This window comes from Oceanobacillus bengalensis, from assembly GCF_003628445.1.
Classification (GTDB): Bacteria; Bacillota; Bacilli; order Bacillales; family Amphibacillaceae; genus Oceanobacillus; species Oceanobacillus bengalensis.
In genome coordinates this window covers 1-57,671 of record NZ_RBZO01000011.1, presented here as the reverse complement: position 1 = coordinate 57,671, position 57,671 = coordinate 1, and the positions used below count along the sequence as shown (strand labels likewise).

49 protein-coding genes (1 of these 49 running past the window's edge) are annotated in these 57,671 nt (G+C 36.8%); 14 read left to right on the top strand and 35 right to left on the bottom strand.

Annotated features, from left to right (window positions below; all coding sequences use genetic code 11):
• Positions 1-1,660, bottom strand: partial view of a peptide ABC transporter substrate-binding protein gene (locus tag D8M05_RS08795; RefSeq protein ID WP_121130770.1) — the 5' portion only. 32 nt of this gene lie to the left of the window's left edge; 1,660 of the gene's 1,692 nt are visible here — the first part of the coding sequence; its start codon is at positions 1,658-1,660; its stop codon lies beyond the left edge, outside the window.
• A 244-nt stretch (positions 1,661-1,904) separates the two neighbouring features.
• Here D8M05_RS08795 and D8M05_RS08790 point away from each other — a divergent pair, with 244 nt between their 5' ends.
• Both D8M05_RS08790 and D8M05_RS08785 read left to right on the top strand, forming a co-directional pair.
• On the top strand, positions 1,905-2,693 hold the full coding sequence (locus D8M05_RS08790; protein WP_121130767.1) for a serine hydrolase: 789 nt from the start codon (positions 1,905-1,907) through the stop codon (positions 2,691-2,693).
• 24 nt (positions 2,694-2,717) lie between these two features.
• A complete protein-coding gene (locus tag D8M05_RS08785) occupies positions 2,718-4,010 on the top strand; it encodes a hypothetical protein (protein WP_121130764.1) in 1,293 nt (430 codons plus the stop codon).
• A 19-nt stretch (positions 4,011-4,029) separates the two neighbouring features.
• Here D8M05_RS08785 and D8M05_RS08780 read toward each other — a convergent pair whose 3' ends face one another.
• From D8M05_RS08780 to D8M05_RS08755, 6 genes are all read right to left on the bottom strand, one after another.
• Entirely contained in the window at positions 4,030-4,326 is a 297-nt protein-coding gene (locus D8M05_RS08780) for a hypothetical protein (RefSeq protein ID WP_121130761.1), read from the bottom strand.
• A gap of 124 nt (positions 4,327-4,450) precedes the next feature.
• A complete protein-coding gene (locus D8M05_RS08775; RefSeq protein ID WP_121130757.1) occupies positions 4,451-4,783 on the bottom strand; it encodes a hypothetical protein in 333 nt (110 codons plus the stop codon).
• Between the two features lie 107 nt (positions 4,784-4,890).
• Positions 4,891-8,067: a DEAD/DEAH box helicase gene (locus tag D8M05_RS08770; RefSeq protein WP_121130754.1), complete on the bottom strand. Its 3,177-nt coding sequence runs from the start codon at positions 8,065-8,067 to the stop codon at positions 4,891-4,893.
• 324 nt (positions 8,068-8,391) lie between these two features.
• The gene (locus D8M05_RS08765) at positions 8,392-9,117 is read right to left on the bottom strand and encodes a DUF3784 domain-containing protein (RefSeq protein ID WP_121130751.1); all 726 of its coding nucleotides are present in this window, start codon (positions 9,115-9,117) and stop codon (positions 8,392-8,394) included.
• 36 nt (positions 9,118-9,153) lie between these two features.
• Positions 9,154-10,341: an MFS transporter gene (locus tag D8M05_RS08760; protein WP_121130749.1), complete on the bottom strand. Its 1,188-nt coding sequence runs from the start codon at positions 10,339-10,341 to the stop codon at positions 9,154-9,156.
• A gap of 196 nt (positions 10,342-10,537) precedes the next feature.
• Positions 10,538-11,053: a DoxX family protein gene (locus tag D8M05_RS08755; protein WP_121130747.1), complete on the bottom strand. Its 516-nt coding sequence runs from the start codon at positions 11,051-11,053 to the stop codon at positions 10,538-10,540.
• Between the two features lie 307 nt (positions 11,054-11,360).
• On the opposite strand from D8M05_RS08755, the gene D8M05_RS08750 reads away from it, so the two are divergent.
• The 6 genes from D8M05_RS08750 to D8M05_RS08725 all read left to right on the top strand — a co-directional run bounded on the left by D8M05_RS08750 (position 11,361) and on the right by D8M05_RS08725 (position 17,279).
• A complete protein-coding gene (locus D8M05_RS08750; RefSeq protein WP_121130745.1) occupies positions 11,361-12,293 on the top strand; it encodes an ABC transporter ATP-binding protein in 933 nt (310 codons plus the stop codon).
• A 37-nt stretch (positions 12,294-12,330) separates the two neighbouring features.
• On the top strand, positions 12,331-13,524 hold the full coding sequence (locus D8M05_RS08745) for an ABC transporter permease (protein ID WP_342772250.1): 1,194 nt from the start codon (positions 12,331-12,333) through the stop codon (positions 13,522-13,524).
• Positions 13,525-13,684: 160 nt separating this feature from the next.
• Positions 13,685-14,053 (top strand): hypothetical protein, encoded by a 369-nt coding sequence (locus D8M05_RS08740; protein ID WP_121130741.1) that lies wholly within the window; start codon positions 13,685-13,687, stop codon positions 14,051-14,053.
• Positions 14,054-14,179: 126 nt separating this feature from the next.
• Positions 14,180-15,088 (top strand): DMT family transporter, encoded by a 909-nt coding sequence (locus D8M05_RS08735; RefSeq protein ID WP_245985271.1) that lies wholly within the window; start codon positions 14,180-14,182, stop codon positions 15,086-15,088.
• 306 nt (positions 15,089-15,394) lie between these two features.
• Entirely contained in the window at positions 15,395-15,928 is a 534-nt protein-coding gene (locus D8M05_RS08730) for a flavodoxin family protein (RefSeq protein ID WP_121130737.1), read from the top strand.
• 241 nt (positions 15,929-16,169) lie between these two features.
• The gene (locus D8M05_RS08725) at positions 16,170-17,279 is read left to right on the top strand and encodes an N-acetylmuramoyl-L-alanine amidase family protein (protein ID WP_121130735.1); all 1,110 of its coding nucleotides are present in this window, start codon (positions 16,170-16,172) and stop codon (positions 17,277-17,279) included.
• 41 nt (positions 17,280-17,320) lie between these two features.
• Here the strand turns inward: D8M05_RS08725 and D8M05_RS20160 are convergent, their stop codons facing one another.
• From D8M05_RS20160 to D8M05_RS08695, 7 genes are all read right to left on the bottom strand, one after another.
• Positions 17,321-17,494: a hypothetical protein gene (locus D8M05_RS20160; protein ID WP_183072739.1), complete on the bottom strand. Its 174-nt coding sequence runs from the start codon at positions 17,492-17,494 to the stop codon at positions 17,321-17,323.
• A gap of 100 nt (positions 17,495-17,594) precedes the next feature.
• Positions 17,595-18,389 (bottom strand): ABC transporter ATP-binding protein, encoded by a 795-nt coding sequence (locus D8M05_RS08720; RefSeq protein ID WP_121130733.1) that lies wholly within the window; start codon positions 18,387-18,389, stop codon positions 17,595-17,597.
• A complete protein-coding gene (locus tag D8M05_RS08715) occupies positions 18,382-19,368 on the bottom strand; it encodes an ABC transporter permease (protein ID WP_121130731.1) in 987 nt (328 codons plus the stop codon). The genes D8M05_RS08720 and D8M05_RS08715 overlap by 8 nt, the downstream gene beginning before the upstream one ends.
• A gap of 85 nt (positions 19,369-19,453) precedes the next feature.
• Positions 19,454-20,455, bottom strand: coding sequence for an ABC transporter substrate-binding protein (locus tag D8M05_RS08710; protein WP_121130729.1), 1,002 nt, complete (start codon positions 20,453-20,455; stop codon positions 19,454-19,456).
• Between the two features lie 210 nt (positions 20,456-20,665).
• Positions 20,666-21,310, bottom strand: a complete 645-nt coding sequence (locus D8M05_RS08705) for a DUF421 domain-containing protein (RefSeq protein ID WP_121130727.1) — start codon at positions 21,308-21,310, stop codon at positions 20,666-20,668.
• A gap of 130 nt (positions 21,311-21,440) precedes the next feature.
• Positions 21,441-21,959: a hypothetical protein gene (locus D8M05_RS08700; protein ID WP_121130725.1), complete on the bottom strand. Its 519-nt coding sequence runs from the start codon at positions 21,957-21,959 to the stop codon at positions 21,441-21,443.
• 9 nt (positions 21,960-21,968) lie between these two features.
• The gene (locus D8M05_RS08695) at positions 21,969-23,135 is read right to left on the bottom strand and encodes a ParM/StbA family protein (protein WP_121130723.1); all 1,167 of its coding nucleotides are present in this window, start codon (positions 23,133-23,135) and stop codon (positions 21,969-21,971) included.
• Positions 23,136-23,562: 427 nt separating this feature from the next.
• On the opposite strand from D8M05_RS08695, the gene D8M05_RS08690 reads away from it, so the two are divergent.
• Positions 23,563-24,822, top strand: coding sequence for a GGDEF domain-containing protein (locus tag D8M05_RS08690; RefSeq protein ID WP_121130721.1), 1,260 nt, complete (start codon positions 23,563-23,565; stop codon positions 24,820-24,822).
• Positions 24,823-24,906: 84 nt separating this feature from the next.
• On the opposite strand, the gene rlmN is transcribed toward D8M05_RS08690, so the two are convergent.
• The 3 genes from rlmN to D8M05_RS08675 all read right to left on the bottom strand — a co-directional run bounded on the left by rlmN (position 24,907) and on the right by D8M05_RS08675 (position 27,865).
• On the bottom strand, positions 24,907-25,974 hold the full coding sequence (gene rlmN / locus D8M05_RS08685) for a dual-specificity RNA methyltransferase RlmN (protein WP_121130720.1): 1,068 nt from the start codon (positions 25,972-25,974) through the stop codon (positions 24,907-24,909).
• Positions 25,975-26,751: 777 nt separating this feature from the next.
• A complete protein-coding gene (locus tag D8M05_RS08680) occupies positions 26,752-27,459 on the bottom strand; it encodes a class II glutamine amidotransferase domain-containing protein (RefSeq protein ID WP_121130718.1) in 708 nt (235 codons plus the stop codon).
• A gap of 58 nt (positions 27,460-27,517) precedes the next feature.
• A complete protein-coding gene (locus D8M05_RS08675; RefSeq protein WP_121130716.1) occupies positions 27,518-27,865 on the bottom strand; it encodes a helix-turn-helix domain-containing protein in 348 nt (115 codons plus the stop codon).
• A 567-nt stretch (positions 27,866-28,432) separates the two neighbouring features.
• Here D8M05_RS08675 and D8M05_RS08670 point away from each other — a divergent pair.
• Complete coding sequence (locus D8M05_RS08670; protein ID WP_121130714.1) at positions 28,433-29,437, top strand: LLM class flavin-dependent oxidoreductase; 1,005 nt, start codon at positions 28,433-28,435, stop codon at positions 29,435-29,437.
• A gap of 164 nt (positions 29,438-29,601) precedes the next feature.
• On the opposite strand, the gene D8M05_RS08665 is transcribed toward D8M05_RS08670, so the two are convergent.
• The 7 genes from D8M05_RS08665 to D8M05_RS08635 form a co-directional block, all read right to left on the bottom strand.
• Positions 29,602-29,976, bottom strand: a complete 375-nt coding sequence (locus tag D8M05_RS08665) for a Na+/H+ antiporter subunit G (RefSeq protein WP_121130712.1) — start codon at positions 29,974-29,976, stop codon at positions 29,602-29,604.
• Positions 29,954-30,238, bottom strand: coding sequence for a Na(+)/H(+) antiporter subunit F1 (locus tag D8M05_RS08660; protein WP_121130710.1), 285 nt, complete (start codon positions 30,236-30,238; stop codon positions 29,954-29,956). The genes D8M05_RS08665 and D8M05_RS08660 overlap by 23 nt, the downstream gene beginning before the upstream one ends.
• Entirely contained in the window at positions 30,238-30,720 is a 483-nt protein-coding gene (locus D8M05_RS08655) for a Na+/H+ antiporter subunit E (protein WP_121130708.1), read from the bottom strand. Before D8M05_RS08655 ends, D8M05_RS08660 begins: the two co-directional genes overlap by 1 nt.
• Positions 30,721-30,789: 69 nt before the next feature.
• Positions 30,790-32,268 (bottom strand): Na+/H+ antiporter subunit D, encoded by a 1,479-nt coding sequence (locus D8M05_RS08650; RefSeq protein WP_121130706.1) that lies wholly within the window; start codon positions 32,266-32,268, stop codon positions 30,790-30,792.
• Positions 32,261-32,605 (bottom strand): Na(+)/H(+) antiporter subunit C, encoded by a 345-nt coding sequence (locus tag D8M05_RS08645; protein ID WP_121130704.1) that lies wholly within the window; start codon positions 32,603-32,605, stop codon positions 32,261-32,263. The genes D8M05_RS08650 and D8M05_RS08645 overlap by 8 nt, the downstream gene beginning before the upstream one ends.
• Positions 32,606-32,608: 3 nt before the next feature.
• Positions 32,609-33,031 carry a Na(+)/H(+) antiporter subunit B gene (locus D8M05_RS08640; protein WP_121130703.1) on the bottom strand — a complete coding sequence of 141 codons (423 nt, stop codon included), beginning with the start codon at positions 33,029-33,031 and terminating at the stop codon, positions 32,609-32,611.
• The gene (locus D8M05_RS08635) at positions 33,018-35,426 is read right to left on the bottom strand and encodes a Na+/H+ antiporter subunit A (protein ID WP_121130701.1); all 2,409 of its coding nucleotides are present in this window, start codon (positions 35,424-35,426) and stop codon (positions 33,018-33,020) included. Before D8M05_RS08635 ends, D8M05_RS08640 begins: the two co-directional genes overlap by 14 nt.
• A 567-nt stretch (positions 35,427-35,993) precedes the next feature.
• Between D8M05_RS08635 and D8M05_RS08630 the strand changes: the two genes are divergently transcribed.
• On the top strand, positions 35,994-36,665 hold the full coding sequence (locus tag D8M05_RS08630; RefSeq protein WP_121130699.1) for an adenine nucleotide alpha hydrolase family protein: 672 nt from the start codon (positions 35,994-35,996) through the stop codon (positions 36,663-36,665).
• Between the two features lie 702 nt (positions 36,666-37,367).
• On the opposite strand, the gene D8M05_RS08625 is transcribed toward D8M05_RS08630, so the two are convergent.
• The 4 genes from D8M05_RS08625 to desA all read right to left on the bottom strand — a co-directional run bounded on the left by D8M05_RS08625 (position 37,368) and on the right by desA (position 41,223).
• Positions 37,368-38,153 carry a carbon-nitrogen family hydrolase gene (locus D8M05_RS08625; protein WP_121130697.1) on the bottom strand — a complete coding sequence of 262 codons (786 nt, stop codon included), beginning with the start codon at positions 38,151-38,153 and terminating at the stop codon, positions 37,368-37,370.
• 51 nt (positions 38,154-38,204) lie between these two features.
• The gene (locus tag D8M05_RS08620; RefSeq protein WP_121130695.1) at positions 38,205-38,804 is read right to left on the bottom strand and encodes a response regulator transcription factor; all 600 of its coding nucleotides are present in this window, start codon (positions 38,802-38,804) and stop codon (positions 38,205-38,207) included.
• Positions 38,801-39,937: a sensor histidine kinase gene (locus D8M05_RS08615; protein WP_121130693.1), complete on the bottom strand. Its 1,137-nt coding sequence runs from the start codon at positions 39,935-39,937 to the stop codon at positions 38,801-38,803. The genes D8M05_RS08620 and D8M05_RS08615 overlap by 4 nt, the downstream gene beginning before the upstream one ends.
• A 242-nt stretch (positions 39,938-40,179) precedes the next feature.
• Positions 40,180-41,223, bottom strand: coding sequence for a Delta(5) desaturase DesA (gene desA / locus D8M05_RS08610; RefSeq protein WP_121130691.1), 1,044 nt, complete (start codon positions 41,221-41,223; stop codon positions 40,180-40,182).
• 166 nt (positions 41,224-41,389) lie between these two features.
• Here desA and D8M05_RS08605 point away from each other — a divergent pair, with 166 nt between their 5' ends.
• Entirely contained in the window at positions 41,390-42,019 is a 630-nt protein-coding gene (locus D8M05_RS08605) for an NUDIX hydrolase (protein WP_121130689.1), read from the top strand.
• A gap of 20 nt (positions 42,020-42,039) precedes the next feature.
• Here D8M05_RS08605 and D8M05_RS08600 read toward each other — a convergent pair whose 3' ends face one another.
• From D8M05_RS08600 to D8M05_RS08590, 3 genes are all read right to left on the bottom strand, one after another.
• Complete coding sequence (locus D8M05_RS08600) at positions 42,040-43,956, bottom strand: ATP-dependent DNA helicase (RefSeq protein ID WP_121130687.1); 1,917 nt, start codon at positions 43,954-43,956, stop codon at positions 42,040-42,042.
• Positions 43,957-44,246: 290 nt separating this feature from the next.
• The gene (scpC, locus tag D8M05_RS08595; RefSeq protein WP_121130685.1) at positions 44,247-45,764 is read right to left on the bottom strand and encodes a succinyl-CoA:acetate CoA-transferase ScpC; all 1,518 of its coding nucleotides are present in this window, start codon (positions 45,762-45,764) and stop codon (positions 44,247-44,249) included.
• Positions 45,765-46,458: 694 nt separating this feature from the next.
• On the bottom strand, positions 46,459-47,085 hold the full coding sequence (locus D8M05_RS08590) for a LytTR family DNA-binding domain-containing protein (RefSeq protein ID WP_121130683.1): 627 nt from the start codon (positions 47,083-47,085) through the stop codon (positions 46,459-46,461).
• 175 nt (positions 47,086-47,260) lie between these two features.
• On the opposite strand from D8M05_RS08590, the gene D8M05_RS08585 reads away from it, so the two are divergent.
• Positions 47,261-48,322 carry an NAD(P)/FAD-dependent oxidoreductase gene (locus tag D8M05_RS08585; RefSeq protein ID WP_121130681.1) on the top strand — a complete coding sequence of 354 codons (1,062 nt, stop codon included), beginning with the start codon at positions 47,261-47,263 and terminating at the stop codon, positions 48,320-48,322.
• A gap of 219 nt (positions 48,323-48,541) precedes the next feature.
• Here the strand turns inward: D8M05_RS08585 and D8M05_RS08580 are convergent, their stop codons facing one another.
• From D8M05_RS08580 to D8M05_RS08570, 3 genes are all read right to left on the bottom strand, one after another.
• Positions 48,542-50,725: a sensor domain-containing protein gene (locus D8M05_RS08580; RefSeq protein WP_245985268.1), complete on the bottom strand. Its 2,184-nt coding sequence runs from the start codon at positions 50,723-50,725 to the stop codon at positions 48,542-48,544.
• Positions 50,726-51,154: 429 nt separating this feature from the next.
• The gene (argH, locus tag D8M05_RS08575; RefSeq protein WP_121130679.1) at positions 51,155-52,567 is read right to left on the bottom strand and encodes an argininosuccinate lyase; all 1,413 of its coding nucleotides are present in this window, start codon (positions 52,565-52,567) and stop codon (positions 51,155-51,157) included.
• The gene (locus D8M05_RS08570; protein WP_121130677.1) at positions 52,564-53,817 is read right to left on the bottom strand and encodes an argininosuccinate synthase; all 1,254 of its coding nucleotides are present in this window, start codon (positions 53,815-53,817) and stop codon (positions 52,564-52,566) included. Before D8M05_RS08570 ends, argH begins: the two co-directional genes overlap by 4 nt.
• A 612-nt stretch (positions 53,818-54,429) precedes the next feature.
• Between D8M05_RS08570 and D8M05_RS08565 the strand changes: the two genes are divergently transcribed.
• Positions 54,430-56,646 (top strand): LPXTG cell wall anchor domain-containing protein, encoded by a 2,217-nt coding sequence (locus D8M05_RS08565; protein WP_121130675.1) that lies wholly within the window; start codon positions 54,430-54,432, stop codon positions 56,644-56,646.
• A 92-nt stretch (positions 56,647-56,738) separates the two neighbouring features.
• On the opposite strand, the gene D8M05_RS08560 is transcribed toward D8M05_RS08565, so the two are convergent.
• Positions 56,739-57,386, bottom strand: a complete 648-nt coding sequence (locus D8M05_RS08560) for an SDR family oxidoreductase (RefSeq protein ID WP_121130673.1) — start codon at positions 57,384-57,386, stop codon at positions 56,739-56,741.
• Positions 57,387-57,671 lie beyond the last annotated feature (285 nt).

Sequence of the window (57,671 nt, the reverse complement as noted above, 5' to 3'; positions counted from 1 at the left end):
ACTCATATGTTGCACCAAATGGGTTTACAAATACTCCTTCAACTCTAGGAGACACTAGTTGCGCTCTCGATGCTTGATAAATTGGGGCGATTGCTGCATCTTCAAATAGAACCTTTTCTGCTTCTAAGAAGTTTTCATATCGAGCTACATTATCTGTCGCAAGTTCAGCTGCAGTAGCAAATACTAATTCATCGTACTTAGCACTTGAATAGCCCATCATATTATTTCCGCTATCTGTTGTCCAAAGGTTCATGTAAGTAAATGGATCAAGGAAGTCTGGACCCCATCTAGATATTTGTACTTCGTAATCCATACTAGTGTCTAAATCAAGACGTTGTTCTTTTGGAACTTGTTTAATAGATAATTCTAATCCAGGTAAATTACTTGTAAGTTGGTTTGCAATATACTCAACCATTAATTTCGTAGTTTCATCATCATCCGTTAATAGCTCAAGCTCAACAGAGTCTGTACCAAGTTCAGCTAGACCATCTTCCCAGAATCCTTTCGCTGCCTCAAGGTCATATGTTACAAGATCACCACTAACCGCACGGAAGTCCTCTCCCGTTTCAGGCATTGGTGTGAAGTCTCCTGGAATAAGTCCGTTTGCAACAAGTGACCCATTATTAAGGATTTCATCAACTAAAGCTTGCTTGTCAAACGCTCTACTAATTGCAGATCGAATATTCGTATTTGCTAGCGCTTCATTTGCTTCTTGGTTAAATTTAATAAAATATACAAATGTATCTGCTGTAATGACATAATCTTCATTTGTAGAATATTGATCCACTAGATCTGATGTTAAATCAGCTCGATCAACCGTACCTTCTTCGTATAAACGAACTGCTGTTGTAGGATCCTTCACTACTTCAAATGTTAGTTTATCCATTTGAACAGTATCTGCATCCCAGTACGCTGCATTTTTCGCTAATTCCCAAGAGTTACTAGTGCTTGTCCATTCTTCTATTGTATATGGTCCATTTGCCAATAACGTATCTGAACTTGTAGCAAAGTCATCCCCTTGCTCCTCAACAAATTCTTGATTTAACGGGAAGAATGTGCCAAATGTTGTTAGTGTTTCAAAATACGGTGTTGGGTTTTCAAGCTCAACAACTAATGTATAATCATCTTCAGCTGTAACACCTAATTCTTCTACACCAACTTCTCCACTACTAACCGCTGTAGCATTCTTGATAACGCCATTCATCATATATGGGCCATATTCAGAACCAGTAGCAGGATCTACTGCACGCCTCCATGCGTAAACAAAGTCATGCGCTGTAACAGGGGTACCATTCTCCCAAACAGCATCTTCACGTAATGTATATGTCCATGTTAATCCATCATCACTTACATCATGCTCTAAAGCAATTCCCGGCACAGGCTGTGCATTTTCATCTAATCGATAAAGACCTTCCATTGTTGCCGCTAAATATACAAAGGAAGATTCGTCTGTTGCGAGTGATGGGTCCATTGATGGAATCGTCTCTGGATTTAGGAAATTAAGTACTTGTTCCCCTTCTGATTCCGCTGGTTGCTCCGATTCCGATTCTCCATCTTGCCCATTACCAGTAGCCTCTTCCTCCTCACCACTAGCACATGCAGCTAATACAGTAAGCCCAAGACCTAATAAAAATAACACTAACCAATTTTTCAGCTTCATAAAAAATACCCCCTTGTTGTTAATCAATTCTGAAAATTAAATATACAGAAGCTTATAAAAACTATAATCCGAATTATACTACTATTCTATTAAAAATGTAAAGATATTTTTTAGAAAACTTTTATTTATCAAATGAATCAATATACTCTTTGAATTTACTAGATTCATAGACTTCTTGACAATATTATGAAAATTCAGGTATGATAGTTATAATTATGAAGTAGATTAAAAGAAGGGACCACAAATGATGCAATTTAAACAACTAAATTTGTCTCTTCAAGAAATTACCTCTAAAGTACCTGGAATCTTCTCAATCAACATGAATACCCCAGATGGAAGGATAAACATAAACGGTGGGAAAATGCGTAAAGCCGCTAGTCTTGCAAAATTATTTATCCTTGTGGAAGCTTTTAGGCAATCACAAGATGGAAAGCTATCACTAGAAAAACAGATACATATCGAAAAGGAACATTTAGCCTATGGCGCAGGAGTTATTACATACTTAACAGGTTCCCGAGTATTTACATATAGGAATCTAATAGAATTAATGATTATCGTTTCTGACAATACGGCGGCAAATCTTATGATGGACGTTGTGGATAGGCATAATGTAAATAAACTTGCTAAACAAATAGGATGTACCAAAACGGTTATTAATCGTAAATTTATGGATGTTACTGCACAACAAGTAGGAAAAGAAAATTACACAAGCGCAAATGATGTAATTAAATTACTTCAACTCATTTCAAAAAGAAATAATATACTCACTGACCATAGTCGTACACAAATCATGAATATACTTTCAGATCAACAATTAAACCATAAGCTTCCTTCAAATATACAAGAAAATCATCACATTACCTTTTATCATAAAACTGGTGAATTGCCAGGTGTGGAGCATGATGCTGGTATCGTAGTAAACAAACAGAAATTAGTAGAAGTAGCAGTTTTATCAGAAGGATGGGTAGAAGCTGGAACTGCACAAAGCTATATATCAGAAATAAGTAAAGTATTAATACAGTACATGAAATAATTATATTAGGAGGAGTCGTATTCTATGAAAGTAAAAATCGCAACATTTGGTAGAGAAGAAGTTATTACTAAAATAAAGCAACTTACAGAAGCACAACAAGATATCGAAATTATTCCTTTTACATACAATAGAGAAAGTGAAACCGTAGAATTAATTGAAAAGGCTTTCATGTGTGATATTTATTTATTTACAGAAGCTATCTCCTATTTATATGTGAGAAAAAAAGTTCAAAAGAAGCGTCTACCAGCTGTCCAGATTGCATTCGATGAGCAAATGCTACTTACTTCTTTTTATCAACTACAACAATTAAAAAACCAGAAGTTAAATCGTTTATCGATTGATATGGTGGATAAAAAATATGTCGAATCTGTTCTTCAGGACATAAATTCCGAGGACCAAGCTGTCTTCACATATGATTACGGTATTCAATCGGAAATTGATATAGATAAGATCGTTTCCTTTCATCACAATCTATGGAAGGAAGGTAAGATAGATTATGTCCTAACCTCCGTAAAAACCGTCGAGGAATATTTGAAGGAGTTAAATGTTCCAACTAGCATGATGCATATCCCTTCTATAAATATAGAGCGCGCGATTGATCAAGGGAAAAAGAGTATTAAATTAAATCTTAGTAAGAGCGCCCAAGTAGTGACAGGGTATATCCAAATAAAGAATCCCAAAACAATCATTGAACAATATGGAGAAGAGGGACTTCAAAAGAAAATGGAAAAACTCCATCATGTTTTAACTACATTCAGTAAAAAGACAGATGCTTCCGTCTTCCCTATTAGTGATCATCAATTTGTTATTTTCGGCACCATTGCTGTCATTAATCACCTAACAAATCATTACCGTGATTTTCCTCTTCTTAGAGAAATAAAATCCGAAGTAAAAAGCTCAGTTGATATAGGGTATGGTCTAGGTTTAACGGCGAAACAATCGGAAGTAAATGCAAAAATCGCACTCGATACATGTGCTAAAACAGAAGACAGCAAATGTTACATTGTCAATGAAAGACAAGAAACCATCGGACCAATTGGAATTAAGAAGGAGTTTGATGCTTCGAAGTTATACCATGCACTGATACACAATGCACGCTTGAACAATGAATTGTCATATAATTTCATTGAATTCATTCGTACACGGAATAATGAACCTTTTTCATCAAACGATATCGCGAATTATTACAACGTTACAAAACGAAGTGCAGAACGAACGGTTAATAAATTATTATCTGGAGAAGTAATTCGTGTTTCAGGAGAGGAAAGGCCCTATCAAAAAGGACGTCCAAGGAAACTATTTACGTTAAATCAATGATAAGGAAATAAAAGATAAGTCACTTTAAATAAAAGTGGCTTATCTTTTTTATAGGCAGTTTTCGTAATGTTTGTTGCTTTTTATTCTTCGCAGCAGTTGATAGAAACTGTGAGCTAACAATAATTTGGGGAATTTTCTTGAGAGAGCTTATCAAGTTCATTTGAAGAGAATTTTGCTCTATTTTAATCTTGAGAAGGCTTATCAAGTTCATTTCAAGAGAATTTTGCTCTATTTCAATCTTGAGAAGGCTTATCAAGTTCATTTCATGAGAATCTTGCTCTATTTCATTCTTGATAGCTCCGTTGAGTATTGGCATTCATAATTCTTTATTGATCTTGAGAGTACAAGCAAGATATTTTTTTAAGTTCGATGTTACGTCGCATTTTATATCAATAGTTAATTAACAACAATCTTTTAGAAAACAGCTTTTCATTAATAATTCATTGCACAATTTTCCCCTGATGATCTTCTATAATTTGTTTTGCAGCTTCATAATCCGCTTCAGTAACAAGCCCCTCCAAGAGAAAAGGTGCCAACCCATTACTTTGCTCTCGTGTCTGTTCATTATCCAATCGTATCGGTTGGAAATTCGCCACAAATGAAGAAGATTGTGTGTTTGGAACAGCGAAGCCAAAATCCATTTCATCATTATAACCAGCATCTTGCGGGTATTCTTCTGTACGGAGATTTGATATTTGTAATTTTCTTAGCGAGCTAAGCGTAGATTCTGCATCATTTTCCGACTTGAAAACTGCCTGTATTTTCCTTGACATTTACTAACCTCCTATTTTTTTCTATTGTTCTATTTTATCCATTCACCCATGCTCCATGCATTAATAACTACAAAATATAAAAGGAGACGCAAATTAGCGTCTCCTTCCTAGATACTTAATAATTCCCGAACATCATCTTCACTTAAAGAGGACAACATTGTCTCTCCAGGCTGAATAACTTGATCAATAAGTTCACGTTTTTTCTGTTGTAATGCATAAATCTTCTCTTCAATTGTACCTTCTGTAACTAAACGGATAACTTGAACAACGTTTTTCTGACCGAAGCGATGGGCTCTTCCTGTTGCCTGGTCTTCAACTGCTGGGTTCCACCATAAATCATATAAGATTACCGTATCTGCGCCAGTCAGATTTAACCCCGTCCCACCTGCTTTAAGGGAAATTAAGAAAATGTCCTTTTCACCATTATTAAAACGATCACTCATTTCCACACGATCCTTGGAAGCTGTTTGCCCAGAAAGATAAAAGTAACCATAGCCTTCCTCGTCTAAACGATGCATAATAATCTCATGCATACTTGTAAACTGCGAAAATACGAGTAATCTCTTCCCATTTTCAATTGCACTTTTTATGGTATCCATTAGTTGTTCTAGTTTCCCAGACTGTCCCTCATAGTTTTCAATAAACATGGATGGATGACAGCATATCTGCCTAAGCCTGGTTAGTCCCGCAAGAATCTTCATACGGTTTCGATTAAATCCACTATCATTCATTGACTCGGTAGCTTCTTGCTGAACCTGTCTCAGGTAGCCAACATATAATTCCTTTTGATCCTTCGTGAGTTCGGAAACATGAACCGATTCAATTTTGTCTGGAAGCTCTTTTAACACATCTTTCTTCAAACGTCTTAGTATAAATGGTCGAGTAATCATTGCTATTTTCTCATTTGATAACTGCTTAAACTCCCTTTGCCCAGGCATAAGTCCTGGTAAAATAACCTGGAAAATAGCCCATAATTCATCAATTGAATTTTCTATCGGTGTTCCACTTAATGCAAACCGTCTCATTGCTTTTACTTCTCTAATTGCACGTGAGGTCTTTGTTGCATAGTTTTTAATATATTGTGCTTCATCTAATATCAGTGTTTGAAAAGTCATCTCTCTATATAGGTCGATATCTTGACGTAAAGTTGCATACGAAGTGATCCAAACATCGGCATTTTTTTGTTCTGCCATTCTTTGATGTCGTTCACTAGGGACCCCAGTCACAATTGCTACAGCAAGTTCTGGCACAAATTTTTCAAATTCATTTTTCCAGTTATATACAACTGAAGATGGAGCTACAATTAAGTGGGGACCTGATTCCACAGGTTCCGACGCAATATATGCAATGCTTTGAAGTGTTTTTCCTAAACCCATATCATCTGCTAAAATCCCACCAAGATGGTAATAACTTAGTGATTTAAACCATTGATACCCAGTTAACTGGTAGTTTCTTAATGAAGCATTTAGATTCTCTGGTAATTCATATTCTTGTTCTTCAGGTGACTTTAATTGATGTAATAATGTTTTAAATGCTGGGTCATACTTTTTCTTTGTATCAATTAATTCATCAATTTGTGTTCCACGGTATACTGGCATCTGAATATTTCCATCTTGCAAATCATTTTTGTGAATATTCATGTCCTGGAAGAACTGTTTTATGGAAGAGAATTCTTCCCCTTCTAATGAAACAAGGGCACCACTTTGCAATCTGTAGTACCTTTTCTTTTCAACAACAGCTTCTAACATTTGATGAATTTCCGCATCATCCACACCATCGATATTAAAGCCAATTTCCAATAAATTAGATGACGTTTCCAACCTGACATTTGTACTTGGAAGTGGCTCGTTTTCAACAATGAAGCTTCTAATTTCTGATGTTAAAAATAGTTCAACTTGACTGTCCAGTAGTGGAATGACATGGTAGAGGAAATCGTATAAATCCTCTTCATCATCTGTTTCTATATATAGATCCTTTCCATTATAATGGAAGTTTGCCTGCTCAATTAATTGCATAATTTGTTGTTCTTTATAGGTATCCCGTATGATAATGACATCGCTTTGTTTACGTCCGCTAAATGGGTCGATGAGATGTGAACCATAGTGATACTCTAATTTCCCTATGATTAAATCTGCTTTTAGCTCCAGATACATTTTAGCCCGTAGCGGTACTTGAATAATTTCTGCTTGCACCTTTTCCGATGCTTTGACATTACCAATCTTCCTTAATGAAGGGATAATTTCAGAAACAAAAGCATCTGCTTGATTCTTTTTAATTGGTAATTTCAAGTCACTTATCCCGAACTTCACAATCTGTTCAAGGATTGGTACTTGCTCTTTTTTAGGGAAATAAAATGTACCATTAGTAAATAACATTTCATAAGTTTTAAAATACGTAGCACCATTAACATCTTCCATATTTAATAATAATTCATCACGTTCATTCTTTGTTAAAGAAAATTGAAATGGTAGTGTATCATTCTCAATGGATACATGTTTATATTCCTTATCCTTAAAGGAGACAGTTAAATCTCGTTCGACTAATTTTTCCAAAAGCTCCTTCGCGATAATCGGTGGCACAATAATGGAGCGTTTATCATTCATGTTTCCTCTATAGTGGTAAAAGGTATATCCATTATAAATCTCTTCATTTCGTCCGATAGAATGTAGCATTTCTAGAATTTCTAAATCTTGATTTTCAAAGTAATGATCGTCCGAACTGTAGGTGAATTTCTTGGTGAAAAAGTAGTCATTACCCTCTAATATATTTTCTATAAAGTCGTAAGCTTCCTTTACTACATAGCGATGCGACTCACCGGCCTTCAACTCTATTAACAGGTTTCTGTCATAGGACCATTTGCAGAAATATTCCATATGTATGGCCTTTTTCCCTGGCAATGTATCTGTCATGCTATTATGCATAACAGCAGTATTTAAGGCTTGCATGAAACGATCCGTAATTTCATAGTCATATCTAGAAGGTTCATTCTTCTGATTGGATTCGACATTTGAGATACTAATCAACGTCGCAGCAACATGTTTGCACGTTTGATATGTTGCAAATGCTGGGCAGTCACAATAGGGCTTCAACGAACCTTTTCCCAATTCATTCATATCAATTTCTACAAAATAATCCTCAGATCCGTGAACCGTAGCCGTCCATACTTGATAATTGATATCATATAATAAGTCACTAACATTATTTCTTTGGTAATAATCTAGACCTCGTTTATATATATTAGCTGGAAATAAATTGCGGAGATTATAATCACTAAGCTTTTTCACAATACTAGTAACCTACCTTCTACGTTCTCGTTACTATCTATTTTAAACGAGATTTGTATGTTTGTTAAACCATTTGTCATAATAATAGGATGGGAATTCAAGGATAAGTTTATACCTTCCACTATAGAAAAAGGAGGGCATACCTCAACATGCCACCCCTTTAATATAATTGGCCGTTCAAAAAGGAGGATAAAAAGGACCAAGAAGTTCGAGGGCTGCGCAGCTTTGAGGAACAGAACGTATGAAATTAATACGTGCGTACCGAAAAGCAGGCATTCGTACGAAATTCGATGTGTCATTTTTACTGAGCTTTTTGAACATCATTTAATTTACTTGTTCTTCTACTGAACGATACCATTCTAGTGTTTCATCCGAATCATCACTATTAATAACATAGTAACTTTCATTTGTTTCTATTAACAAATAAGGACCGTTTAAGTGATGAATATATAATTTACCTTTCCCCAATTCTTCTACATCGAAATTCCCAATAAGACGATTCCCAAACCCATATCCATTTGTTCGTAGCTTAATTTCTGGTAATTCATCTAACAATCTTACTTCACTAATTTCACTCCAAGCTATCTGTTCCCCATATGGACCACTAATTTCTATTTGCCCAGATTCAATGGATAGCGTATTATCAATAAAACCTCTGCTGATTATAAAACCCACAATACCAATCGTAATAAATGCGGATATGGTACTTGACTGATACGCACCTCTCCGCCTTTCTTTTATTTCGTATTTTTGTATATAAACCGTCCCAATTAAAAGGAAGAATAAAACAAAAGCAATACACACTTCAAATGCATAATTTACACCGAAAACTTCAAAGATCAACCCAATAGTTAACAAATGAGCTGAGTAGAGTACTAATTTTCCGTTGGCCTTTATATAACCAGTTTTCTCAAGCTCTTTTATTTCTTCTGCAGTACGATTTCTTAATTTGGAGATAAAAAAATATTTTTGTTTCTTTAAAATGAAATATGCTGTTAAATACGTAAATAAGACAGCAGCAATAAGAATGCTAATTCCAATCATATTCATATAAAATGATTTCTCCTTTTATTCAGGTGCTCAGAACTATTGTACCATTCTTTTCGCCCGAATAAAAAGATATAAATACATGAACACGGATACCATAACCGAACCCGCACTAGCAAAATAAATCATCTCATATCCAAGAAAGGCTATTTGGCCAAAAGCAATTGCCCCAATCCCTACCCCTAAATCAAACGAGGAGAAGAATGTTGCATTTGCCATCCCTTTCCGATTACTTAAAGCCTTCTCGACCGCCCATGCTTGTAAAGCCGGCTGAACACTACCGAAACCTAACCCATACATGGCAGCTGCAATGAGTAACACACCTGTATTCGGCAGCCACGCTAAGAGAATCATTGCAAAGAATATCAATAGTGCACCAGGCAAGAATATATACTGATGGCCTTTTTTATCATAAAGTCTTCCCGCAAAAGTTCTTGAGATCATTAGAAAAATAGCAAAAACAAGGAAATATAGCTGGATTCCAGTAATCCCCTTCTCTATCGTATGTAGTGGCAAGAATGTTGCAATCCCTCCGAACGTTACAGTAATAAAAAGTAACAATATGGATGGCTCGATTGCGCTTTTTTCAAAGATATCTAGTTTTAATGTTGTTGTTTTCTCCTCTAATTTCTCAACTTTTTTATAATGAATTTTTGACGCCAACAAAATAGCGAGAACGGCAATCACTGTACAAATCGTAAAAAGTTGCGAAAATGAAATAACCCCAGCTAATGTTAGTCCGAGTGATGGGCCAAATGCCAGAGCAATGTTTCCTGATAAACCAAAGTAGCCTAAACCTTCTCCGCGGCGGTTTGCCGGAATAATATCCGTCGCTATCGTGCCACCAGCTGTTGTTGCAAATCCCCAGCCAACACCTTGAACAATTCGCATAATAAATAAGAAAACAATACTTGCAACTAATGCATAGGTGCCTATTGAAAGAATAAAAATAGAAAGTCCCAACAGATATACAAATCCCCTACCCTTTGACTCCAATGCATGACCAGCAAATGGACGAATCAATAAAGCAGAAAATGTGAAGATGCCGACAACCGCTCCAACTAACTGATCTCCCCCTCCAAGTTCTTTTACAAATAACGGAATAGTGGGTAGTGTCATTTGAAAGCTAAGAAAAACAAAGAAGTTCGCCATACAAATAAGGAAAAAATCCCGTGTCCAGATTTTACCAGGTTCTACTTTCGTTTGTAACCTTGATGCAGTTTCCATCCTTCGTCTCCCTTTCCTTCGGTACTCGAAATTTCTTATATTTCCAATTATACAATATAATCAGAAATAATTACACATAACCCTTCGACACTCGGTGCCTGTCACTTGTCGGAAATTAGCGGATATTGTCGAATAGAAAAAGCCAAAGGGAACAGACATCGGCGGTCTGTTCCCTTTGGCAATTTTTCATTAGCGATTATGCTACTACTACATCTTTTTTCACTTTATCTTTAATCATTGGTGTACGGTCTTTCAAGAATGGAATGACCCATCTGTCTAAGCCATATCTTCCAGCATTAAAGCCCGCTACGATCAAGAATACAGTAATTAATACCATTTGTGCATTTGTGCTTACTGTTCCACTGAATAGGAACGCAAAGTTCATTGTAATACCCATTAATGCTGCAAAGTTTGTGAAGATACCTAGAATTAGTGCTAGACCTACTAATACCTCGCCCCACATAACCATGAAACTAAATAGACCTGCATTTGGTAGTGCAACTGCTTCTAAAAATGCTCCCCACCAACCCTGAACTGTGGGGTTCGCTCCACCTGCATTAGCGATAGCCCCTTGAATAAATCCACTTGCATCAAAGCCACCACTTGTAATTTTCCCTAATCCACCTGTAAACCATGTGTACCCAATATAAACCCTTAGTACCGTTAAAATTGCTGCTGCTATTTTATTATTACGAATGAAGTCCATAATCATTATGATTAGCTCCTTTATTTTTGAATTTTTGTTTGTTAACTATTTCACAATATATTGTGTTGCTTGGTACATTTGTAGAATAACATAATTTAGCGATATAGAAATAAGATTGCTCACCATTTCACAATTTAGTAACAAGTTTTTGAATGAATTGTGAACATATTGAACATATAATACGTGGAAATAGTAATAACATCCTTTTCTAAATTAAATTTGATTATCTTGAAACCAAATTCATTTCCTTTCGTACTACAATACAGAGGGCTAAAGACCGATTTTGATTTAAGATTGAAAGGGTGAGAATATAATGGAAGTCATGTTAACAGTAGAAGGTTTAGAAAAGGCTTTTAAGGACAAACAGGTTCTAAAGCGGATTTCCTTTGACGTTCGTAAAGGAGAAATCATGGCAATACTTGGGCCAAATGGTGCCGGTAAATCAACAACGATACGTAATATTATGGGAATTATGTATCCAGATGCAGGGTCCATTACGTTTCATCATCATAATGGCAAGGATATTCCTCGTAATAAAATCGGATATTTACCTGAAGAACGTGGTTTGTATAAAAATGTAAAAGTAATGGATATCCTATTGTATTTAGCAGAACTCAAGGATTATCCACTTGATAAGGCAAAAGAACGTGCATTAATGTATTTGAAGAAATTTGATCTAGAGGGGAAAGAAAAAGTATCTATCGAAGAATTATCAAAAGGAATGGGACAAAAAGTACAGTTTATTTCTTCTATCATACATGAACCAGAACTTCTCATTCTTGATGAGCCTTTTTCAGGGCTTGATCCTGTTAGTCAAGAATTGTTCAAAGAAGAGATTCGAAATTTAGCAAACAACGGAACAGCCATACTCTTATCGTCCCATCAAATGAATTTAGTAGAAGAAATGTGTGACCGTTTGTTTATGATTCAACGTGGACAAAAAGTAATTTATGGAACATTAGATGAGGTGAAAACAGAGTATGCTAATTTCAAGTGTACGATTCATGGAAAGAACCAGATAAACGACCTAGAGCGTATTCCACAAGTATTGAGAGTCGAGCACGAAGACGACCGTTCCATTCTATATCTAGATAAGGATGTAGAGCCAACTAGCTGGCTTAAAAACCTTCCAGAATCTATACAAATCCAGGAGTTGAAAATAAACCGAATATCACTACATGAAATATTTATAGATATTGCTACAGATAAAAACCTCATTCAGGAAGAAGGTGAAGTCCTTGCGTAATTCTATGAAAATTGCAAAATGGGAAGTCAAACGCAACATGAAAAATAAAACATTTATTGTTGGATTATTCCTTACACCAATTATTATTGTTGCATTTATGTTTATCGGTACCTTGTTTGGTGACGATACGGAAGAACCTGAACAAACGATGGTATTTGTAAATGATCAATTAGATATTTTCCCTATATTACAAGAAGCGATTAATCAATCTGGTTATAACTGGGAAATGCATGTAACTGATATAGAAGAGTCAGAAGTGAATGCGGAATTAGATGGAAGTGAAAATACAGCATATATCTTTATCGATGACAGGGCACTTGAAACAAGCACAGTACCTGTTTACATGAGTGAAGAAATTAATCAATTTTTCATCAATCAAGTACAAATCTTAGAGAGTCCCATAAAAACAATGCAAATGGCAGAACTCGGGATATCTGATGAGGAATTAGCAATCGTATCAAGTAGTATCGTATTTGAAGATGCTAGTATGGAGGAAACAGCTACAGAAGAGACTGCACCATCAGATGCAGAAAGTAGCACAGAGTCCCTTGAACGTATGATTCCTGGTGCATTTGCTGGATTTATTATGATTTCTATTGTCTTTACTGGTATGGCTATTTTCCAAAGTGCCTCACAGGAAAAGAAGGATAAAATCGCGGAGATCATCTTATCTTCGGTTACACCTGCAGAATTAATGCAAGGGAAGATTATTGGCTACTTTGTATTAGGTATTATTCAAACCATTGTATCCATAGTAATCGTCTTACCAGTTTTAGCTTGGAGAATAGATTTCCCAATTATGGAGTATTTATTCGTTCCTGAGCTTGCCTTATTAATTGGAATCGCCATTCTTGGATATTTACTATTTGCATCTATTTTTGTTGGAATTGGAGCAACCATGTCAGATATTTCAACTGCTGGGAATTTCCAAGGGTTAGTAATGATGCTTCCATTCCTGCCGTTTGTATTCATTGGACCCGTACTCAGTGACCCGAGTGGTTTATGGGCACAAATTGGTACGTATGTTCCATTTACATCTCCAGGCGTTCTTTTACTTCGCCTTACGGTACTTGAAGAATGGCCATGGGTCGAAATTGCAATTTCACTAGCTATTCTAATCGTAAGTATCTGGATCTTTATGAAACTTGCTGGGAAAATATTTAAAGTCGGTATTTTAATGTATGGTAAAAATGCAACACCAGGTGAAATTTGGAAATGGATTCGCGCATAGAGTTATAGTGGAGCAACGCTTGTTGCTTCACTTTTTCTTTTGTAAAAGATTGGTAGTTTTTTAAAATACAAGTTGCGACGTAATAGATATAAAATGCGCAGTAACATCGAACTTAAAAAAATATCTTGCTTGTACTCTCAAGATCAATAAAGAATTATGAATGCCAATACTCAACGGAGCTATCAAGAATGAAATAGAGCAAAATCCTCATGAAATGAACTTGATAAGCTCTCTCAAGATTAAAATTGAGCAAAATTCTCATGAAATGAACTTGATAAGCTCTCTCAAGATTAAAATTGAGCAAAATTCTCTTCAAATGAACTTGATAAGCCTTCTCAAGATTGAAATAGAGCAAAATTCTCTTCAAATGAACTTGATAAGCCTTCTCAAGATTGAAATAGAGCAAAATTCTCTTCAAATGAACTTGATAAGCCTTCTCAAGATTGAAATAGAGCAAAATTCTCTTGAAATGAACTTGATAAGCTCTCTCAAGAAAATTTCCCAAATTATTGTTGCGCATTCTATATAAACAACGCCAAACCATACCTAAAGGATTTTGAAATCCGATAATTAAAATTTTGATTGTTTTGTGAATTTTTATTCGTTATAATGATGTTCGAAATGAATTACATTATTTTTATAGGGGGGAAGAATAGTGCGCGAGGGAAATGCACCTAAATCAATTGCTCTACCTTTAGTTATATCGGTTATCGCAATCTCCTTTTCAGCTATCTTTGTAAAGTGGTCTGATTCCCCTGCTACCATATCAAGTATGTATCGTATGTGGTTTGCAGCGTTACTTATGATACCAATCGTATGGGCAAAGAAAGAGGAGTTTAAAAAAATCAGTCAAAGAGATTGGTATTTTTTACTTTCTTCAGGATTATTTCTTGCGTTGCACTTTGCGCTCTGGTTCGGATCACTTAAATTAACTACAGTTGCTAGCTCAACGATTATTCTAGCATTGCAGCCAGTTGTAGCAGTTACCTTAGGTTTTCTGGTATATAAAGAAAGAACGACAACCCAAGCCATAACGACAATGTTTATTGCTGTTATAGGAGCAATCATGATTGGCTGGGGTGACTTAGCATTAAGTGGACAGGCGATTTTAGGAGATATTCTCTCCTTTCTGAGTGTCATTGCTGTTGTTGGCTACTTACTTATTGGCCAAAATGTTGTAAAAAAACTGTCCCATTGGATATACAGCTTTACCGTCTTTCTCATTGCAGCAGTTGCACTCACACTTTATAATATCGTTACCGGCGTCGCACTCGTTGGCTACGAATCAAGTGAATGGGGAATTTTTCTTTTACTCGCAATCGTTCCAACTATCTCTCATGTAATTAACAATTGGTTATTAAACTATGTAAATACAACAACCATATCCATGAGTATTTTAGGCGAACCTGTTGGAGCTTCTGCGCTTGCTTTAATATTACTTGGTGAGCGACTAAGCCTTATGCAAATTGCTGGTGGGGCTATCGTTTTAGTGGGTGTATTCTTCTTTTTAATTCAGCAGCAACGAAAACATACACACAAGGAAGCAGCAATGGATCATATTTAACTTACATGTTTTACAATTTATTTCATATATATCTAATAAAATACTGTTTAAATTAGCTACAGTTTCTCCTATAACTCTTACAGAGAGGCTCTTATCATATTAATTGTTACTATTGATAAAATGATGTGACGTAACGGAGAAATAATACATCTTCTTACCGTTCTATATCTTTTAGGTTACTACTTTTATCTAAAAAAAAGCAACAATCCTTTAGAAAAGAGCCTTCAGAGATGGTAAAGAATACGTTCTCTGATGTTTTCATTTAATTTGTATGGTTACTTGAATTTAATACCAAGGGGGATAAGTATGAAAACCGTTGTCATTCATGGATCAACCCGAATTAACGGGAATACGGAATACTTAACATACCAAGCCGTTCCTAAAGATAAAGGTACACATATTTACTTACGAGATCACAACATACATCCAATTGTGGACCAGCGCCATGCAGAAGAAGGCTTCGATAAGATAAATGACGACCTAAAGGATTTGATTGATATCATCCTCGAACACGATATTATCCTTTTCTCAACACCCATTTATTGGTATAGCATGTCAGGACCGATGAAAATATTTATTGATCGTTGGTCACAAATCTTAAGAGACCCAGAATATCCCCATTTCCGCGAAGAACTAAGGAAGAAAAAAGTTTACCTCATCGCAGTTGGCGGTGACAAACCTTCCATCAAGGGAATTCCGCTTGTCCAACAATTCAATTATATTTGCCAGTTTTACGATATGTCCTTTGAAGGTTATGTAGTCGGGAGAGCGAGTAAACCAGGTCAAATCGTTCATGATAAGAGAGCATTAAAGCAAGCTTCATTATTATTCGATACCTAAAATGGAGGGTGATCTATATCACCCTCCATTTTTTTCATGAAGAAATATATCTCTTAATCAGAAAACGAAGGCAATACGAAGCCTTTATAGTGCATGCCTTTACCTATACCTATGCTAATGGGCTGGTTTTATAATTTCCTACTTACCAAAAAAATCCAGTAACTACTTGTTTCGACATCTAATCCATTATATGATGTATAGTAAACATTCCTAAATCTATATGATTGTAAAAGGAGAAAATATGAAACTACTAAAATCATCTATTTACTTTGTTTTACTACTCCTCATCTTATTTAACCCAGATAGCATCCATGCGGAAAGGGCACAAACCTATGAGGTTAACTCTCCTGTTCTAAATGTAAGAAGCGAGGCAGCATTAAACGCAGAAGTTATCGGATTCCTTACAAAGGGAAACAAGTTAGAAGGATTCCAAGAAAAGTATGGTTGGGTACAAACCTATTACAAAGGGAAAGAGGCCTGGGTAGCAGAGCATCATCTGATCCCACTTACGAACCATAGTCAAAAAGAGAGCAACCCTGTCGAGACAAGTTCTTCTGACACAGTTACAATAACCGAAAGCATTAATGTTCGCTCAGGTCCTGGAACAAATTATTCCATCATAGGGTCTGCATATCCTGGGGAATCGTACGAGGTAATGAATGCGGACAAAGATTGGTATCAAATTTCCTATAATAACGGTTCTTCAGGCTGGATAGCATCCTGGTTAACGAGTGAAAGCTTACATTCGGAAAATTCTACAGCTGATCGTCAAAAAGGTAGCGAAGAAGGCCAGCAAACAATTGCTCATGGATCACTTTCAGGCGCTACGATTGTTCTAGACCCGGGACACGGTGGATATGATTCAGGTGCTATTGGGCTCAATGGAACATACGAGAAAAGTATGACATCCATAACCGCAGATTATCTTGCAGATGAGTTACACAATGCTGGCGCAAATGTAATTGTGACAAGGTCAGGAGATTACTTTGTTTCATTAGAAGAAAGAGCCAGAATTAGCAATTCCTATCCTACAGATGCATTTATAAGTCTACATTATAATGCGTTTCCGATTATATCAGCACAGGGAATTAGTACATATTATATCAGTCAGACAGGAAAAGCATTAGCAAAGCCTGTTCAAACAGCTCTTACATCATCAACAAACCTGTATAATCGAGGCATAGTACAGGAGAATTTCCACGTATTAAGAAATACGACTGCTCCAGCGATCTTGATTGAATTAGGGTTTATTACAAATCCATATGATTTAAGTGTTGTTCAAAATTCTTCCCATCAAAATACAGTAGCTAAGGCGATTACAAATGGCCTGATACAATACTTTAGTAACTAAAAAGATGCTGTCCTATATAGTAGGACAGCATCTTTTTAGATTTAATGTACAATTTTCCTCGGTTCCAAATGTATCACTTTTGTTCTTTCTTCATTGATTTCCTGTACGCCCTCTTGGAACCTTATGTAAATATATAGCTCTCGTAAAATTTCCTCTGCTGATACATTTTCCGGTAAGTCTTGAACCATTTTTAGAACTTCTTGTTTCACACTCACAGACCGATCCTCCTAGTATCCTTTTGTTACAGTATATCATTTCATCCTAGAAACCGCTCACCAAAAATACAACCATAGATAATTGAAGTAACTCATTCACCTAACTAAGCACGGCACGATCATCCCCAAATTGCATGCCTCTAATCCGCCTAAATTCATGCAAAAGGGCTTCAATGGCAAGTTTCTGTTTCTCTTCCCCATTTACATCAAAAATAATTTGGCCTTTATCCATCATGATTAACCGGCTTCCTAAATCTAATGCCTGCTGCATATTATGCGTTACCATCAAAGTAGTTAAACCAAACTCTCGAACCACTTTATCCGTTAAGCTCGTAATCAATTCGGCACGAGATGGGTCTAGCGCCGCAGTGTGTTCATCCAATAATAAAATATTCGGTTCTGTAAAAGTTGACATAAGGAGTGACAATGCCTGTCTCTCACCACCTGAAAGTAAGCCAACCTTCGCATTTAGTCGATCTTCCAAACCTAGGTTCAGCGTTGTTAAATAGTCCCTAAACAGTTCTTTACGCTGTTTGGTAACACCCAATCTTAATTTTCGTTTTTTATCTCGGGAATATGCCATGCTTAGGTTTTCTTCAATTGTCATTGACGGAGCTGTACCTGCCATTGGATCTTGAAACACACGACCTATATATGTGGAACGCTTATATTCAGGGAAATGCACCACTTGTTTTCCACCTATAAATACATCTCCAACGTCTGGTAGCAATGCACCTGAAATAATATTCATTAAAGTAGATTTCCCGGCCCCATTACTACCAATGACGGTTACAAATTCTCCCTTATTAAGTTCTAATTGAATATCGTTCAAAGCACGCTTTTCATCGGGGGTTCCTTCGTTAAAGGTAACAGATATGTGATTTAATTTAAGCATGGCCATCCCCTCCTGCTCTTAGTTGTGCTCTTTTTTGTATTCTGCGTTTCTTTTCTCTTCTTGTCTGAATTACTTTCGGTGTAACTAATGCAACGACAACGATAACTGCAGTAATCAACTTCATATCCCCTGCTTCTAGGAAGTCAACTTCTAGTGCCAGTGTAACGATCATTCGGTAAATTACGGCTCCAAGGATTACAGCTAATGTTGCTCGAACAATTGACTTTGTTCCAAACAAGGCTTCACCAATAATAATCGAAGCAAGGCCAATAACAATAAGTCCTAGTCCCATGTTTACATCCGCAAAACCACCAAGTTGAGCAATTAATCCCCCGGCTAGTGCCACCAAGGCATTCGAAATCCCAACACCTGTTATAATTAATGAATCTGTATTTGCAGATAAACTACGAATCATCTTCTTATTGTCACCAATTGCCCTCAGTGCCAAGCCAATTTCTGTCTTTAAATAAAAATCTGTTAAAAGTTTTATACCAATCGTTACAAAGATCATTAGGATAAGTATCGCCCATGTTCTAGGTATTTGTTCGATTCCTAAGAAGGAAATCATACCATTAAACAAAGAATCAATTCCCAAAGGCGCCCATACAGATTCTAGTTGATCAAATAATGTCGTTTCATTCAACATAGATAGTGTTGGCTGCCCCATCACTCGTAGATTAATAGAATATAAAGCTGTCATCATTAGAATACCAGCTAGTAAAGCGTTTATTTTTCCTTTCGTATGTAGGATACCCGTTAAACATCCTGCAATAAAACCTGCAACAGCCGCTAGTACGGTGGCAACAAAAGGCGGAATTCCATTAACGATGGAGAAGGCAGTAACGGCAGCTCCAGTTACAAAGCTCCCCTCAACCGTTAAATCAGGGAAATCTAGAACACGAAAGGTTAAGTATACGCCTAATGCCATTATTGCATAGATAATTCCTGATTCTACTGCTCCAAACATTGAAATAAACATGCTTCTCTTCCTCTCGTGTATTCGTCTTGGAGTATACAAAATTGATAGAGTCAGCGAAATTAAGCTGACTCTAATAGTTAGTCTATTATTCTTTGGTGTCTACAAATTGTGCAGTATCATCCCAGGCCGCATTCCATTCGATACCTTGTTCCTCTGCTGCACCTTTATTAATAAATAGTTGCATTTCAGGTGGAATCTCTGGAGTAATTTCACTCACTTCCTTTTCACCTGTAAGAATATCGATTGCCATTTCCCCTGTACGATATCCAATTGTATAATAATCGATTCCGAATGTGGCAAAGCCACCCTCACCAAGAGAGTTGGGTTCTCCAACAATGAGTGGAATATCTTGATCATTTGCTACCCCAACGACACTCTGAAGAGCAGAAACAACCGTATTATCCGTTATTATGTAAAATACATCTACTTCACCAACTAATGTCGTTGCAGCTTGTTGCACTTCAGCAGAATTTGCTACTGTACGCTCAACTACAGCAAGTCCAGCTCCCTCTGCAGCTGCTTTAACTGCATCAACTTGTGTCACGGAATTTTGCTCCCCGGCATTATAAACAGTCCCGATTGTCGCTCCAGGAAAATGATCCTCTATAAAAGCAATCGTTTCTTTAATGGCGTCCGGATGCAAATCCACTACACCTGTAATATTATCTCCTGCCTCTTCCATCGACGGAACAAGTCCAGCATCTACTGCATCGGTTACCGATGTGAATACAATCGGTATTTCAGAAGTCGCTTGCAATGCTCCTAATGCACTTGGAGTAGAATTTGCAAAGATTAAATCTACGCCATCAGCAACAAACCCATCCGAAATTGGTTTTACATTGTTCTGATCATTTTGTGCAGTTTGAAAATCAAATTCAGCTTCGATGTCAGCATCGGAGAAAGCCGCTTGAAAACCTTCGAATGCACGATCTAAGGATGGATGCTCTACTATTTGTGTTGCACCAATTTTATAAACTTTTTCAGATGACGAGTCATCCCCTGATGAAGCCTCTTCTCCCTCAGACCCACATGCTACTAATAGAAAAACAAGACCTACCATTACGAATACTTGTACAAGTCTTTTCATCTCCACTTCCCCCATTTACAGTGCTAAAGTTTCTAAATATTTAAACGTGATTATAACACATAAATTAATAGACTTCTATGATTTATTTAATTTTTCCGAATTTGATTAACCAGCCCTATTGATACACTTTAATCATACATGTCCCTTAAGCCACCCATACCACATTATCTTGGCGATTATTTATTTTAGGACATAAAAAATATCCACCAGCTACTGTAGGCGAGTTGGTGGAGTGTTTTTATGTCCTTTTCGATTTATTTCAGCGAACAGATCTTCTTGCTGTTCAGGGGGAAGCATTTGCTTATTTAATGCTTTCAACTGCTCATTTCCTGTTTCAAGTTGATTATTTTGCGCTAGTAATTGTTCCATCAAACCTACGAGTTGTTTAAATTCCTTTTTTGTTACTGGTTGAGCATCCTCTTTAAGTACCAAGGCTACTCTCCCATTCGCCTCCAATGTTGCCCACTGGACATCTTGAATTCGAGTCACACTTTGCTGACGCAAGTTCATTTCTAATTGATCAACAGTTAATCTAAATCTTTTTAAATTTTTCTCTTGTATGATGCCATTTTCAATGAGTACCTTTGATTTCCCTGTGATCACACTTTCAAATATATCGAACTTTATTTGTGCGTATTCCATAGTAATTAAAGTTAATACCAAAATAGCACCTACACCCAAAGTCGTCCAAATATTTTCTCCTGCAACTGGTTGAATAAGTAATGACCCAATTCCAATCATTATTACAGTTTGCGTCAATGTCATTTGAGAAATGGACTTTCTTCCTGCTATCCGGAGTAAGAACGTTCCCCCAACAACAATGATAATAGCCTTCCAAATCCAATCCCATTCCATGTCAAATCACCTCTCTTTCGTACTATTACGTTTTACCAAAGAAGGAATTGTTATCCCCCTAATTTAAACAGGTTAATAATGACGAAAAAAAAGCTGCCAGGATAAAATTAACCAATCCTGACAGCTACTATTATTTATTCATACTAGCGAAGAAATTACTTAACGGATTTTCCTCTTCAACAGCAGGTTTCTCCTCGTGTTCCAATTCTATGGAACCAAGGTCCATGCTATCTAAATCCTCATTCATATCTTGTTCATCCACATCAATCGCTTCATCAAATGCTTCATCTTGAGGGAAGATTTCTTCATAATTTTTATTGCTATTTAGAGATGCGAGTAATGCCGTTGCCCTCATCGGATCACTAAGAAGATGATACAGAATGGTACCAATTAACGCTTCAGAGTGCTCATGCTTGAGCCAACTTTTTTGTTCCTTCGTCAGTTTTTTCGGAAGTGGGATCGTAATAGCTTCTCTATCCTTAGCATAGGTTTCACCTACACCCTTCAAAACAAAGTTTGCTATTGTACTGGAAAAATTACGCCGTTCCGTTTCTTTTAACTTAGTCAACTGCTTTAGAAGATAGTCTGGCGTGTCAGAGGGGACACGAAATGTAATAGATTGTCCCCGTTCGATATTTTTCATTACCATGCTCTCACCTTATTTTGCCTCTGCCGCTTGTTTTTCCTTATTGTCTTGCTTATTATTCCTTGCAAAGTCAGTGATTAGCTTATAATAAGCATTGGACATCATCCAGATGCTCTCTTGTTCATCTTCAAAGAACTCAATATTAAAGCCATCTAATTTATTGTTTAATGCTTTAATATAATCTTTTAAGACAGCAGAACCACCACCAACAAAATAACAAATCTCAGATTGGGAATTTTTTGACCAGACATTTCGTAAGAAGCGATATTCCTTTTTCGCGAGCTCTAGTAGAATATGGTCGGTAATATCATGGACATTCGTTCTACTACCTTTTACCATAATATGATGTCGGTCGTTATTACGTGTGATAATATCTACAACATCACGGCGACTATCTAATTCCACGCCATGTCTGGAGCGGATTTCTTCACGAATTTGTTCAAGTGACTCGGAAACACCTAAATTAAATCCTTGCGCCTTATCGTCATCAACATTACTGTTTCTAATGACTGCAATATCTGTTGATAAACCACCAATATCCTGTATTAGTATCTGTTTATCTAAAAGTTCTTTATTGATTACTTTTAAATCATTATCCATCACCAAATTGATATATGCCGCGAATCCCTCAGGATATACTTTTATTTCTTCAAATTTAATATTTACTTTCTTCCCTTGATATTTTGGAGTGACCAAAAACTCAACTTGGTGGACAGAGCCAATTAACCCAGAACGATATCCTACATCCTTTCCTTCCTTTACCTCACGCAACGGAAGTCCAGTGCCTAATGTATAAGTTGCATCAACTACACCGTTTTTCTCTTTAAAGTCTGCTTCACTAACTGCATCTAACGCTAATGCAGAAAGCAACATTACAATTGTCTGATCTTCCTCTGATTTACTACTTCCAGGATCTAGTTCTTGTGAGTTGCTCGTTTTTGTTGCTAGATTCCCAACGCGATAAATCACACCGTTTTCCTCTAAAGCAGGGGAGTGAACACGAATATGTATATTATCAAGGACATCTTTTTTATCTAGTTCTTCAATTCCTATTACAGGACGATCTTCTGAATCTGGTGCGACGATGTTTGGAATATAAAGTTCATTTTCTAATTTACCAAAAATCCCCTTTAGTGCATCATTTCCAACATCTACTGCTGCAATTCTCGACTTTGTCATTTTTTAAGACTCCTCTCTTATCTTAACTCTACTATCTATTATAGATTACTAGTTTTCCTCTCGTTTGACAATCAAACTATTTACGCATTCTTTTTTGTATACATGTTTTCTTTTTGTATTCACTATAATATCAATGTGTGTACTACTTTGTATACAAGAAAACATTTATGTAAACAAAACTACAAAACTTGTTTACAAGTATACTTTATTGTATACGAATGATATTCAGCTTCCCTTCCCTACTTTTAGTACAGTAATTTAAATAGAAGGAAAATTATATTTTATTCCTATCTTCTGTTACTTTATGGTATTATAGGAATGAACTAAGAACATATATCTAGGTATAATGGCGGGTTTTTTAAATAGATTTCACGTATTACGATAATTAACATGTTAAAATTCGTTTAGAAAGGAAGCATTATAATAAATGTTACGACTTAAGCTTTATATATTCAGTTTGTTTATTATAGCTTTTGCTGTTGCACTAGCATCTGGCCCCATTCAAATCGATATCATGCTATATGTAAAAACATTAACTGTTTATATTATTTTCACCTGCCTATACTCTCATTTAAATACGATCTATAAGAGTGGAAATGTAAACATCGAATACGGAATTTCATATGGATTATCGTTTGCCATGTTCACAGGCCCTTTAGGAGTATTTATTTATGAACTAATTACTAGGTTTTATACTTATTTTCAACGGAAATATACAAATAACGCTGATGAAGATGAATTATTACATAGCTTTTATAATAGTGGAGCACATGCATTAAATCACATCATAGGCTTTTATCTTTTTCAATACTTTTCACCAATTGTCAGTCAAAATGGAATAGGCTATTGGGCATTGATTGTCATCATTGTTATTTTCCTAAACCTTCTATCGGATCTTTATCTTAGCTTTTTCTTTTACCTAGTAGGAGATATTACATCTTTCAAAGACGTAATTGAATTTATAAATAGTAGAAGCTTTAACGACACGTTAAAGAAGGCTGTTTCTAATGGATTATTATTCATCTTCCTTCTTTCACAACAATGGAGTGTGTTAATTGCCCTCTTTGTCTTAAATTATCTAGTGAGTCGTTCATTCATTATTAAATCACAAAATAAACAACACAAATTGGAGCGTGATCGCTATGAACAAATGGCTTATACGGATTTCCTATCTAAGGTCCATAATAGAGCATATATGAACAAAATAATGGATGAGCTGAACTACTCGAATGAACATGTAGCAATTGTTGTTACGGATATTGATACATTTAAACGAATTAATGATACATATAACCATACAGTAGGAGATCATGTTATTCAGCATTTTGCAGGCTTACTTAAAAATTGTTTAGCTGAGAAAGATTATTTATTCCGAAGTGGTGGAGAAGAATTTACGATGATTTTTAGAAGTAAAAGTTACAAAGAATGTTTGGAATTAACCAATCAAATTAGGGAAGATGTTGAGAAAGCTACAGTAATTACAGAATATCAGGCTAAAACAATAAATCTCTCATATACTGCCTCTTTCGGTCTTTATTACTATAAAGCAACGAAAGCATTAAATATAAAAAAAGCATATACTTTTGCTGATGACTTACTGCTACAAGCAAAAGGCCATGGAAAAAACAAGATTATTAGTAAAAATGGATTAGCCGAACTTCCACTTTCATCCGTATATGGGAAGTGATAAGCACGTTACTAACTTCTAACAAGTCCATTATAAAAACCGTGCCATTACTTAAATTGACACGGTTTTATTAGAATTTGCTTATTAAACTGCTTTTGACTTTTTAATTTGCTTACTTCTTAATTGACCACATGCAGCATCAATGTCTGCTCCATTTTCCCAACGAACGCCACAGTTAATTCCTTGGCCTTTTAAGGTTTCAAAGAATTCCTGAATCGAACTTGACTCACTTCGCTGGTAATCAATATGTTCATCAACCGTATTATATGGAATTAAATTAACATATGCTAAATGACGATGATTATGGAGTAACTTCGAGAGTTGTATTGCTTCTTCCTTATGGTCATTAACGTCCCGTAGCATAATGTATTCATACGTAATACGGCGATTTTTCTTCTCTAAATAGTAATCAACAGCCTTCATTAGTTTTTCAATAGGAAAGGCTTTATTAATCTTCATAATACTCGTCCGTAACTCATTATTCGGTGCATGAAGTGATATTGCTAGATTTACTTGAAGATCCGTATCTGCAAAGTCATATATCTTATGTGCAAGTCCACTTGTCGATACAGTGATATGTCTAGCTCCAATGTTTAGCCCTCTATCATCATTCATAACATACAAGAAGTTCATTAAATTATCAAAGTTATCTAATGGCTCCCCTATTCCCATGACAACAATGTGACTAACACGTTCATCCTTCCCAACGGAATCAAGATGCTTTTGAACGTTCATAATTTGTTCTACAATCTCTCCGCTCGTTAAATCACGACTTTTACGCAACAATCCACTTGCACAGAAGGAACAGCCAATATTACAACCAACTTGGGTTGTTACACAAACCGATAACCCATAGTGGAATCGCATAAGCACTGTTTCAATTAAATTACCATCCGCAAGTTTGAATAGGAACTTAATTGTACCGTCTTTTGATTCCTGCCTGATTTCTTCATCTAATGTATGCAATACAAAGTTCTCACTTAATAGGTCTCTTGTATCCTTATTTACATTCTTCATATCATCGAAGTTTGAAATACGCTTCTTATAAAGCCAATCCCAGACTTGGTCAGCACGGAAACGCTTCTCACCATGCTCCATTAACCATATTTTTAATTCATCGTACGTTAATCCATAAATGGACGTTTTGCTCATTATTAACCCTCATTTCGATTCATTTCATTCTATAGTACATCATACGCCATTTAACGCCCCTGTGGCAAATTGTAAATTGTGGATATCCTGCGTTAGTATACTACCCTTTCCATAGCCTTCGATGTCTGTATTTATTTATGCAATATAATCATTGGATAAAATAAAGTGCTCTTTACTTCGTATTTGCTGATTTTTGTATAGAGTGTTGATCTCTTTAATTCAGAGTTTTCCTAAATACACCGTTCCGGAAAGACACTTCGCTTTCCACGGGCGGCTGGTGAGCCTCCTCCGTGCTAACGCACTACGCAGTCTCACCTAGGCCTATCCTCCCGTAGGAGTCTTCGTGTCTTTCCTCCACTAAGCTCCTGTTCTACTTGATTTCCACAACAAAACGATGCTTTTGGGAGGAAAAACTGCCCAGAACGTAATTTTATGTTCGATAGCTTTAATAACATTTAGAGCACTCAATATAGCGTAGGCAGAATGCGCAGACTCCTGCGGGAACAGCGCGTGTCCGAAGACCCCACAGGAAGTGTTCTTCTTCCGAGGAGGGCTGAGGCCGTGCCCTAAGGTCCGCGAAGCATTCTGCCACAGCGAATTACAGCACATAGCATTAATAAGTGTAAGCGAGAGCTAAACAATACTGAATTAAGTTAGTCTACACTTTATATCAGCTACTACTTAAATATCATTACTGGAAAAAGATCAATATTCTACTAGAAAGCACAAAAAAAAGCCTCTTTACACATGAACATGAAAGAAGCTCCGAATCTAAATCTAAATATATTCATGCAAGCTATTTGTTTCTTGTCGCGTTCTAGAGTTAGAACGACGTGATCGATAACTAAATAACTCCATGCCATCCTCATTAATTGAGAATGCATATCCAGGTGGTACTTGTTTTATTAATTCATAAGGAGTAATGGACTCATCCTCTCCATTTTCTATTATAGAATCATTCATATAGGTCTGAAACCAATCTTTATTTAGTTTCTTTTCTACATAGGGAAGTTTTAATAGGGCTACCATCCTTGTACAAAATGCGAACCTTTCAAAATCCAAGTAATAATACAGCAATTTACTTCCTGAGTAATCCCTAGCACCGAACATCAATTGCCTTCTATCATCCCATACAACAAAAGAAAATGCTCCTTCTAAATATTTAGGGGTTTCTTCCTCCCACTTTTGATAGGCAAGTAGAATTAACTCTATATCGATTGTTTTACCCCATTTATCCGGTTCCACTTGCAATCTACCACATAATTCCTCTTTGTTGTCAATATTACTATCAGCTACAATCATTACTTGCCCATCCGTATCATAATGGAAATTCATAGGAATTGCGCCACCAAGGAATATATTTTGCTTCTGCCAAAATACCACATCAGCTTCTGGAAAGTCATGTAATGCTTTCATAAGTGAATATCCATGACTTCCAGGTACAGATGATTGATTAAAATGATAAATACCTGTAATAGCATGCATCAAGTATTGCCCCTTTCCAGTAATGAAAAAATAGTCCGATTATACGATGAAACAATCATTACCCATTTTCCTCTACATGTTTTTGATTTTGCCATTTTGCAAACTCAATAACTGTCCTTAACTGTTGTAACTCATGTGACTTAACACCCGATTTTTTTAATTCCCGTACAAACTCCGTCCATTCATTCTCCTGCTCCTGATTACGCATAGTGTTTACGGATATAAGAGAACTAACTTCGATCGCTAAAACCGTAGCAATTCGTTCAATAATTTGTATAGAAGGATTTTGATTTATATTACGCTCTATGTTGCTTAAATATGACTTTGATATATTTGCTCGCTCAGCGCAATCCGATAAAGTCATTCCTTTGCTCTTTCTTATTTTTTGTATCTTCTCTCCAATCATTATCAGGTACCCCTTATTCTATTAAAAGTATATTTCCTTTCTTATAACCCTCTTTAGAAACTTTATAACGAACATTAAAACTAATTTTTCCCCGACTAATTCCTAATCCTGTTCTCTGTGTACCTACATTTTTTTGCTCAAGGTTGATATAAATTGTGGACTTATATAATTCAGCATTATATGTAGCACGTCGTTCCGGAAAGACATTTCGCTTTTTTCGGGCAGCTGGTGAACTTCCTGCGTGCTAAGGCACTCCGCTGTGAGCGGGCTTTGCTCTTGATGAGGCTGAGGCCATTCCCTAAGGTGCGCGAACTGCCCGGAACGGAAATCAACATTGCACTTACTCAGAAATTTATATCTTTTACTTCCCAGCATATTTCTTGGAAAAAGCACAATCCTTTAATAAAAAGCCTTTCATATACATAATCACTATTTACTCTTAGTATCAGTTTAGTTCTTTATAAAGAACTAGTCAAGTATGGAAATCCAAAACGAATAATTGGACTCCATCATTCGAAATCATTATCATGTCTTAATAAGAAGATAATTTAAGGAGTGAATATCAATATGATGAAGAAATTCAATGATATACCATTATCTATTCTTGACCTAGCACCGATTGTTCAAGGGAGCAATGCTACAGATTCCTTTAAAGAGAGTGTTGAGCTTGCCCAAAATGCAGAAAAATGGGGATATAACCGTTATTGGTTAGCGGAGCATCACAACATGCCAGGAATTGCGAGTTCAGCAACGTCCGTACTTATCGGACATATTGCGGAAAAGACCAATCATATGCGAATTGGCTCTGGTGGGGTTATGCTGCCTAATCATGCGACGATTGTTATTGCAGAGCAATTTGGGACACTTGAATCCCTTTATCCTGGGCGAATTGACCTTGGTTTAGGGAGAGCACCTGGAACAGACCAACAAACGGCATACGCTTTACGACGCACATTACATATGGGACCTGAAGATTTTCCAATGCAAGTAAATGAATTACAAGATTACTTCTCAGACAATCCTGTTTCCCGCGTACGTGCCGTTCCAGGGCAAGGATTAGATATTCCTATTTGGTTACTAGGATCAAGCGACTTTAGTGCACGACTTGCTGCGGAGAAGGGATTGCGATTCTCATTTGCCAGTCATTTTGCACCAGCTTATTTACATGCTGCGCTACGATTGTATCGAGATAACTTTAAACCTACGGAAAAACTTGAAAAACCTTATGCCATGATAGGTGTGAATGTTATCGCTGCAGATACGGATGAAAAGGCCAATTACATTGCCTCCTCTCATCAACAACAATTTTTAAATATTCGTAAGGGCATTCAGACAAAACTACAAGCTCCCGTAAAAAATATGGATGAAATTTGGTCACCAATGGAAAAAGCTGCAGTAGAGCAGTCACTTGACCCAAATACTACAATTGTAGGTAGCCCAGCTACGGTAAGGCAAAAACTAGAAAGACTTCAACAATCAACAAAAGCTGATGAAATCATTATCAGCTCACAGATCTTCCACTTAGAAGACCGTTTACGCTCTTATGAAATTGTCTCAGAATTAATGAACTAGATAGAAAAGCGGAAGCAATCTAGCAGTTCTACCATGTCGAACCGCTAGATTGTCATGAGGTACAGAAAGTCCACTAATAGCACAGAATTTACTACATTCCTAACTAAAAAGAGGCTGTTATTTGGTCTACCAAATAACAGCCTCTTCTATCTAGAATATTTAGCTTACTCACCATGATGTTCCTTCTTCTTCCCATGTACTATTTCTCGTAGTTCATCCTCAATCGTCAGATCCGTCATCTTCACATTCTTCCTATACGCTGCACGGGAAATAAGATGACCTGATACTGGTGAGGTTAAGAAGACAAATATAATCCCTAATATCAAACGAACACTAATTACGGATTCCATCACCCAATAGTAAACAAACGCTCCAGACAATGTTAGTAACACAGCCAATGTAGAAGCCTTTGTAGCTGCATGTGAACGTGTATAAACATCTGGGAACCGAATAATCCCTACCGCACTGATAACAGCCATAATTGCACCAATTAGTATTAGAAGCGCTGCAAAGAACTCAATCATTTCGCTTACGGTCAATAATAACGCCCCTCTCTATATATTTAGAGAATGCAATCGTACTAATAAACGCCAATATCCCTAATATAAGAATCACATCAAGAAACGATCTTGTCCCGAAAACAATCGATATAATCGCAATGGCAGAGATTAAGTTAACTCCAATCATATCCAAAGCAATAACCCTATCAGGCAAACTAGGTCCGAAAATAATCCGATATAAAGCAATGGCAATAGCAACTCCATATAATGTAAGTGCGGCATAAAGCATAGCCTCTATCATTATCTGGTCACCTCCATGATTGCTTTCTCAAATTTGTCTAATGATTTAAGTAAATTTTCTTTCGACTCATTAACGTCAATAGCATGAACGTAAAAAGCATCCCCTTCAGGTGTTACTTCAATAACAACAGAACCAGGAGTTAAAATCAATAGCATCGCAAGAAGTGGTACTTCCCATTCACCTCTCAGCTTTGTTTCATATCTAAATATACCTGGTTGTATCTTTATTTTAGGACTTAATATTTGTTTTAAAACTTGATAACTTGACTGGAATAGCTCTGAATTAAATAATAATATCAATTTCACTACAGCAAACAGTCTACTTAAATAAAACCGCTGGCCAAAAAGACGATGCGTTAAATACACGATCCCAATCCCTACTATATACCCTGTGACAAATGTTGTAACATAGAATTGGTCCTCATCTTGAATTAACACCCATAAAAATGCGATAAATATGTTAATGATAAATTGTCCTGGCATATGGTGGCACCTCCCAATTCCAAATACTCACTAACCTTAAAGAGGTTGTTCAAAATTAAAGTTATTTCCTCATTCATAAAGTACAGCATCAATATAAACTTCAGGATCGAGTAATGTATTTGCTGCATCACTTACGTACGGTGCAAGAAATTCTGCACCTAACCCCAATCCGATTGTTGCAAATGTAAGCAAGATACTAGGGAATAGCCATCCCCTTTTCATCGGAACCTTATCTTCAATACTAATAATTGTCTCGCCCCAGAAGCAACCTAAGAAGATCCTAAGAAGGGAATAAAGCACAAAAATACTAGAAATAAAGGCGAGTGTAAGTAAAACATAAGAACCTGCTTCTACTGTACCTTGACCAACTAATACTTTTCCAATAAATCCACTAAATGGCGGGATACCAGCAAGGGAAAGCATAACAATAAAGAACATCCATCCTAATAGTGGATAGTTTCGAATCAACCCACTCATCTCATTAATCTTAGTTTTGCCAGTAACAGCAATCATCGTTCCTGCAAGCAAGAATAAAAGTGTTTTTACAATCATATCGTGCATGAGGTAGTAAATCGAGCCTTCCAATGCTGCAGGAGTTGCAACTGCTAGTCCTACTAGAATAAACCCTACCGCTATTACTACATTATAAGAAACGATTAAGCGAATATCTTTATAAGCTACCGCCCCAATGCTTCCCCCAATCAAGGTTAATGCAGCCATCACTCCGATAAGGCTATGGGAAATAGATGGTTCATGGTAAAAGAATAACGTAAATACACGAATCATTGCATATATACCGACTTTAGTTAAAAGCCCTCCAAATAACGCAGCAACAGCAGTAGGTGCGACACTATAGGAACCTGGAAGCCAAAAGTAAAGTAATAATCCTGCTTTCAATCCAAATACGGTTAAAAACACAATACTAATCACGGTTAGTAACGGCGCTTGGCCAGTTTCTGCAATTCGCTCGGAGATATGTGCCATATTAAGTGTACCAATTGAACCGTAAAGATAGGCAATGGCGATAAGGAAAAACCATGATGATATAACATTAACGAGCACATACTTAATGGACTCTCTTAATTGAGCCTTTTTACCACCTAAAGCAATAAGAACATAGGATGCAAGTAGCATAATCTCAAAACAAACGTACAGGTTAAAAAGATCCCCAGTTAAAAATGACCCATTTACACCTGCAACGAGAAAGTTCACGAAGGAGTAAAAGAACATATTTTCATACCTTTTTCCTATGGAAGAGAAGGCATATAATAAACAAACAGCTGCCACGACACTTGTTGTAAGCACAAGAATGACAGAAAAGGAATCAGCAACAAACAGAATTCCAAATGGCGGTTCCCAGCCGCCAAAATCAAGTCGCATAACCCCCTCTGCTTGGATAAGATTTAATAAATATATAGCTAAACCAGCATTAGCAAGCATTACAATTAGACTAATCCATCTTTGTATCTGTACTTGATTTCGGAAAAAAACTAAAATAATACCTGCCAATACAGGGACGGCCATTGGTAGGACAATCAAATTACTCATGCTTATTACCTCTCAATTCATACAGATTATCTGTCCCTGTTTCACGATAGGTCCGATATGCCAAAACAAGTAATATTGCTGTAACAGCAAAGCTAATAACGATAGAAGTTAATATGAGAGCTTGTGGTAGTGGATCTACAAATGTCGTTTCTTGCCCATCTACAAGAACTGGCACACTTCCACTCTTTAGTCCTTTCCCCATGGTCATAATCATTAAATGAGCTGCATGTGAAAGGATAGCAGTACCAAGAATTACCTTAAGCACACTTCTCGTTAATATTAAATAAGTAGCTACTGTTACTAAAATACCTGTCAGGATGGTGATTAACGTTTCCATAGATTACACATCCTCAACTATACTTAAAATAATTGTTACTACAACACCTACGACAACGAGAGCAACCCCCGATTCAAATATCGTAACTGTACTTAGTTCGGTTTTCCCAAAAAAGGGAAGTTCGAAGTAATCAAATGCTTGTGTCAAGAAGGCCTCTCCAAACACTAGAGATGCAAAACCCGTCGAAACAGAAATAAATGCACCTAAAGCAGCAACTTTTTTGAAATCAAAAGGAATAGCATGACGTACTGTTTCAATGTCAAAAGCAATAAATAGGAGTACAAATGCCGATGCTAATACCAATCCACCAATAAACCCACCACCAGGGCTATGATGACCTGACAGAAATAAGTAAACAGCTAATGTTAAGATGATAAAGACTACGAGCTTTACTACCGCACGCAAAATAACATTATTTGTCCTCAACGGAAGCATCCTCCTTTCTAGCTTTCAGTTTAATAAAGGTGTAGACACCAAGACCAGCTATTAGGAGTACGACAACTTCGAGCATCGTATCAAATGCACGGAAATCACCTAGAATCGTATTTACAATATTCCTTCCACCTGCTAGTTCATAGGAATTCTCATAATAACTTGAAATGCTATCAAATAGCTTCCCATTCTGTACCGCAAGTGCCACAACTGTAAAGATCACACCAACTAGAATCGAAATAATAAGATTAACTGATTTCGACCGTTTGCGAGTATCTTCCTTCTTCCATTCTGGTAGGAAATAATACGCTGCTAAAAACAGTACTGTTGAAACCGTTTCTACAACTGTTTGTGTTAAAGCTAAATCTGGTGCACGGAATAAGACAAAGAATATTGCTACTCCATATCCTAATACACTGTTCAGCAAAATGGCAGTTAGCCGTGATTTTGCAAAAAGGATTGTTACTGCTGCAATCATCATTACAAGTGCAATAATGCCCTCTAAACTACTAATTGATGCGTTTCCTTCAATGTTAAACACAAGCGTATTGGTTATAACCAACATCCCTCCAACCGCTAAGATGAAGAAGGAATAAATATATACCATATAATCACGTAGGTGACCCGTCATGTAGAAGTTTGTGACCGTATTCGATGTAGCTTCTAATTGTTCAAGAATGTTGCCGTATAGTGTATTAAAAGACCACTTTTCAGGAAACATCTTGTAAATACCTTTCCAATACCGAAGAGAAATGAATAGCAATATACCGAGTAGGATGACACCAATTGTCATCTTTAATGGCATATTAAAGCCATGCCATGGTATAACGTGAACACCAAGGTCCTCATTCTCGGCAATAGTAGGGAAAATACTAGACATTGCAGGTCTTAACAAATAATCTCCTAATACATTCGGGAAGAAGAAAATCAACACAACAAGTGCTCCTAAAATCATAGGAGAAAACAACATACCATACGGAGCCTCATGTGCAGGATGCTCCAATTTCTCTTCTTGGTAAGATCCAAGAAAGGTCTTAAATACAAAAATCATACAATAAACAAAAGTAAGGATACTTGCAACCCAAGCGACAACAGGTATTAGCGTACTCCATGTGTCAGAGGCAAAATTAAATTCACTAATATTTACTGCTACTTGGAAGAACATTTCTTTACTCAAGAAACCGTTAAATGGTGGCAAGCCTGCCATGGAAAAACTACCAATGATTGCAATGGTGAAAGTTATTGGCATTAACGTAGCTAACCCACCGAGTCTACGAATATCACGTGTCCCTAATTCATGATCGACAATACCTACAACCATGAATAGTGCACCTTTAAATGTAGAATGATTCACTAAATGAAATAAAGCAGCAAATGCAGCCTGCGTAAAAATAACAGAATCAACTGAATAACCGTTCACAAGGGCAGCTGAGCTCATCCCGAACATGCTCATAATCATACCGAGCTGACTAATTGTTGAATAAGCGAGTAGTGCTTTAAGATCTGTTTGTCGAATCGCATTAAACGACCCCCAAAACAATGTAAATAATCCAACGCCTGTTACCATCCAGAACCATGTCATTTCTCCACCAAAAACTGGTGTAAATCTGGCAACTAAATAGATACCTGCCTTAACCATTGTTGCTGAATGTAGATAAGCACTAACTGGCGTTGGTGCCTCCATCGCAGTCGGTAACCAAATATGAAATGGAAATTGTGCAGATTTCGTAAAAGCACCAAGTAATATTAATACCATTGCCGGAATAAATAACGAATGCTCACTATAGGTTGATACCGTTGCAATGACTTCACGTACACTCATCGTACCTGACATAACATACAGCATCACAAAGCCAACAAGCATCGCTATTCCACCAGTAACTGTAATTAGCAGTGACTTTTGCGCGCCCTCTCTTGATCTTTTTCGATGATACCAAAAGGCGATTAATAGAAAGGAGGAAATGCTCGTTAATTCCCAAAAAACATACAAAACCATCATATTATCTGAGAACACCACACCGAGCATGGCCCCCATAAATAGTAGTAAATACGTATAAAAATGGGACAGATTTTCATTACTGGACAAATAATAAATAGAATAGATCGTAACAAGGGCACCAATACCAGTAATTAAAAGAGCAAAAATTAAACTTAGTCCATCCATATAAGTAGTGAAATTAATGTGGTACGAAGGAATCCACTTGAGGGTATATAGGAATGTCTCACCACTAGCAATCCTAGGGATATAGCGTACTAGAAAAGCAAATAAAGCAGCTGAAACAATAAACACAAACCAACCAATATGAATTCTAGAAATCTTTTTATGAAGTACAGGAACTAGCGTAGCAGCTAAAAAAGGAATAATAATAGCTAAATTCACAGTTAACAAAATCGGGTCCTCCATTTCCAAGCCATCTTACTTTTGCACCTAGTGTATCTATTTCCCTAAAAGTTAACTTCTATCCATAACATCTACATCATTACTGCATATACCATAATAAGGAATGTTTAGGATATAATAATAGTTAAACCTAATTTAAATTGTTAAAAAGAGAGAAGTAGTAAAAGATTCAGATATCTGATTGTAAAGTAGTGAACCTTCAATTTAGTAAATGTAGTTGGATAATTTCTTACGTATTTGTGGATTATTAGCATAATAACTTGACTTACAATTGCTTATATGGCAATTTAAATGAAAGACTTCTATAGATAGAAATATTTACAGGGGAAATTCTGATAAATGCACTAAGTAATTTTTTCCATACTATTTATTATAACGTAAACTGATTATCAATGCACATCTGTGAGTCTCTAAATCGTTTTTAGTCTTTCATTGGCCTTATGAGTTCATCTAAAATTAGGGGTTCACGGAATCTTGGTAACATGTTAAAATGATACAGTTTTAAAATGACTATTAAATCGTTATTGATTGAATGATAAGAGGTGAGTTTCCGTCATGAAGAAAATTAAAGGTCGGATGGACGAAAGTATTCTTGTTTGTGTGTACTACGGTCCTAATGGTGAAAGGTTAATTAGACGTGGCCATAAATTAGCACAAATCATGAATTGCCCATTATATGTATTAACAGTTGACCAAAAAGCCTATGATGAGTTTGATGCTGAAAAGTCGGGATATATCGAACGTTGGGAAGAACTATGCAACGAATTGGATGTAGATGAGTTTATTGTTCGTGACAATGAACGCTCCTCTGTAAAAGCAATTAAGGAAGTTGCCCATAATCTTAATATCACCCAACTGGTTATTGGCCAAAGCCCTCAAAACAGATGGGAAGAGATTACCAAAGGGTCTTTTGTTAATGTGCTATTACGTGAAATGACTTTTATCGATATTCATATCGTATCTATCGATAGAACGCTTAAGAGCGAAGACGATACAATGTATGAAAAAGGAGTTCGTGGCTTCCTACAAGAAGACGGAGACACCTATAAACTACGATTCACAAGATCGAATGATTGTCTTTATGAAGGGATTTTCTATAAGGAAATTGGAACTGACTTTAATAATGGTGTTTTTAAATTTGTAAGCAAAAAAGGAAAAACCTGTCAGTTGCATATAACAGAAGATACCGTTACTGCAAAGATGGAAGAACCACCAAATATAAAATAATTCTTTAAAGAAAGCTATCCCAATGGATGAGTAACTACCAATGGGATAGCTTTTTATTCAAAAAATAACGAGTATAAACTTAATGGATGTTTTTGTAATGTTTGTTGCTTTTTATTATTCGAAATTGATACAAACTACGGACATATTTAATTCAGAATTGTTTTAAGCACTCCGTTCCGGAAAGACACTTCGCTTTCCACGGGCGGCTGGTGAGCCTCCTCCGTGCTAACGCACTACGCAGTCTCACCTAGGCCTATCCTCCCGTAGGAGTCTTCGTGTCTTTCCTCCACTAAGCTCCTGCTCTACTTGATTTCCACTAAAAAAACGATGCTTTTGCGAGGAAAAACTGCCCAGAACGTAATTTTATGTTCGATAGCTTTAATAACATCTAGAGCACACAATATAGCGTAGGCAGAATGCGTAGACTCCTCGAAAATACAAACCAATTTTCTTCGTGCGATGTAACGCTACGAAGTATTCCTTATCCTGCGGGAACAGCACGTGTCTGAAGACCCCACAGGAAGTGTTCTTCTTCCGAGGAGGGCTGAGGCCGTGCCCTAAGGTCCGCGAAGCATTCTGCCGCAGCGAATGACTACACACTACATTTATAAGTGTGAGCGAGAGCTACACTATTCTGAATTAAATAAGTCCACTATTTATACAAATAGTGGACTTAACAACAGTCTTTTAAAAACAGTTATATTAATATAACTCTGGGACTCTACTAACGAAAATTGGTACATCTTTTCTAATTTTAGTTACGATGTCTAATGGAAGGGTAGTGATAATTGTTTCTTCTTTCGTTTCACTACCGACCTTTTGTTTTTCGCCCCAAGGGTCAATGACCATCGATGTACCAGCAAAGTCTTCGCCACCATAATGTCCAATCCGATTACAAGATACAACAAAGAATTGATTTTCGATTGCTCGGGCAATTTGTAGGGCTTTCCAATGCTCTTTTCTAACGGTTGGCCATTCAGCCACAATGTATAGAATTTCTGCACCTTGTAGTGCTAAACTTCGAGTTAATTCAGGAAAACGCAAATCATAGCAAATAATAAGCCCCATTTTTACTCCATCCAATTCAAACACTTTTGCCTTCTCCGTTCCACCTGCTAAATACTTTGGTTCATCAAGCATTGGAACGAGGTGGATTTTGTCATAACGATGAACAACACTTCCTTTTTTATCAATTACGACACTAGAGTTATAGAAATTCCCTGCCTTCTTATTTGCAAAGGACCCGCCAATAATATTAACTTTATGCATTGCTGCGAGTTTTTGTAAAAAAGAAGTAGTTGGCTCCCCTTTAACATCCGCTATTTGCTCAAGTTCTTTTAGTGTATATGCTGTTGTCCACATCTCTGGGAGAACAAGAACATCAGGTTGTTCATTTCTTACCGTTTCTCTTATCCAAGCTTCCACTCGCTCTCTATTTACCTCTGGCTTACCTGGAACAATATCCATTTGATAAATCGCATGCTTCATGGGTGCCTGTCACTCCTCGAAATTTGTCGTATTTTGTCGAATTTCCCCATCTTATTTAAACCAGCCTTTCTCTTTAAACCTTGAAATTGCCTCAATTCGATTGCCTACGTTCAGTTTATCTAATATGACAGAGACATAGTTACGGACCGTTCCATTACTTAAATATAATTGATTTGCTATTTCCTTTGTATTCTTACCATCTGCAATTAAACGAATGACTTGTTCTTCCCTTTCTGTTAAAGGATTCTCCTCCCCGTATGCGATGTCGACTAATTCTGGTGCATATACTTTACGACCTTCCATAATCACCCGAATAGAATTAGCTAATTCTTCACTTGGGCTATCTTTTAACAAATACCCATTTATATTTGCCTCGCGCGCACGGCCAAAATAACCAGAACGTGCAAAGGTTGTTAAAATAATCACTTTACAGGAATCATCCTTTAATGCTAGCGCTGCATCTAACCCAGTCATGACCGGCATTTCAATGTCCATGATACAAATATCTGGTCTATGCCGCTTTACTAAATCCAGTGCCTCTTCGCCATTCTTTGCCTTCCCAACAACTTCCATATCTTCTTCCAAGTCAAGCAAAGAACCCAGCGCTCCTAGTAATAGTTGCTGATCTTCTGCAATTACAATACGAATCATACGAACCCCTCCCGTTTTGCATGCCCAATAACATTTGGTACCCGAATCACAAGTGTCGTTCCGTCCCCTGTTTGTATCTCTAACAGTCCATTTACAAATTCAAGTCGTTCTTTCATCCCAAGAATCCCGTTGCCATTTCGGAATCCGTTATGATTTAAACTGCCAACACCATTATCTTGTATACCAATCGATACTTCACTTGCATTCTGCTCAATCCAAACATGACACCCTTTCGCTTGGCTATGCTTCACAACATTCGTAACAGCTTCTCTTAGGCACATACTTAGTACATGTTCGACGAGTAGGGGAGTGTTAGACAAATTGACATCTCCATTAAAGGAAAAGTCCATTTCTGCCGCTTCGGCAACTTGCTTTACAAGGAGAATCTCATCTTTAAGTTTTGCGCTTTTCATCGTGGAAACCAATTCACGTACTTCCATTAAGGCATTTCTAGATGTTTGATTAATATCTCTCACTTCACCTTTTGCCTTTTCTGGATCTTTATCGATTAACTTCCCAGCTAAGTCACTTTTCAAACCAATAAGCGATAGTTTTTGTCCTAGTGTGTCATGAAGGTCACGTGCAATTCGTTGACGTTCCTCAAAGACGATTAATTGCGATATCTTTTCGTTTGCATGTTCTAGTTCATTTTCCAGCTTTTCCTGCTTCATTCGATTATAAATGTTAAAAGGGAGTAGAATAACACCGATGAGACTAATGATGATAAAAGGTAACTGACTAAGAAAACTTTGACTTTCTATTATAAAGCCTGTTGTCACTGCAGCAACAGTAGTGGCCAGGTTAACCACATATAATGTAATAAATCCTGCTTTATTTTGAATATTACCGATGTAAAATGCTAAAAAGAGTGCAAAGTACACGTAACCGAAATATAATGTCATCCCTACACTAATAAGCATTTCAATTCCTATAGACACATAAACAGTCCATCCCTTTTTAATAAACGACAATCGATACGTCGTAAAAAACAAACTAATCATGAGTATTCCAGTAATAATTTCCACAGGCGTTGATGACCGAAATATAAAGTAAAATGGAAGAACACAAAAGATAATCCAAGCATATAGGCTAAGTCCTGTATTTTTAGGGAAAAGCTGATACCAATTTTGCATGTTATAACTCCTATTCGACTAATGGATGGGTTCTTTTTCTGTCTAGCTCAGAACCCCCAACGACTAGTGGACTTCCCTCACCTCTCTGTGAGATAAAGAGTTTCCTTTATCTCACTCCAGTTCGGTCCAGTCCATACGTCGTTAAACCGCCCTTGTGCTTTTCTTTAAGTATATCAAAAAGTCAGAAGAAAAAACCCTCCAATCTTGCTTGAAGGGCTAATGTTTTAAATCATTAAATTCTCCTAAAAGCTTGGCCTGTTAGATTTCACTTTCAAGTTAGCTTTCGGTTTGTTTTGTAGTTCCTTATATTCCTTGAAACTTACAAATGATCGACTCGCTTGATCGTACAAACGGAAACGAATCGATTGTAAACTAGATGCAAGTGTAATCGTTGTCGCTTTTTGTAATGGTGGTGTGGACTCATGTGCCTTTTCTAAATTATAATTCGGCACTCTAGGAGCTAGGTGATGAACATGATGGTAACCAATACTACCAGTAATCCATTCCAACACTTTTGGTAATTTATAATAAGAACTACCATCTACTGCTGCTTTTACATAATCCCACTCTGCTTCATTTTCAAAATAGGAATCTTCAAATTGATGTTGTACATAAAACAACCAAATACCTAGTGCTCCTGCAACCCATAGGATAGGGAGTTGCACGATTAGAAATGCCTGCCAACCTACTGCCCATATTAGAAGTGCATAGATAACAGCAATTGATCCATTAATTAGGTACGTATTAAGGCGTTCCTTCCGTTTTGCACCTTTTCGATTAAAACGATTTGACACTAAGAATAGATAGATTGGCCCTAGTCCAAATAGGACGATTGGATTGCGGTACAATCGATAGGCTAACTTGCCCCAAAAGTTTGCTTCCCTATATTCCTCAACTGTCATCACCCACACATCACCAGTACCTCGTTTATCTAAGTTACTGCTAGTGGCATGATGAATGGAATGATCCCGCTTCCATTTTTCGAATGCAAAATGCGTAATAATTCCCGTTATGGTCCCTATAATCCGATTTGCTTTACTATTTTTGAAGAACGACATATGCGTACAATCATGAAAGATAATAAAGATCCGAACAACAAAGCCTGCAGCAACCACAGATAATGCAAGACTAAGCCATATTGAGATGCTTAAGCTTTGATATGCCAAAAACCATAGCAAGAAAAACGGAACAAATGAATTGATTATTTGAATGATACTTGCTCTCGTATCTGAATTTGCAAAAGCTGCGACACTTTTTCTTAATTGTGCTTGTTTTTGTTTACTCATCGTTTCCTCCTAAATAGATATCTTTTATTATCCTTATGATAGGAGAAACGTCTAAATCTTATAAGTCATAAATGTAACAAATTTGCATGACAAATGTCATGTTTGTGGTGCCTATCACCGACCTTTTCTGTATAATAGATGGTAAGTACAAATTGGAGGAGATATTTTGGATTCATCTCATATTATCGGTAAATTAAAAAATCGGAAGGCTACCATTTATGGTGAAGATAAATTTTTCAAGTCTGCTGTACTTGTTCCTCTTGTTGAAATAAACGATGAAACGCATATTTTGTTTGAGGTAAGATCGATGCAAATGCGCCGACAACCTGGAGATATCTGTTTTCCAGGAGGCAAAATTGACGAAGAAGACGAGAGTCCTGCTCATTGTGCAATGAGAGAGACGACGGAAGAATTAGGATTAAGCCCCCATGATATTACAGATATAACCCCCCTTGATTATATCGTCTCTGATATGGGACGGATAATCTATCCATTTGTCGGAAGATTGAACAACATAGATAATATTATCCCGAATCCTACTGAAGTAGGGGAAGTATTCACTGTACCGTTGGAATACCTATTACAGAACGAACCAGAAACATTTAAAGTCCATGTTCATTTACAACCCGAAGAAAGCTTCCCCCTTGATTTAATCGTCGGTGGGGAAAATTACCAGTGGCAAATGCGGCATATTGATGAGCTATTTTATCGATATGAGGAAAAAGTGATATGGGGATTAACTGCAAAGATATTACATCAATTTATAACACTCATTCATAAAGGCGGCAATCAATAGATTAGCCGCCTTATCGTCTATTATTGTATTTTAACTGGTAAAACTTGTTTAACTTCGTCTAAATACTGTTCTTCCTCTTCCTTAAGCCAAATATGAATGGTCCCAGCATCTTCCTTTGTCCGGATTAAGCGACCAATACCTTGCCTTAACCTAAGTAACATGTATGGAATATCCACTTCACGAATTGGGTCTAAAGCATGCTTATGTTTCGCTTTAAACACTGGATCTTTCGGCGGGAATGGCAAGGATGAGATGATTACCTGTGTTAACGCCTTACCAGGGATATCAAGGCCCTCCCATAAGTGATACGCACATAAAACTGCGGATTCATCACGCTGGAAGTTCTGCACCATCTCACTAATTTCCTGATCCCCTTCAAAGAATATGTTAAATGGCCACTGCTTGTTATCAGCCCACGTTCGGAATTCATTCATTTCTTTAGCCGATGAAAATAACACAAGCGAGCTTCCCTGATTTTCTAACAATTCCTTACCAATTTCACTCCACTTTTTGTCATCATCGTAGTGCATATACATTTTCATCTGATTCTCGTAATCAAACGGAGATGCAACGGAAAAGGAGTCAAAATCGTCAATCCCAAGACTTTTTGCAATATAAGAGAAGTTACCATCTTGTGACAATGTTGCTGACGAGAATACAAAAGGCATCCCCAGAGAGAAAACTTCCTTCTTCAAAACATCCTCCACCAGACGTGGCATAATTACGAGACTTGTTGCATTCACATCTTCTTCAAGCCAAAAGATTCCTTCATCATCTTTTAACAAAATGGATAAACCATAAGAAAAGAATTCTAAGTATTCCTCAATAATTTTAATATGATAATCATCCATCGTGAATAGCTCGGAATCAAATACTAACTCTTCTAGTAATTGTTGTACCTTTTGATACAGTTCATCAATTAATCCACGTAAATCACGCGTTACTGTGATTTCCAGACGATTCGAGCCTTCTACCTCGTATGCTGAATCCTGTAGCATATCAAATAACTCATCATTTACCCTTAATATATCTTCCACCAGGACAAGGGATTCTTCCCGTACATCTTGGCCCATATAACCTGTTAATACATTCGTTAAAGTCTCTAGGTTATAGCGATAGGTTAGACCCTTTTGTGCTGAGAACTCTAATAGATGCCCCTCATCAAAAATAACAGAGCTTGCTTCTGGTAAGAGAGGCATTTGCCCTTCTCGTTTCCTTGATTCCTTTGTCCAAATATGTTCCATATAAAAATCATGCGAGCAAATAATAATATCACTTGCATGACGGTAATATTCACGATTCAACGTCTGTCCACTGCGATGACGAAATTCACAAGTTGAACATTGCTCAAGTGGATCCCAAGCAATTTTCTCCCATTTTTCATTTGAAACCCATGGGTACTCTTTTCTATCACCATACCGTTCGAACGTTTTCATTGATGTGCTCGTATCATAGACAAACGCTGGTATTTCATCCCTTACCCTAAGGATATCCTCATCATCTGTCGTATCTGTTATTGCATCCAATTTTCTAACGCAAACATATTGTTCCCGTGCCTTAGCAAGCCTTACGTCAATTTCAAGTCCTAAAGCTTTTTCTAACTTTTCAATGTCACCATTTTTTTTAACTAGTTGTTCTATCAGCGTCTCATCTGCACAGGAAATAATTGCAGGCTTCCCTTTATAACGTGCATAGCAAATAGCATACAGTAGGTAAACAAATGTCTTCCCTGTACCAACACCAGCTTCCGCAAAGATTGTCCGTTTATTCTTAAAAGCATTCTCTAGCTGAAACGCCATGTAAATTTGCTCATCTCGGAGCTCATACCCTTGTTCTGGTAAAATATCATAGAAGACATCACCGACATAGTCACCCAAGCGGTCAAAGAAATTTTCCGTTTTCGAAACAGTAAATGGAAGTGTATTTTTTCTAGCCATTGGTTACTCCTTCTTTTAGAAATCTTTTATATAGATTATTTTCGTATTGTTTGTTTCCATTTTAACGTCACAGCTTATATCTAAAAAAGTCACAATCCTTTATATATGTTAATCAATTTAAAAATAGACCGTAGCAATACCCTATGACTTTACCAGAAACAAGGGATTACATGCAATTTATATACATATAGAAAAGCCGATTTCCTCTCCCCCAAGAGAAAATCGGCTTTTGCAATATATAAATAGAACCCCTTCTATTTGAATCTGTCCTTATCTTAACCTTCGAAAGCTTATGATAAAACTCGAGTAGTTTTCTTCACCATCGTCCCACGCTCTTTAAAGTTTGTGTGCCACGAGAATGCCTTTTCTAACACATGAGGGGTCTGCCCACCACGCTCAAGTGCTTCATTATAGTATTCCCAAAGCTGTTCACGGTACATCGGATGTGCACAGTTTTCAATAATAAGTGGTACACGTTCCCTAGGTGCTAAGCCACGAAGATCCGCATACCCTTGTTCTGTAACAACAACATCCACATCATGCTCTGTATGGTCCACATGTGAAACAAATGGAACAATACTAGAAATGTCTCCACCTTTTGCAATGGATTTTGTTACAAAAATTGCAAGTCTAGCATTTCGAGCGAAATCGCCTGAACCACCAATACCATTCATCATTTTCGTTCCACTAACATGAGTTGAGTTGACGTTTCCATAAATATCAAACTCCAATGCTGTATTAATAGAAATAAGTCCGAGCCTGCGGATGATTTCAGGTTGGTTGGAAATTTCCTGTGGTCTTAAAACCAATTTATCTCTGTATTTATCAAAATTACTAAATACCTGTTTCATTTTCTCTTCAGATAGCGTTAGCGAGCATGCAGATGCAAAGTCGACTTTACCTGCATCAATCAAGTCAAACACAGCATCTTGTAGTACTTCTGAATAAACTACTAGATTCTTAAATTCAGAATTCACCATACCGTGTAGCACGGCATTTGCTACAGAACCAATTCCAGATTGCAATGGCATTAACGTTTCAGTTAGCCTGCCCGCTTTAACTTCAAAACGTAAAAAGTCCAGCAAATGGTTAGCCATCATTTCTGTTTCTTCATCTGGTGGTACAATTGTTGACGGCGAATCTTCTTGATGTGTGAAGACAATTCCTTTCACCTTACCAAAATCAAGCGGTATCCCTATCTCCCCAATACGCTCATCAGGTTTTGTCAACGGAATTGGCTCTCTTTCTCCCTGCTTCAAAGGACTATACACATCATGTAACCCTTCAAGTTCTTTCGGTTGGGCTGTATTAATTTCAATAATAATATTCTTTGCAAATTCGGCAAAGTTCCCTGAGTTACCGATAGATGTACTTGGGATTAAAAAACCATCCTCCGTAATAGAAATCGCTTCCAAAATTGCGTAATCAATAGAATCAATAACATCAGACCTTAATAACTCAGATGTATGTGACAGATGCTGATCAACAAAAAAATGCTCCCCTGCATTAATCGTTTCTCTCATTGCTGGCTCTGCTTGAAATGGCAAACGTTTATTAACGATTCCAGCTTCTGCAAACATCCTATCTATATCTGAACCTAAAGAAGCCCCTGTGTATACATTTACCTTAAACTGCTCACCACCTGCTGCCCTTTTCACCAATGCAGTCGGGACTGCTTTTGCATCACCCGCACGTGTAAAACCACTTAGCCCCAACGTCATCCCATCGTCTATCCACGATGCAGCTTCTTCTGCAGAAACTACACGTTCTCGCAGCTTGGGGACCTTAATAAGATTTACGTTTTCCATAACTCTCCCCCCTTTTGCAATATAGATTCATTTTACTGCATTAGGGAGAATTATCGGACAATTAGGCTTAAACGATTGAAATTTTGTTTAAAGCATTAAAATTTTTGACTAAAACAGAAGAAACGATTTTTAATATTTGTTGCTTTTTAATGATCACAGTTGATATAAAGTGTGGACTATTTGAATTCAAGCAATTTAGCTCTCGCTTACACTTATGATTGGTTTATGTCGTCATTGCGCTGCGGCAGAATACTTCGCTTTCCACGGGCACGGCCTCAGCCCTCTCAGAAGCAAAGAACGCTTCTTCCTGGTCTTCGGACACGTGCTGTTCCCGTAGGAGTCTTCGTATTCTGCCTCCGCTATGATATCTGCTCTAGATATTTTTATAGTTATAGTCCATATAATCACGTTTCGGACAGTTGTTTTCTGTAAAAAACAGCATATTTCTAATTTTAGACAAGTAGAGCAGGCACCTTAGTGGAGGAAACACACGTAGACTCCTACGGGAGGATAGGCCTAGGTGAGACTACGTAGTGCGTTAGCACGAAGAAGGCTCACCAGCCGCCCGTGGAAAGCGAAGTGTGTTTCCGGAACGATGTGTTTTGCACAATACTGAATTAAAGAGATCCGAAGTCTATACAAATAGTGGACTTAACAACAATCTTTTAGAAAATATCCAAACAGAATAATATCGCTAAAATCCCAACATTTTCCTGAAATAACTAGAATAAGATTGACTAACAGGGATTCGAGTACCGTTATCTAGTTCCAACATAAAGGTAGAATGAGAATCGGGATAAATATGTTTGATATGATTTACATTTACGATAAAAGACCTGTGGCAACGAATAAAAAATTCTCTCGGCAATAAATACTCAAATTCCTGTAATGAATTAGAATGTATACCTTGAAATTCCTCTGTATAAACATGTGTTTTCCTATCTTTATACTCTAGATGCCTAACATCATTAAACGAAATAGGTTTCCAACCGTCACCTGTTTTTACAGTAACAACTGATTTCCCATCCGTGTATGCAGGATAGATTGCCAGTACACATCCTTCTAATCTATCATCCTTCAGGTATGGAACCGCCATACCATGATATGGCACACCAAATACATCTCGATGAATAAATTCGGATACTTTCTGTCCTTTGGAAAGCGCACGGTAAGCCAATGTTCCCTCCTTTATGGGGTCACCAGGCTTTATCTTTAAATCGATTCGTTTACTCGGGAGATAGTACATATACTCATTCGTATTTGCTACTGCAATTGAAATCTCATCGGAGAATAGTTCCCCAATCACATCTAATATGTGCATATTCCTCACTCCTCCAATCAAAGGATACGACTTTTTAAAGTTAGTATAACAGGAAAACAAGACCCGTATAAACAATAATTCGACAAAAATCGGGAGGTGACAGGCACGCCAAACTCTGCTAATCTATATGTGGGAGAATACGTTAGCACTTTTTATAAGAATAGGGGATATTTTCATGAAAAGACTTATTATTTTAGGTGGGGGATATGGCGGCATTAAGGTCCTTTCTGGTTTGTTAGATTATCAATTACCTGAAGATATACATATCACTGTTATTGATCGAAACCCATTTCGTTCGTTAAAAACAGAATTTTATACCATTGCTGCTGGAACATCAGCAGAAACAGATGTAAGGGTTGATTTCCCAGATGACAGGCGTGTTCAATATGTGTTCCGAGAGATCACGAAAATTGATACAGAAAGTCAGAAAATTATATTTGAAGAAGATGAGGAAAGTATATCCTATGACTACTTAGTAATAGGACTTGGATGTGAAGATAACTTTCATGGCGTTCCTGGGGCACAGGAATATACAGAAAGTGTGCAGACATTTGAGAAGGCACGCCATACTGGGGTTGCAGTTGGAAACTTAAAGGCATACGGCAAAGTCTCCATTATAGGCGCTGGTTTAAGTGGCATTGAAATCGCATCTGAGATTAGGGAATCCCGGCCAGACTTGAATATCCGATTATTAGATAGAGGGCCAACGGTGTTGAAAGCGTTCGATTCTAAGATTCAAGAATACGTAGAGAAATGGTTTGTAGCGAATAACGTAGATGTTATACATAACTCGAATGTTGAATATGTTGAAAAAGATGGTGTATGCAATAATGGTGTATGCTACATAAATGATGTGACAATTTGGACGGCTGGTGTAAGGCCGAATCATTTAGTGAGGGAACTTCCATTTGAGAAGGATAAACATGAAAAAATCATAACCAATGAATTTTACCAAGTTCCTAGACAACCTAACGTCTATGTATTAGGTGATTGCGTTTCCTCCGAGCTTTCTCCAAGTGGACAATTAGCTGGGCAACAGGGAGAACAAATTGCTGAAATTTTGTTGGCAATTTTTAATAATAAAAAACCTAAGCAACCAAAACAAATTAAATTAAAGGGTACACTTGGATCCTTAGGTAAATCAGACGGATTTGGAAATATGATGCAGTTTCCAATGATTGGCTTTCTCCCTAGACTTGCGAAGTCAGGTGTTCTTTGGTTGAGTAAACGGCATTAATCAAAGAAGCCACAGCGAATCAGATAAATACGCACGAAATCAAAAAAGGAATCAGGCACTCTGACTCCTTTTTAATTTTTACAAAATATTAATAACGGAATAATACATTCTTCATATTCTTTTATTATGATAGACCTAGAATAGTTTAATGGGGGTGCATCTGATAAAATTCCTCGGAAAGTTAGCGATCTGTCTCCTTATAGCATTTCTCTGGCTCTTTTAGTGGAAGGTTAAACGATGTTCTTTTTTTAAAAATTGATGAAACGTATCTGCTGTCAATGGCTTACTAAAATAATACCCTTGTCCTTGTGGGCATTCTGCATCTTTTAATTGATCTAACTGCTCAACAGTTTCAATTCCCTCAGCAATAACATTAAGTTTTAACTTCTCAGCAATATCGACAATTCCATTGACAATTGCTTGACTTTCTTTATTTAAGTCAATATCACGGATAAACGATGCATCTATTTTTAATGTGTTCACTGGAAGGTTCTTTAAGTAGCTAAAAGAACTATATCCCGCACCAAAGTCATCAATCGACACTTGAATTCCTAGGTCTCGTATTTCCTGTAATATACTTTGAGCATTATCAATATTCGTAAAGGCAGTTTCTGTGACCTCAAGTTCCAACCATTTTGAATCTAGATTGGTTTCTCGTAATATCAGCTTGATTTTTTCAATAAGGTCATTTTGATACAATTGTTTAGTAGATAGGTTCACAGACAATACTAGATCAGTATATCCTTCCTCTTGCCACCGGTGTGTTTGCTCGCATCCCTTCCTTAGAATCACTTCACCTAATACCGTTATTAAGCCTGTCTCTTCAGCAATCGGTATAAACTTCCCAGGCGGGATTTTCCCAAGCTCAGGATGATTCCAACGTACTAGCGCTTCCATTCCAATGAGCTTACCTGATTTAATATCTATTTTAGGTTGATATTCTAAAGTAAACTGATCTAATTTGATAGCCTTTTTCATTTCATTCTCAAGTAAAATCCGCTCTAATGACCTTTCCTCCATATTTTTGTGGAAAAACAAATAACTATTTCTACCCTTCGCTTTAACAGTATCTGATGCGATATTTGCCTGTTTTAATAATTCCTCTGGCGTCTTGACTTCAGATGGATAAACAGATATCCCAATACTACCTGTAACGGTATACAAATTTTTACTTACTGTAATTGGATTTTGGAGACTTTCAACTATCTTGTCCGCTATTGCAATGACTTCATCCCTCGTTGAACGACTCAACAAAATAACAAATTCATCCCCACCGATTCGCGCAACAAAATCTTTTGCATGTATGGATGTTCTTAACCGATTTGCTATTTCAGTTAATACAGTATCACCTTTTTCATGGCCTAAAGAATCATTAATATTTTTAAACCTGTCCACATCTAAATATAAAACTGCCAACTCGTCATGAATTACCTTCGCATGGTAAAACTCTTTACTGAGATGATTCATGAAAAATGCTCGGTTAGGTAGACCTGTTAATGTGTCATGATGGGATAGATGATAGATCATCTTCTCCGAATGTTTCCGTAACGTAATATCACGTATAACTAGTACGAGCGTTCCAACTTCATTCCCCTCATCATCTAACACTGCACTTATTTTTGCCTCTGCTGACAGAAAGCTTCCATCTTTTTTCCGCATTCGAAATTCAACATCACCAAATGATTTTCTACCCTTAAAGATTGTTTTAACCATTAGGGTAACATTTTCACGATCATTTTTATGAACCCATCTGAGAAATTTACTATGTTCTATGTCCTCTATATTGTGACCTAGCACAGCATAACTTGATGGAGTAATATACATAATATTACCATCGCGATTAATTACAGTTATGATATCTGACGTATTTTCTGTAATTAATCGATACTTTTCTTCACTTTCCTTCAATTCTTCTTCAACCTGTTTTTTTTCAGTAACATCGTCACGTATAGAAATGTATTGATATGGTTTTCCATCCTTATCAAGAAAAGGGACAATTGTCGTATCAAGCCATATGTACGACCCATCTTTCGCCTTATTTCGAAGGACACCTCGCCATACATTGCCCGATATCACCGTCTCCCAGAGATTTTTATAATATTCCTTTGAGTGGTACCCTGAGTTAAGCATACGATGATTGTTAGCCAATAATTCTTCTTTAGAGTATTGGATAACTTTGCAAAACTGGTCATTTACATATAGAATCTTTCCATCCTTATCTGTAATAGTCAAAATGGTAGCTTGATCTACGGCATATTTCAAATCAACTAATTGTGGTATAATATCTTCTTTTTTTATTACTAAATCTTTCATTTCTAAGTATTCTTCTCGTGTCATGATAGAGTAGTCGTCCAAAAACCAATCTGTCATTATTATCACCTTAATCTTATGTAGTATCACCATGATTGAACTACCCCACCACTGTGTGCTCCCGGCGAGTTACTTGAAGTGGGGGAACACCTTCGTAACCGAAGTTTATGATTAGGCTAACCCTGTGGTTCCCATAGTCATCTTTTAAATGTTTACTTACGTTAATACCTCTATCGTGATGTGCACAACATTCTTTACAAGTCCACTCACATCATGCAAGATTTTTTAACGTCTTTATTTCGGTATCCACAACAAGAGATAAATATAAGCCCATTTTACCATACGCATGGTCATTAACAAACTTACAGAAGTTTATATTCCCTTTATTTACCAGCTTATTAAATAAATCATGAACACAGCGCTTTCCCCTTGACAGGATTTAGATACCTTCCCAAATCATACATTTCTATATACATAAAAAAAGAACCCTAATTTATCTCTAGGGTTCTTCCTCTGTAATGCTTACTGAAATCTTTCTATAAGTTGATTTACCCAATCCATTTTTTTCTCCACCTGGCCATCCATATGTTCAATTTGTTCCACTACACGATTTTTAGCAGTCCCTCCAGAAACATCCCGTGCATTTACTACTTGCTCTGGATGCAGTGTGGAAAAGATATCTGTTTCAATCAGAGCTGAGAAAGATTGGAATTCTTCTAGCGATAAATCTAACAAATATTTATTATGATTAATGCAATGTAAAACCACCTGACCAACAACTGCATGGGATTCCCTAAATGGCATTCCCTTGCCAACTAAATAATCTGCAAGATCTGTTGCATTAGAGAAATCTTTCCTTACTGCCTCATACATGCTCTCTTTCTTCACTTGCATTGTCTCAATCATTGGAGCAAACAAAGAAAGTGCACCTCTTAGCGTTTCTACCGTGTCAAACATGCCTTCTTTATCTTCTTGCATATCTTTATTATATGCCAGAGGTAGGCCTTTTAATGTTGTTAGCATCCCCATTAGATGACCATAAACACGACCCGTTTTCCCACGTACAAGTTCTGCAACATCAGGATTCTTCTTCTGTGGCATCATGCTACTTCCTGTAGTAAAGGCATCATCTAGCTCCACAAAATTAAATTCAGAACTTGACCATTGTACGATCTCCTCACAAAGTCTTGATAGATGCATCGAAATAAGAGAAGCATTTGCTAGAAACTCAACAACAAAGTCACGGTCACTTACTGCATCAAGACTGTTTTCACATATCCCTTCGAAGCCCAGTTTTGAAGCAACATACTGGCGGTCAATAGGGAATGTTGTCCCAGCTAAAGCACCTGCACCAAGTGGGGACTTATTCACTCGTTTAAAGCTATCTATTAATCGTTCCACATCACGCTCAAACATATAGACATATGCCATCATGTGGTGGCCAAACAGTACAGGTTGCGCCCGTTGGAGATGTGTATAACCTGGCATCACTGTTTCAAGGTTTCCTTTTGCCTGAGCTAATAATGATTGTTGAACTTTTGTTAGAAGCTCGACCAAATCGATTAATGCTTCTCTTAAATAGAGCCGCATATCTAAAGCAACTTGGTCATTTCTACTACGGCCAGTGTGGAGTTTGCCCCCTACTGGACCAACCTCTTCTATTAGTAGTTTCTCAACATTCATATGAATGTCTTCATTTTCTGTCGATAGTTCCACCTTGCCATTTTCTATTTTCGTTGCAACTTTATTTAATCCTGCAGTAATTTCATCCGCATCGTGAGCCGGAATTATCCCACAAACCTTAAGCATTTCAACATGGGCAAGACTACCACGAATATCATACTTTGCTAACTTTTTATCAAAATATATGGATGCAGTATATTCATCAACTAGCTCGTTTGTTGGTTTTGTAAAACGTCCGCCCCATAGTTTCACGGTTTCACAGCTTCCTTTACTTCTAGTTTTACTTTTTCAATTGACTTATCCTTAGAAAAGGTTTGATTTACTGTTGCATGCACTTTTGTTGGTAATCCCCACAGTTTAATAAAACCTAATGCTGCCTCATGATCAAATGCATCCTCTTTATTATAGGTTGCAAGATCAAAGTCATATAATGAATGAGCCGATTCACGTCCTACGACCTGAGCTTGCCCTTTGTATAGTTTTACCTTTACTGTTCCAGATACAAAATCCTGTGTTTTTTCAATAAATGATTGAAGTGCTTCCGTTAGTGGTGAATACCATTGGCCATAGTATACGGTTTGTGCAAGTTTTTGCTCTACTGTCGGTTTAAACTCAGCAACTTCTCTAGGTAATGTTAATGCTTCCAGTTCTTGGTGCGCAGCAATTAATGTCAAAGCCGCTGGTGCTTCATATATTTCACGAGATTTAATTCCAACTAAACGATTTTCTACGTGATCAATACGCCCAACCCCATGTTTCCCTGCAATGTCATTGAGTTCTAGAATTAATTCGTCTAAGGCTAATGCTTTGCCATCTAAAGAAACAGGTTTCCCTTGATCAAAAGTAATTTGGATAAGCTGTGGTTCATTCGGTGCGTCAATTGGATCGACCGTCAAATCAAAAGCTTCTTTCGGTGCTTCTACCCAAGGATCTTCAAGAATTCCACATTCATTGCTACGTCCCCAGAGGTTTTGGTCAATACTAAACGGATTATCTAAATCGATTGGTATAGGAATTCCATGATCTATCGCATATTTAATTTCCTCTTCTCTAGACATCGCCCATTCTCGAACGGGAGCAACAATCTTAAGATTTGGATTTAATGCTGTGAAGGCTACGTCAAAACGAACTTGGTCATTACCTTTACCGGTACATCCATGCGCAACCGCAACTGCACCTTCCTTTTCAGCAATATCAACTAGGATTTTAGCAATTAAAGGACGAGATAATGCAGAAATTAATGGATACTTTCCTTCATATAGTAAGTTTGCCTTTAATGCTGGTAGCACGTATTCATCTGCGAATAATGTCTTTGCATCAATAACGTATGATTTAATTGCCCCAACATCTATTGCTTTCTTCTTAACAAAATCTAAATCCTTACCTTCCCCAACATCTAAAGCTACGGCAATAACATCGTAATGATATTTATCCTGTAACCATTTAATCGCGACAGAAGTGTCGAGTCCACCTGAATATGCTAAAACGATTCTTTCCTTCATTAAAAATTTCCCCTCTCCGTATATCTTTTATTAATGAATTATTATGCACTAATATGTATAATAATTCAAGTATTTTTAGGAATATTTTAATTACTTCTGGCTTAGAGTATATTTCAAAAAAGTTGGCAAATTTTAGTTGGGAAATCCATAAAAAAGAAATATCTTTGTAAATAAATTGTAAAATTATACCAAATAATACTTTTTACCTAATACAGGTTTGGACTACTAATTCTGAATTATCTATGAAATTATTACTAGATTTTATCGTGTTCAAGCACCATTATCCATTTTTTTCAATTCTTATGGGGGTTTCCTCATGGGACAATAAGCCATTGTACTTCCAAATTGTATTCGTTATACTCTCTTTCGTATGATACTAATTTACCTAGAAAGATATACCTGCTATTATCCATATCAATTAAATGTTGGATAGTAAATCATCTCAGATCGCTCCAACCATCGTAAAACTACATAATTAGAGTGAAACTTCAATCCTTACAATAATATTTCAACACCTAGAATGAAGGCAGATTACTTCTTATGGGTTTTCCATATTTTATTACTAGTTAAATAGTATCAACATTCTAGTTCAATAGAAAAGGGAGGAATTTCATGTTTAAGAAAGTATCAATGTTAGGATTATCACTTTTGCTCATTTTCTATCCTTCAGCGTCATTAGCTGCTGAGTCAGATAATCAGCAAAACCCTAACGAAACGAGTATTACGACAGAAGAAAACGCCGAGGTCACCACAGAAGCAAGTACACAGGTCGATAATAATGTGACAGAAGAAGTTTCAGCATCTGTAGAAGATGATGATGTTACTGACTCGGCCGAGGAGCCAACTGTTGAACCAGTTGAGGTTACTGAAGAATCTGATGTGGAAGTTGAAGAAGAAGCAGGAGAAACAACTGAAACAGTAAACACAAATAATAATGAAGAACAAACAATTGAGACAGATGAGCCATCTGAGAATGATGAAGAAACAAACACAACTATAGAAGACGAGATTATTGAATCCGATATCGAAGCAGAAGGAAAAGAGACTACTATTTCCGATGGTGAAGAAGAAATAGTAGATGAGGAATTAGAAATTATAGATGAAGAAAATACTGAACAACAGCAATTAGATGAAGAATTGGACCTTACAAATATATACGGAGCAATTAACCAACGCTCAGGTACAAGCCTTCAATATGACTTTAATAAAGGCTACTATACACTTGAATTACAAGCTGGATTAAATAACATGTCTGGTAGCCAAGTCTTAAATCAAAAGTGGATTGCATTCGCACTACCAAATGGTGTCTATTTGGCGGATGAGGACGTTCCGGCAGGCGTTGTACAATTACCTGTTAATGGAAAAAATGGAATTGCCATTAAAATACCAGACGTAAAGGAATTTCCTGACAGTAAATATGTTTATCCTACGATTCCTTTAGTTGGAGAACCAGATGATAATGATCCAGTATTAAATCTATACCTATACAATGTAAATGTTGATGAGTTGACTTATGAGGATCTTGGACAAATAGAAGGTCAACGTGATATTGACTTCTCCATAATGGAGGGTACACCTGAACTAGACATCGAGGGCTCTCTTTCGGGCAAAGCAATATTCGATGATGAAAAGGGTCATTATGTATTAGATTTAACAGTAGAAACAACAAATAATACTGAATTTGACATTTCGAATTTATATGGAGGATTTACGCTTCCTGAAGGTGTAGCTGTAATTAATACCGAAGATACACCTGATAATATCGAAATTCTAAACCTAGGAGACGGTTTACAAACTGTAGCTGTTAAATTACCAGAATTAGCTTCTGGAGAGAATGGAGAGTCGTCCATCCAAATTCCATTACTTGGACAAACAACGGAGAACATCACTGCTTCCACCATTACAGCTTATGCAATTGACGAATATTACCAAGAAGTTGGGCAATTTGCTGGATCCATAAACATTGATTTATCAGAGATGGTAGACACTTGGAAGTTCAGTGCAGAGAGCCAAATTGTCAGAGATTTCCCAGGTCTTGAAGAAAATGAATTTGGATTACGATTTGGATTTAACACACAAAACCTAACATTAAATAGTATTGACAGGGTTAAGGTAGAATTTCTAGTACCAAATAATATTACCATTCACGAACCTGATTCTTATAATTCAGGAGATATCCCAGATTCCTTGAAGGACTTTATAAATGGAGATACGTTAAACAGCGGAAATCTCGATTTAACATGGGATGGAAATAAGGCAACAATCAATCTTGACACCGTTGAGGGTGTTAATTTCTACCAAGGATATTTTGAAGCATTTGGAGAAAGCAATACTTCTCTAGATGAATTAGAAGGTTTAGAAGTACTTGTTACACTTTTCCAAAACGGGGAAGAAATTGTACAGGAGCTTTATGTTCCATTTGAAATCGTCGCTTATGACGGTGACATTCCTGAAGAGGATGACAACGAAAAACCAGAAAATCCAGAACAAGATCCTGAAGAAGGAGACAATCCATCCAACGAAGATGATGAAACACCATCTAATGATGATGAGCAGCAATCAGATGATAACAATAATGCCGATGATAATGAACAACCAGAAAACGATAACACAGACAACAATAATCAAACTGAAAATCAACCTTCAAATGATAATGATAATGATAATGATCATTCTAACAAAGATGGTGAAACAACCAATAATCATACAGAAGGGGCAGAATTACCAGATACTGCAACAAACATGTACTCCATGCTACTCTTTGGAACAATACTAACAATAGCTGGAATTGCATTATTCGTTGTTAGAAAGAGAAAATTAACCAATTAATAATTGAAAAACACAATGCCAACAACTGTTTGCATTGTGTTTTTTTATGATTTGAAGTGAAACAATAATTAGTAGACCTCTTAACACATACCTTAAAGAGCTTTTAATCCCTCTTCAACAGAACTGTCTCCAGAAATTAAATCAAACGACTTATAATAGGTGCTTTCTTCATCCAAAGCTGCAACTACCGTTTTGGCAACGTCCTCGCGAGGAATACTTCCCCTTTCAAGGTTTTCTGCTGCTTTAATAAGACCTGTTCCTGGCTCATTTAACAATCCACCAGGTCTTACAATTGTATAATTCAAATCACTCATCTGTAGCATACGATCAGCATAATGTTTAGCAACCATGTACGGCTTAATTGGACTATCTTTAAAGCTTTCACGATTATGAGCACCAATCGCACTAACGATAACGTAACGTTTCGCGCCAACCAATTCGGCAGCCTCCATCGATTTCACCGCACCGTCAAGGTCAACCAATAATGTCTTATCTGGGCCTGTTTTTCCACCAGAACCTGCAGTGAAGATAACAGCGTCACAAGACTTCATAGCCTCTGCTATTTCATCAACACTTCCTTCTAAGTTAGCCACAACTGCATCTACTCCAGAGGCTTTGAGTAATTCTGCTTGTTCTTCACTTCGTACCATTGCTTTTAATGTATGTTCATTACTATCTTGTAACATTTTAACGATATGTTTCCCAATCTGCCCATTTGCTCCAATTAAAAATACATTCACATTAATCACTCCTCATTGTAGATTACCCATATTGTTTCAGAATATAAACACCTTTTCAACGAAGATGCTTATAGCTTTAAAAACAAGTCTGTATTCTAAAGGATTGTTAATTACACTATTTATATAGAATGCGCAACAATAATTTGGGAAATTTTCTTGAGAGAGCTTATCAAGTTCATTTGAAGAGAATTTTGCTCTATTTTAATCTTGAGAGAGCTTATCAAGTTCATTTGAAGAGAATTTTGCTCTATTTCAATCTTGAGAGAGCTTATCAAGTTCATTTGA

What these genes read in the sequence shown, in the direction of transcription:
- D8M05_RS08790 (WP_121130767.1), top strand. Translation starts at nt 1,905, where the DNA reads ATGATGCAATTTAAACAACTAAATTTGTCTCTTCAAGAAATTACCTCT.
- D8M05_RS08785 (WP_121130764.1), top strand. Translation starts at nt 2,718, where the DNA reads ATGAAAGTAAAAATCGCAACATTTGGTAGAGAAGAAGTTATTACTAAA.
- D8M05_RS08780 (WP_121130761.1), bottom strand. Translation starts at nt 4,326, where the DNA reads ATGCCAATACTCAACGGAGCTATCAAGAATGAAATAGAGCAAGATTCT.
- D8M05_RS08775 (WP_121130757.1), bottom strand. Translation starts at nt 4,783, where the DNA reads ATGTCAAGGAAAATACAGGCAGTTTTCAAGTCGGAAAATGATGCAGAA.
- D8M05_RS08765 (WP_121130751.1), bottom strand. Translation starts at nt 9,117, where the DNA reads ATGAATATGATTGGAATTAGCATTCTTATTGCTGCTGTCTTATTTACG.
- D8M05_RS08760 (WP_121130749.1), bottom strand. Translation starts at nt 10,341, where the DNA reads ATGGAAACTGCATCAAGGTTACAAACGAAAGTAGAACCTGGTAAAATC.
- D8M05_RS08755 (WP_121130747.1), bottom strand. Translation starts at nt 11,053, where the DNA reads ATGATTATGGACTTCATTCGTAATAATAAAATAGCAGCAGCAATTTTA.
- D8M05_RS08750 (WP_121130745.1), top strand. Translation starts at nt 11,361, where the DNA reads ATGGAAGTCATGTTAACAGTAGAAGGTTTAGAAAAGGCTTTTAAGGAC.
- D8M05_RS08745 (WP_342772250.1), top strand. Translation starts at nt 12,331, where the DNA reads ATGAAAAATAAAACATTTATTGTTGGATTATTCCTTACACCAATTATT.
- D8M05_RS08740 (WP_121130741.1), top strand. Translation starts at nt 13,685, where the DNA reads ATGCCAATACTCAACGGAGCTATCAAGAATGAAATAGAGCAAAATCCT.
- D8M05_RS08730 (WP_121130737.1), top strand. Translation starts at nt 15,395, where the DNA reads ATGAAAACCGTTGTCATTCATGGATCAACCCGAATTAACGGGAATACG.
- D8M05_RS08725 (WP_121130735.1), top strand. Translation starts at nt 16,170, where the DNA reads ATGAAACTACTAAAATCATCTATTTACTTTGTTTTACTACTCCTCATC.
- D8M05_RS08720 (WP_121130733.1), bottom strand. Translation starts at nt 18,389, where the DNA reads ATGCTTAAATTAAATCACATATCTGTTACCTTTAACGAAGGAACCCCC.
- D8M05_RS08715 (WP_121130731.1), bottom strand. Translation starts at nt 19,368, where the DNA reads ATGTTTATTTCAATGTTTGGAGCAGTAGAATCAGGAATTATCTATGCA.
- D8M05_RS08710 (WP_121130729.1), bottom strand. Translation starts at nt 20,455, where the DNA reads ATGAAAAGACTTGTACAAGTATTCGTAATGGTAGGTCTTGTTTTTCTA.
- D8M05_RS08705 (WP_121130727.1), bottom strand. Translation starts at nt 21,310, where the DNA reads ATGGAATGGGATTGGATTTGGAAGGCTATTATCATTGTTGTTGGGGGA.
- D8M05_RS08700 (WP_121130725.1), bottom strand. Translation starts at nt 21,959, where the DNA reads ATGGTAATGAAAAATATCGAACGGGGACAATCTATTACATTTCGTGTC.
- D8M05_RS08695 (WP_121130723.1), bottom strand. Translation starts at nt 23,135, where the DNA reads ATGACAAAGTCGAGAATTGCAGCAGTAGATGTTGGAAATGATGCACTA.
- D8M05_RS08690 (WP_121130721.1), top strand. Translation starts at nt 23,563, where the DNA reads ATGTTACGACTTAAGCTTTATATATTCAGTTTGTTTATTATAGCTTTT.
- rlmN (WP_121130720.1), bottom strand. Translation starts at nt 25,974, where the DNA reads ATGAGCAAAACGTCCATTTATGGATTAACGTACGATGAATTAAAAATA.
- D8M05_RS08680 (WP_121130718.1), bottom strand. Translation starts at nt 27,459, where the DNA reads ATGCATGCTATTACAGGTATTTATCATTTTAATCAATCATCTGTACCT.
- D8M05_RS08675 (WP_121130716.1), bottom strand. Translation starts at nt 27,865, where the DNA reads ATGATTGGAGAGAAGATACAAAAAATAAGAAAGAGCAAAGGAATGACT.
- D8M05_RS08670 (WP_121130714.1), top strand. Translation starts at nt 28,433, where the DNA reads ATGATGAAGAAATTCAATGATATACCATTATCTATTCTTGACCTAGCA.
- D8M05_RS08660 (WP_121130710.1), bottom strand. Translation starts at nt 30,238, where the DNA reads ATGATAGAGGCTATGCTTTATGCCGCACTTACATTATATGGAGTTGCT.
- D8M05_RS08655 (WP_121130708.1), bottom strand. Translation starts at nt 30,720, where the DNA reads ATGCCAGGACAATTTATCATTAACATATTTATCGCATTTTTATGGGTG.
- D8M05_RS08650 (WP_121130706.1), bottom strand. Translation starts at nt 32,268, where the DNA reads ATGAGTAATTTGATTGTCCTACCAATGGCCGTCCCTGTATTGGCAGGT.
- D8M05_RS08645 (WP_121130704.1), bottom strand. Translation starts at nt 32,605, where the DNA reads ATGGAAACGTTAATCACCATCCTGACAGGTATTTTAGTAACAGTAGCT.
- D8M05_RS08630 (WP_121130699.1), top strand. Translation starts at nt 35,994, where the DNA reads ATGAAGAAAATTAAAGGTCGGATGGACGAAAGTATTCTTGTTTGTGTG.
- D8M05_RS08625 (WP_121130697.1), bottom strand. Translation starts at nt 38,153, where the DNA reads ATGAAGCATGCGATTTATCAAATGGATATTGTTCCAGGTAAGCCAGAG.
- D8M05_RS08620 (WP_121130695.1), bottom strand. Translation starts at nt 38,804, where the DNA reads ATGATTCGTATTGTAATTGCAGAAGATCAGCAACTATTACTAGGAGCG.
- D8M05_RS08615 (WP_121130693.1), bottom strand. Translation starts at nt 39,937, where the DNA reads ATGCAAAATTGGTATCAGCTTTTCCCTAAAAATACAGGACTTAGCCTA.
- desA (WP_121130691.1), bottom strand. Translation starts at nt 41,223, where the DNA reads ATGAGTAAACAAAAACAAGCACAATTAAGAAAAAGTGTCGCAGCTTTT.
- D8M05_RS08600 (WP_121130687.1), bottom strand. Translation starts at nt 43,956, where the DNA reads ATGGCTAGAAAAAATACACTTCCATTTACTGTTTCGAAAACGGAAAAT.
- scpC (WP_121130685.1), bottom strand. Translation starts at nt 45,764, where the DNA reads ATGGAAAACGTAAATCTTATTAAGGTCCCCAAGCTGCGAGAACGTGTA.
- D8M05_RS08590 (WP_121130683.1), bottom strand. Translation starts at nt 47,085, where the DNA reads ATGCACATATTAGATGTGATTGGGGAACTATTCTCCGATGAGATTTCA.
- D8M05_RS08585 (WP_121130681.1), top strand. Translation starts at nt 47,261, where the DNA reads ATGAAAAGACTTATTATTTTAGGTGGGGGATATGGCGGCATTAAGGTC.
- D8M05_RS08580 (WP_245985268.1), bottom strand. Translation starts at nt 50,725, where the DNA reads ATGGTGATACTACATAAGATTAAGGTGATAATAATGACAGATTGGTTT.
- D8M05_RS08570 (WP_121130677.1), bottom strand. Translation starts at nt 53,817, where the DNA reads ATGAAGGAAAGAATCGTTTTAGCATATTCAGGTGGACTCGACACTTCT.
- D8M05_RS08565 (WP_121130675.1), top strand. Translation starts at nt 54,430, where the DNA reads ATGTTTAAGAAAGTATCAATGTTAGGATTATCACTTTTGCTCATTTTC.